The organism is Micromonospora sp. AB353, from assembly GCF_049538395.1.
Taxonomy (GTDB): Bacteria; Actinomycetota; Actinomycetes; order Mycobacteriales; family Micromonosporaceae; genus Micromonospora; species Micromonospora aurantiaca.
Genome location: NZ_JBMVFV010000021.1, coordinates 1 through 57,376, shown reverse-complemented (window position 1 = coordinate 57,376; position 57,376 = coordinate 1). Strand labels below are relative to the sequence as shown.

The window sequence follows — 57,376 nt, the reverse complement described above, 5'->3', positions numbered from 1 at the left end:
CTTAACCGTAGAAAAACTTCACGCCTTGCGCCCCGGTACGCGACGAGGGGCACGGCCGATGCGGCCGTGCCCCTCGTTCGCCGGATCCGTCAGCTCACTCGCCCGGAGTGGACTTCGCGATCTGCATCAGGAACTCGATGTTGGTGCGGGACTGCTTGAGCCGGTCCAGCAGGAGGTCGAGCGCCGCCTGCGAGTCCAGCGAGTGCAGCACCTTGCGGAGCTTGTGGATGATCGCCAGCTCCTCCGGCGCGAGCAGGACCTCCTCCTTGCGGGTGCCGGAGGGGTTGATGTCGATCGCCGGGAAGACCCGCTTGTCGGCGATCTTCCGGTCCAGCTTCAGCTCGGCGTTACCCGTGCCCTTGAACTCCTCGAAGATGACCGTGTCCGCCATGGACCCGGTCTCCACCAGCGCGGTGGCGAGAATGGTCAGCGAACCGCCGTTCTCGATGTTGCGCGCCGCGCCGAGGAAGCGCTTGGGCGGATAGAGCGCGGTGGAGTCGATACCACCCGACATGATCCGGCCGCTGGCCGGCGCCGCCAGGTTGTACGACCGCCCGAGCCGGGTCACCGAGTCGAGCAGCACGACCACGTCGTGGCCCAGCTCGACCAGGCGCTTCGCCCGCTCGATCGCCAGCTCCGCCACCGTGGTGTGGTCCTGCGGCGGACGGTCGAACGTGGCCGCGATGACCTCGCCCTTCACCGACCGCTGCATGTCGGTGACCTCTTCGGGCCGCTCGTCGACCAGCACCACCATCAGGTGGCACTCCGGGTTGTTGCGGGTGATCGCGTTCGCGATCGCCTGCAGCACCATCGTCTTACCGGCCTTCGGCGGCGACACGATGAGCGCTCGCTGGCCCTTGCCGATCGGCATGACCAGGTCGATCACCCGGGTGGTGAGGATGTGCGGCTCGGTCTCCAGCCGCAGGCGCTCCTGCGGGTAGAGCGGCGTGAGCTTGTAGAACTCCGGCCGGCGCTTCGCCTCGTCCGGCTCCATCCCGTTGATGGTGTCCAGCCGGACCAGCGGGTTGTACTTGTCGCGCCGCTGCTCGCCGTCCCGCGCGGCCCGCACGGCGCCGGTGATCGCGTCACCGCGGCGCAGGCCGTACTTCTTGATCTGGGACATCGAGACGTACACGTCGTTCGGGCCGGCCAGGTAACCGGTGGTCCGGACGAAGGCGTAGTTGTCGAGCACGTCGATGATGCCGGCGACCGGGACGAGCACGTCGTCCTCGCCGACCTGCGGCTCGCGGCCGCCACCGCTGTCGCCCTCGCCCCGCTCGCCGCGGCCGCGACGACGGTCCCGGAACCGGCTGCGCCGGCCCCGCCGGCCGCCGCCCTCGCCGTCGTCGTCGCCGTCGTTGTCCCGCTCGGCGCGCTGACCACGGTCGTTACGGTCACCCCGGTCGTTGCGGTCGTTACGGTCACCGCGCTCGTTCCGGTCGTTGCGCTCGGCGCGCTCGCCCCGGTCGCCCCGCTCGTTGCGGTCGCCGCGCTCGGCCCGCTCGGCCCGGTCACCACGGTCGTTGCGGTCGCTCCGGTCGTTGCGCTCGCCGCGCTCGGCCCGGTCGCCGCCACGGTCGGCCCGCTCGGCCCGGTCACCGCCGCGCTCACGGCCCCGGCCCTCGTTGCGCTCACCGCGCTCGGCCCGGTCGCCGCCACGCTCGGCGCGCTCGCCGGCCTCGGCGGGCGCCTCCTCGGCGCGCGTCGTCTCAGCCGGCCGCGCCTCGGTCGCCGGCGCCTCGGCCGGACGGGTCTCGGTGGTCGCGGCGGCGGCCCGGCTGCGGCGACCGCGGGTACGACCCTCGGTCACCTCGGCGGCCGGCGCCTGCTCGGCGGGGCGTGCCTCGGCCCGCTCCTCACGGACCTCCGCGTGCACCTCCTCACGGGCGGGCGCAGCAGCAGCCGCCACCTCGGCTCGCGGTCGAGGGGTTCCGGCCGCGCCGCCCTGCTGCCGCTCGGTGATGGCACTGATCAGCTCGCCCTTGCGCATGCGAGCGGTACCAGAGATGCCGAGCGACGCGGCCAGGCTCTGCAGCTCCGGCAGCAGCATCGCCGACAGACCGGTGCCGCTCCGCCGGCGGCGCGTGGGGGCGGCGGTGGTGGCATCGCCAGCGACGTTGGAAACATCCGACGTCACGTCGGTGGTGTCGCTCAATGGATTCCTTCCCTCGATAGGCCGGGCTGCCCGGAGTCGTGGAACCAGGTGGCCGGGCGGCCTCGGTGCACCCGCCTCGCATGGACGCGTCGCGGGAGTCTGTGACACAGCAGCCGGTGGTTTCCCGACTCACCACCATCGGTGAGCAGGTCTCGCCGTCTGCGGCGACCTGTGGAAACTGCGGTGCGGCGTGGGCCTTGAGCAGGGGTGACGGGCTACCGCCGAGAGCTTCGGGGGTGCGCCGAACCGCAGGAAGATCGCATGCTTCGCGGCTGTGCTAGGTCTAGAGCGTAATCGCCTCGTCCGACCTGCGGCAACAGGGCCCCGCTCGGCGTGTCAAAGTCTACCCCGGATGACCCGGGCACCGCTGACATCTATCGGCAACTCCCACCGGCGCCAATCTGTTCCCAGCCGGAATCCCGCCGGGACCTCGGAGAGCGCCAGCACCGTCGGCCCCGCCCCACTGACCACAGCCGCCACACCGGCCGCACGCAGCTCAGCGACGAGCGCCGCCGTGGCCGGCATCCCCGGTGCCCGCTGCTCCTGGTGCAGCCGGTCGACCGTGGCCGGCAGCAGCAGCGCCGGATCGGCGGTCAGCGCGTGCACCAGCAGGGCCGCCCGGCCCGCGTTCGACGCCGCGTCGGCATGCGGCACGGTGGCCGGCAGCGCCGCCCGGGCCACCGAGGTCAGACCCCGCTCGGCGGGCACGAAGACGGTAGGGCGCACGGCCGGCGCCACCGGCAGCGAGACCGCCCGCGCGCCGCCCGGCTCGGTCCAGGCGATGGTGAAGCCGCCGAGCAGGCAGGGCGCGACGTTGTCCGGATGCCCCTCCAGCTCGGCCGCCAGGCGCAGCGCGGCGTCGTCGTCCATCCGCCGCTCGCGGCCGGCAACCAGCGCGCGGGCCGCCAGCACCCCGGCCACGATCGCCGCCGACGACGAGCCGAGACCGCGAGCCTGCGGGATGCGGTTGACGCACTCGAGCGCCAGGCCGGCCGGCTGCGCGCCGAGCGCGTCGAAGGTGGCCCGCATGGCGGTGACGATCAGGTGCCGCTCGTCCGACGGGAGTTCGCCGGCGCCCTCGCCGGTGACCGACACCCGTACGCCGCCGTCTGTCACCTCGGCCGTGACGTCGTCGTGGCGGCCCAGGGCCAGCCCGAGCGCGTCGAAGCCGGGGCCCAGGTTGGCGCTGGTCGCGGGCACCCGGACCCGCACCGGGCCGGTGGTGAATGTGGTCGGCACCGGCTCATGCTAGGACGTCACCCCGACAGCCCGGCCGGACCGCCCGGACCGTGGGACCGGCGTGTCAGGCGGTGCGCTCGGGGGTCGGCGCGTCGACCGGGTCGGTGAGCGAGAGCCGCCGGGTGGCGAACCGCCAGCCGATCGCGTACACGACGGTGACCAGGCCGCAGCCGGCCAGCACGGTGCGCTCGTCCACCCGGTCCACCACGAGCGCCACCACGAGCTGGCTGACCGCGATGGCGAGCGTCGCCAGCATCATGTCGGTGGCGAAGACCCGGCCCCGCAGCCGGTCCGGCACCTCGCCCTGCAACGCGTAGTTGGACAGCACCCAGTTGCTGCCGCCGCCCAGGTGGGCCAGGAACACCAGGACCAGCACCAGCGGGAACCAGGTCACCACCGACGCGCCCAGGTAGGCCAGGCCGTACAACGACATGGACAGCGCCAGGCCGGTGAGCAGCCAGGCCCGGTTGCTCAGCACCCGGCGCATCATGATCGGGCCGACCAGCGCCCCGGCGCCGCGGGCGGCGAAGAGCAGACCGGCGCCGACCGCGCCGACCCCGTACACCCCGGCGAGCAGCGGGAAGACGGTGAGCACGCCGTTGCCCAGGCCGACCGCCGACTTGACAGTCACCAGCGCCAGCACGCGCGGACGGTGGGCGATGTAGCGCAGCGCCTCCCGGATCGCCGCCCACGTGCGCGGCACCGTCGCCGCCGGGTCGCGCGGCGCCTGCAACGGCCGGCGGATCAGCGCGGCCAGGCCCGCGGCGGCGACCAGGCCGACGGCGGCGACCCAGAAGCTGGCGTACGGCCCGGCGGCGGCGCTCAGGATCCCGCCGAGCGAGGCGCCGACCACTGTCATCGTGCCCCACGCCGAACCGGCCACGGCGTTGCCCGCGGCCAGGTCCTCCGGGTCGACCACGTTCGGCAGCGCGGCCTGGGCGGCCGGCGAGTAGAACGCCTTCGCCACCGCCACCAGCGCGATCGCGGCCAGCGCCAGCCACGCCGTACCGGCGCTGCGCACGCCGAGCAGCAGCAGCACCCCGGCCAGCGCGCCCACGTTCGCCACCATCATCACCTTGCGGCGGTCGAACCGGTCGGCGATCGTTCCGGCGTACGGGAGCAGCAACGCGGTCGTGCCGGTGTCCACCGCCAGCACCAGCGCGCCCCAGACGCCGCTGCCGGTCAGGTCGGGCAGCAGCACCAGCAGCGGCACCATGACGAACCAGTCCGCCCCGAAGACGACCAGTTCGGCGAGGAACAGATGGCGGAAGTCGCGGTTGCGGACCAGGACCGACAGGGTGGGTGACACGCGGGCACCCTACCGGGCCGCCCCTGTCGCGGCAGCGCGGCGCAGCAGGTCGGAGACCGTGACGAAGGTGTATCCCCGGGCCCGCAGACCGTTGATCATGTCGGGCAGGCCGCGGAGCGCGACGAGCCGGGTGTCGTTGCCGACGTCGTGGCCGAGCACTATCGTTCCGGGGCGCACGTCGGCGACGATGCGCCGGGCGTGGCCGGCCGGGTCGTGCGGGAACTCGCTCTCGACCATCTGAAGCGTCCAGAGCACCAGTCGGTAGCCCAGCCGGGCCGACGCGTACAGCACCGACCCGCCGAGGTGCCCCCAGGGCGGGCGCAGCAGCCGGGGCGCCGAGCCGGTGGCCGCCGTGATCGCGTCGTGGCTGCGCCGCAGGTCGTCGTAGACCGTCGCGGCGTCCATCCGGGCCAGGTCGCGGTGCGCCCAGCTGTGGTTGCCGACCTCGTGGGCGTCCATCCGGCCGCGGACCAGCGCGGCGTGCTCGCGGGCCCGTTCACCGACCAGGAAGAAAGTGGCCGGCACCCGGTGCTCGGCGAGCGTGTCGAGCACCATCGGGGTCCACTGTGGGCGGGGGCCGTCGTCGAAGGTGAGCGCCACCAGGGGTTCCTCGGTGCGGACGCCCCAGACGACCTGCAGCCCGCCGGTGCCGACCTCCTGGTGCCGGTTGCCGAGCGTGGCGCTCGCCGGCCCGCCCGCGATCGGGAGCCGCCGATCGGCCACCCAGGTGCTCTCGGCGGTCGCGAACGAGCCGACCACGGCCCCGCCGAGCAGCAGCGCGGAGCGGCGCAGCACGGCACGCCGATCCCACCGGCCCACACCCCCCGCCATCGCACCCCCGAACCGAAAGTAGGCAGTAGCTCACCGAGCGTACCGCCCGACCCGGTTCCGGTGTGTCCCGCGCGCCGAGGTGCCGGGAGGGGCCCGCGGGCCCCTCCCGGTCCGTCACTCGGTCGGCGGCAGCGGCGACTGGCGGCTCTTGGGCAGGCGAAGCACCTCGAACTGGTCGGTGCCGTCGACCAGCGCACCCGACGGGCGGGCCGGCGGCGGCGCCACCACGCCCCGCTCCTCGGCGCGCTCCCCGCCGCCGGCGGCCACCGGCACCGGGTCCGGCTCCGGCTGCGGCTCGACCGGCTCGGGAGCACCACCCCGCCGCCGGTTCCGGAACGAGCCCTTCGTGTGCTCGACCATCGTGTAGAGCGTCGGCACCAGCACCAGCGTCAGCAGCGTCGAGCTGAGCAGGCCACCGATCACCACGACCGCCAGCGGCTTGGAGATGAAGCCGCCCTCACCGGTCAGGCCGAGCGCCATCGGCAGCAGCGCGAAGATGGTGGCCACGGCGGTCATCAGGATCGGCCGCAGCCGGCGCCGGCCGCCCTCCACCACCGCCTCGGTCACGCCCATGCCCTGGGCCCGGTACTGGTTGATCAGGTCCATCAGCACGATCGCGTTCGTCACCACGATGCCGACGAGCATGAGCACGCCGATCAGCGCCGGCACACCCAGCGGCGTGCCGGTGACCAGCAGCAGCCCGATCGCGCCGGTCGCGGCGAACGGCACCGAGATCAGCAGGATCAGCGCCTGGGTCAGGCTGCGGAACGTGGCCACCATGATCAGGAAGACGATCGCGATGGCCGCCAGCACCGCGAGACCGAGATCCGCGAACGCGTCGGCCTGGTCGGCGCTGACGCCGCCGATCACGTACGTGGCACCCGGCACGTCCAGCGCGTCCAGCCGCTTCTGCAGCTCCTGCGTGGTGGCGCCGAGGTTCGAGCCGGTCGCCGTGCCGGTGACCGAGACGCTGCGCTCCCCGTCGATCCGGGTCACCTGCTGCGGGCCGTCGACCTGCTCGACGTCGGCGATCGCGTCCAGCGGCACCGCGCCGACCCGCAGCGCCTTCAGCTCGTCGACGGTCAGCGGCGGCCGGGCGCCGCTGCTCAGCACCACGCTCTGCGCCGTGCCGTCGAGCGTCACCTGCCCGAGCGGCGCACCCCGGTACGTCTGCGCGACGAGCTGTCCGACTGCCGCCTCGGTGAGACCCGCGCGGGCCGCGGCCGCCCGGTCCACAGTCACCTCGACGCGCGGCACCTGCGTGGCCAGGCTGCTGGTGACGTCCTCCACGCCCGGCGTGCCGGCCATCGCGCCCTGTACCGCCTCGGCCGCCCGGGTCAGCGTCTCCTGGTCGGCGGCCTGCACGACCACCTCGACCTGGTTGGCGGAGGCGTTCTGCCCGCCGCCGAACGTCAGCTCGCCCACCTCCGCGCCGAGCGCGTCGAACTCCTTGCGCAGATCCTGCCGTACCGCCGTGGCGTCGGTGTCGTCGGACAGCGACAGCGACCAGGTGGCCCGGTCGCTGCCGCCGCCGGCGAACGGGTTGTCCCCACCACCGGCGCTGACCTGGTAGGTCTCCACCCCCGGGGTACGCCGCAGCACCTCCTCGACCCGCGCGGCGGCCCGGTCGGTGCCGGCGAGCGAGGTGCCGGCCGGCATCTCCTGCCGGATGGCGAGCGTGTCCTGGCCGGAGTCGTCCAGGAAGTTGGTCTCCAGCTTCTGCGCCAGGCCGAACGTGCCCAGCAGCACGAGCAGGCCCAGGCCCACAGTGGCCCAGCGGGTCTTCCGGGAGCGGGTCGCGAAGTCGATCACCGGCAGGTACGCCCGCTGCAACGGGTTGCGCAGCTCCTTCTCCTCGGCGGCCCGCCGGGCGGCGGCGTCGTCGGCACCGCCGCGCGGCCGCAGGAACCAGTACGCCAGCACCGGGATCACGGTGAGCGACACCAGCAGCGAGGCGAGCAGCGCCACCGTCACGGTGATCGCGAACGGCGCGAACAGCTGCCCGACGAAGCCGCCCACCAGGGCGATCGGCGCGAACACGGCGACGGTGGTGAGCGTGGACGCGGTCACCGCGCCGGCCACCTCACGGACCGCGGTGAGGATCGCCTCGCGCTTCGGTTCGCCGTACTCCAGATGGCGTTTGATGTTCTCCAGCACCACGATGGAGTCGTCCACCACCCGCCCGACGGCGATGGTCAGTGCGCCGAGGGTGAGCAGGTTCAGCGAGTAGTCGCCGGACCAGAGCACGATCAGCGCGACCAGCACCGACAGCGGGATGGACACCGCGGTGACGACGGTGGAGCGCACCGACAGCAGGAACACCAGGATCACCACGACGGCCATGACCAGGCCCAGCAGGCCCTCGGTGGTCAGGCTCTCGATGGACTTCTCGACGAACGGGGCCTGGTCGAAGACCACCGTCAGCTCGGCGCCGGAAGTCTTCGACAGCTCGTCCAGGCGGTCCCGGATGTCGTGCGAGATCTGCACCGCGTTGCCGTCCGGCGCGGCGGTCACCGCGATGCCGAGGCTGGGCTTGCCGTTGGTCCGGGTGAACGAGGTGGCCGGGGCGAGCTGCTGCTCCACGGCGGCCACGTCGCCGAGGCGTACCGGGGCGGCGGGAGCCGTGGTCAGCACGATGCCGCGCAGGTCGTCGATGGTCCGGATCGGCGTGCCCACCTGCACCGGCAGCGACCGGTCGCCGTCGGCGAGCGCACCCGCCGGCACGGCCACGCCGTTGCTCTTGAGCGCCGACGCGATGGCGGTCGGCGCCACCTTGGCGGCGGCCAGCTTCGCCGGGTCCGGCGTGATCGTCACGACCTGGTCGCGCGCGCCGGTGACGTCCACCGAGCGGACGCCGTCCAGCGCCTCCAGCTCCGGTACGACGGCGTTGCGCAGCTTCTCCGCCAGCGCCCGCTCGTCGCCGTCACCGGTCGCGGCGACCACCACTGCGGGCAGGTCGTCGGTGCTACCGGCGATGACCTGCGGGTCGACGCCCTCGGGGAGCTGGGAGTCGATCCGGTTGAGCGCGGTCTCCATCTTGTTGACCACGTCGTCCAGGTCGGTGCCGAACTCGTACTGCACCTGGACCGTCGCCGCGCCCTCGCGCGAGGTCGAGGTGACCTCGTCGAGGCCCGGGATGCCCTTGAGGCTGTTCTCGATCGGCTCGGCGACCTGGGATTCCACGATCTCCGGCGCGGCGCCCGGGTACGTCGCCACGATGAACGCGGCGGGGAACTCCAGCGACGGCAGGAGCTGCTGCTTCAGCGACGGCACGGCGAACAGGCCGAAGGCCGTGGTCACCAACGCGACGAGGGCGATCAGCCCCCGGTTGGCGAGGCTGAATCTGGCGAGCAGCGACATCGGCGTTACTCACTCCTGGAGAGGTGTCCGGCAGGGAGGTGTCTGAGTCTGCCGCACGCCCCGACACTCCCGGCATCCGCCCCAGCCGATGACACTTCGGCGTTCGGGGGTCGTCCGTTGCCGCCTTGGTCGACGCCACTTCGCCGAGGTGGCGGCATCCAGCCCACTCCGATCCCGCCACGTCCCCGAGCCGGTGTCGATCAAGGAAGGGGAACGTCGCGGGGAGAGAGATCAGACCAGGTCGAGGGAGCGGGCGGCGGCCAGCGCGTCGTTGGCGATGGTCACCGGCGCCGGCGCGGTGGAGATCGCCCACTCCGGATCCTTCAGGCCGTGCCCGGTGACCGTGCAGACCACCCGCGACCCGGCCGGCACCCGGCCGGCCTCGGCCTGCTGGAGCAGACCGGCGACGCTGGCGGCGCTGCCCAGCTCGACGAAGACGCCCACCTCGCGGGCCAGCAGCCGGTACGCCGACAGGATCTCCCGGTCGGTGACCGCCGAGATCAGGCCGTCCGAGGCGTCCCGCGCGTCGATGGCCTTCGTCCAGCTCGCCGGGTTGCCGATCCGGATGGCGGTGGCGATCGTGGACGGCTCCGGCACCACCTGACCGGTGACGATCGGGGCCGCGCCGGCCGCCTGGAAGCCGTACATCCGGGGGGCCTTCGTGGCGTTGCCGTCGCGCAGGTCCTCGGAGTAACCCATCCAGTACGCGGTGATGTTGCCGGCGTTGCCGACCGGCAGGCAGTGGATGTCGGGCGCGTCGCCGAGCGCCTCGACGATCTCGAAGGCGGCGGTCTTCTGGCCGTGCAGCCGGTCGATGTTGACGGAGTTGACCAGCGCGACCGGGTAGTCCTGGGCGAGCTTGCCGGCGAGCCCGAGGCAGTCGTCGAAGTTGCCCTGCACCTGGAGCAGCTTCGCGCCGTGCACGAGCGCCTGGGCCAGCTTGCCCAGCGCGATCTTGCCCTGCGGCACCAGCACCGCGCAGGTGATTCCGGCCCGGGCCGCGTACGCGGCGGCGGAGGCGCTGGTGTTGCCGGTGGAGGCGCAGATGATCGCCTTGTCACCGGCCTCGACGGCCTTGGAGACCGCGACGGTCATGCCGCGGTCCTTGAACGAGCCGGTCGGGTTGGCGCCCTCGACCTTGAGCCACACGTCCGCGCCGACCCGGGCGGAGAGCACCGGCGCCGGCAGCAGCGGCGTGTTGCCCTCGTGCAGGGTGACGACGGGAGTCGCCCCGGTGACCGGCAGCCGATCCCGGTACGCCTCGATCAGTCCCCGCCACATGTCGTGCTCCTCGCCTCTGTCGCCCCGCTCCGGGGCCTGCCAACAGCGTGGACCAGCCTGCCCGCCCGGCCACCGGCACACCCTGCTCTAACCATCAGGCGGGACGCGTGGGTTACGCGCCGCCCTCCACCCGAAGCACACTCGTCACCGACCTGACGATGTCGAGTCCGCGCAGCTCACGCACGGTGGCCGCGAGCGCGGCGTCGGGCGCGACGTGGGTGACGATGACGAGTTCCGCGTCACCGCCGGCCGGGCCCTGACGGACGGTGGCGATGGACACCTCGTGCCGGGCGAAGACGCCCGCCACCCCGGCCAGCACGCCCGGCCGGTCGGCCACGTCGAGGCTGATGTGGTAGCGGGTGAGCGCCTCGCCCATCGGCCGTACCGGCAGGTCCGCGTACGCCGACTCGCTCGCCGCGTGCACCCCGGCGAGGCGGTTGCGGGCCACCGCCACCACGTCGCCGAGCACCGCGCTGGCGGTGGGCGCGCCACCGGCACCCCGGCCGTAGAACATGAGTTGCCCGGCGGCGTCGGCCTCGACGAAGACCGCGTTGAACGCGTCGCCGACGCTCGCGAGCGGATGCGTCAGCGGGATCATCGCCGGGTGCACCCGCACGTTGACGGTCTCCCGGCCCTGCGCGTCGACGCCCCGGGCCGCGATGCAGAGCAGCTTGATCGTGCAGCCCATCGCCTTGGCGCTGGCCACGTCGGCGGCGGTCACCTCGGTGATGCCCTCGCGGTGCACGTCGGCGGCGGTCACCCGGGTGTGGAACGCCAGCGAGGCGAGGATGGCGGCCTTCGCGGCGGCGTCGAAGCCCTCCACGTCGGCCGTCGGGTCGGCCTCGGCGTACCCCAGCTCGGTGGCCTCCTCCAGCGCCTCGGCGAACCCGGCGCCGGTGGAGTCCATGGCGGAGAGGATGAAGTTCGTGGTGCCGTTGACGATGCCGGTGACCCGGGTGATCCGGTCGCCGTGCAGCGACTCGCGCAGCGGGCGCAGCAGCGGGATGGCCCCGGCGACGCTGGCCTCGTAGTAGAGGTCGGCGCCCCCCTCGGCGGCGGCGTCGTGCAGCGCGGCGCCGTCCTCGGCGAGCAGCGCCTTGTTGGCGGTGACCACGCTCTTGCCCGCGCGCAGCGCCTCGACCAGCCAGCCGCGGGCCGGCTCGATGCCGCCGACCACCTCGACCACCACGTCCACGTCGTCGCGCTTGATCAGCCCGAGCGCGTCGGTGGTGAACAGCGCCGGGTCGACAGGCAGGTCGCCGCGGTCACGGCCGATCCGGCGTACGGCGATCCCGGCGATCTCCAGCGGGGCGCCGATCCGGGCGGCGAGGTCTTCCGACTGCTCGTGCAGCAGCCGGACCACGTCGCTGCCGACAGTGCCGCAGCCGAGCAGCGCCAAGCGAACCGGTGAGGTCATCCCACATCCAATGCCAGCAGGTCGTCTTCGGTCTCCCGGCGGACGATCAGCCGCGCCCGACCTTCGCGGACGGCGACGACCGGGGGCCGCGGGACATGGTTGTAGTTGCTCGCCATGCTCCGGCAGTAGGCCCCGGTGCCGGGCACCGCGACAAGATCTCCGGGCTGCACGTCAGCGGGCAGGAATTCATCCTTCACCACGATGTCCCCGGACTCACAATGCTTTCCCACCACGCGGGCGAGCATCGGCTGTGCGGCCGACGTGCGGTTCGCCAGCGTGGCCGAGTACGAGGCGTCGTAGAGCGCGGTACGGATGTTGTCGCTCATCCCCCCGTCCACGCTCACGTACGTCCGCAGGCCGTCCACGTCTTTCACGGTCCCGGCCTGATAGAGCGTGAACACCGCCGGGCCGACGATCGCGCGGCCCGGCTCGACCGACAGGTGCGGCACGGCCAGGTTCTCCGCCGCGCACTCCCCGTCCACGATCTTGCGCAGCCGCTTCGCCAGGTCGTGCGGCGACGCCGGGTCGTCCTGCGTGGTGTACGCGATGCCGAAACCGCCGCCCAGGTCCAGCTCGGGCAGCTCCACGCCCCGGGCGTCGCGGATCTGCGACTGGAGGGCGAGCACCCGGCGGGCGGACACCTCGAAGCCGCTGGCGTCGAAGATCTGCGAGCCGATGTGCGAGTGCAGGCCGCGCAGCTCCAGCACGTCCTCGTCGAGGATCTTGAACGCGGCCGCCGCGGCGGCCCCGCCCGCGAGCGAGAAGCCGAACTTCTGGTCCTCATGCGCGGTGGCGATGAACTCGTGGGTGTGCGCCTCCACGCCGACGGTGACCCGGACCAGCACCTTCGGGCGTACCCCGCGCTCGCGGGCCAGCTCGGTCAGCCGGTCGATCTCGGTGAACGAGTCGACGATGATCCGGCCCACGCCGGCGTCGACCGCCCGGGTCAGCTCCGCCACCGACTTGTTGTTGCCGTGGAAGCCGATCCGCTCCGGAGGCATCCCGGCCGACAGCGCGGTGGCCAGCTCGCCGCCGGTGCAGACGTCGAGGAACATGCCCTCCTCGGCGATCATCCGGACCACGGCGCGGCACAGGAACGCCTTGCCGGCGTAGTAGACGTCCGCGTCCGGGAAGGCCGCGCGGAACTCGCGGCACCGCTCGCGCAGATCGTCCTCGTCCAGCACGTACGCCGGGGTGCCGTACTCGGCGGCCAGGTCGCGGACGTCCAGGCCCGCGACGGTGAGCGCGCCGCCGGGGCCGCGCGCCACGTTGCGCGGCCACAGTTGCGGCACCAGGGCGTTGACGTCCACCGGGGTACGCAGCCACGCCGGCCCCCGATTGCCGATCTCACCGTGCAGTGCGCCTGCCTCGTGAGCGCGCATGTCTACATCCGCTCCGGCGCGGACACCCCGAGCAGGTGCAGGCCGTTGGCGATGACCACCCGGGTGGCGTCGTTGAGCCAGAGCCGCGCCCGGTGGGTGTCGGTGATCTCCTCGTCGCCCTGCGGGGCGATCCGGCAGTTGTCGTAGAACCGGTGGTACGCCTGCGCGACGCTCTCCTCCAGGTAGCGGGCCACCCGGTGCGGCTCGCGCAGCTCGGCGGCGGTCGCCACCACGGCGGGGAACTCGGCGAGCGCCTTGAGCAGCTCGTTCTCCTTGTCGTGGCCGAGCAGCTCCGGCTGGAACGCGGCGGCGTCGCCACGGGTCAGCCCGATCTCGGCCGCGTTGCGGGCCGCACCGGCGGTACGCGCCGCGACGTACTGCACGTAGTAGACCGGGTTGTCGTTCTTGGCCCGGGTCCACAGCTCCACGTCGATGTCGATGGGCGAGTCGGCCGAGTAGCGGGCCAGCGCGTACCGGGCCGCGTCCACGCCGATCGCGTCGACCAGATCCTCCAGCGTGACCACGGTGCCGGCCCGCTTGCTCATCCGCACCGGGGCGCCGTCGCGGACCAGGTTGACCAACTGGCCGATAAGGATCTCCAGGTTGCGCGCCGGGTCGTCGCCGAAGCACGCGGACATCGCCTTCATCCGGCCGATGTAGCCGTGGTGGTCGGCGCCCAGCATGATCACGACCCGGTCGAAGCCGCGCTCCCGCTTGTTCAGGTAGTAGGCGCAGTCGGCGGCGAAGTACGTCCACTCGCCGTTGGACTTGCGCAGCACCCGGTCCTTGTCGTCGCCGAACTCGGTGGTGCGCAGCCAGGTCGCGCCCTCGGACTCGAAGACGTGCCCCTGCTCCCGCAGCCGGTCCAGCGCCGCGTCCAGCGCGCCCCCGTCGTGCAGGTCCTTCTCGTTGAAGTAGGTGTCGAACTCCACCCCGAAGTCGCGCAGCGACGACTTGATCTCGGCGAACATGAGCTGGACGCCCTCGTTCCGGAACACCTCCTGGGCGGCGTCCTCGCTGAGGTCGAGCACGTCCGGCCGCAGCCGGACCACCTCGGCGGCGATCTCCGCGATGTACGCGCCGCCGTAGCCGTCCTCCGGCGCGGGCTCGCCCTTCGCGGCGGCCAGCAGCGACCGGGCGAACCGGTCGATCTGGGAGCCGGCGTCGTTGAAGTAGTACTCCGTGCCCACGTCGGCGCCGGTGGCGCGGAGCAGGCGGCTGAGCGCGTCGCCGACGGCCGCCCAGCGGACCCCGCCGATGTGCACCGGGCCGGTCGGGTTCGCCGAGACGAACTCCAGGTTGATCCGCTGACCGGCGAGGGTGTCGCTGCGTCCGTACGCCGGACCGGCCTCGACGATGACCTTGGCGAGCTGGCCGGCGGCGGCCGCGTCCAGGCGGATGTTCAGGAAGCCGGGACCGGCGATCTCCACCGACTTGATCCCCGGCGCCTTGGCCAGTTCGTCGGCCAGCGCTGTCGCCAGATCCCGCGGCGGTACGCCCACCTTCTTGCTGAGCTGGAGCGCCAGCGTCGAGGCGTAGTCACCGTGATCGGGATTACGGGGTCGCTCGACGGTGGTCTGCGCGGGCAGCGCGGCGCGGTCCAGTCCCCGCTCGTCGAAGACGGCGTGGGCTGCGGCGAGGACGACCTCGGCGAGTTCTGCGGGAGTCACCGAACCATGTTATCGGGGGTAGACTCGGGCACCGCGGAGGCGACCCAGCATGTGAACCGGCCCCGCGCTCCCCTGACCGACCGACCTGACGAGGCACGATGAGCATCAGCACCCCGGGCGGCCCGGAGCGCCGTCCCACCGTGGTCAGCACCGGCAAGAAGCCGGCCGCCGGCCGGCCCGCGGCTGCCGACAAGCCCGCCGTGAAGGCCGGCTCGGGCAAGGCCGGGGGCGGCAAGGGCACGCCACGGCAGGGCGCCGGGGGCAAGGGCCGCAAGCCGGTCGCCCCGGTGAAGGTGAGCCAGGGCCGTTCGTGGGGCCCGATCGCCCTCTTCGTCGCGGTCGGCGTCCTGGCCGTGGGCATCATCGGCGTCGGTGCCTGGGCGGTCTACCAGGGCGGCCAGCCGTGGCAGAAGCGGGCCGAGGCGATCGACGGCATCGTCGACTACCGCGCCAAGGACAAGGACCTGGTCAAGGGCGGCAACCACCAGCCCGGCGCGATCAAGTACGACATCCTCCCGCCGGTCGGCGGCCCGCACAACCAGGCGTGGCAGAACTGCATGGGTGACGTCTACGACGCCCCGATCGCCAACGAGCACGCGGTGCACAGCCTGGAACACGGCACCGTCTGGATCACCTACCGCCCGGACCTGCCCGCCGACCAGGTGGAGAAGCTCCGCAGCAAGGTGCAGGGCAAGGAGAAGACGATGCTCAGCCCGTTCGAGGGGCTGGACAAGCCGATCTCGCTCCAGGCCTGGGGCTACCAGCTCAAGGTCGACAACGCCGACGACGGCCGGATCGACGACTTCATCAAGACCCTGCGGGTGAACGCCTCCATCGAGGGCCCGAACGCGCTCTGCGACCAGGGCGTCACCGCCACCGGCACCACCCCGCGGGACAACCTGCAGAACACCATGCCCCAGCAGCCCACCCAGTGAGGACGCCGCGATGACCGCTCCGGTGACCACCGACAGCGAACTGGACGAGGCTCCGGCCGCCGACCAGGGCGGCCGGGGCGCGGTGCGCCGTTACGGCCTGCTGGCGGTGGTCGCCGCCCTCGTGGCCGGGCTGGTCCTCGGGTACGCGGGCGGTCTGCTCACGCCGACGCTCACCCGTCCCGGTGAGAACTCGGCGGAGGCCGGGTTCGCCCGGGACATGACCGCCCACCACAACCAGGCCGTGGCGATGGGTCTGCTGGCGTTCAGCCAGGGCCAGGACCCGGAGGTACGCCAGGTCGGCGTGGACATCGCCACCGGCCAGCAGGGCGAGATCGGCACCATGCAGACCTGGCTGCGGTCCTGGAAGCTGGACCCGACCGGCGAGCAGGCGCCGATGGCGTGGATGAAGGACGGCGGCGGGTTGGTCAAGAACGGCCTGATGCCGGGCATGGCGACGCCGGAGGAGATGGCGAAGCTGCGCGGCGCGAGCGGCCGCGAGTTCGACGTGCTGTTCCTCCAGATGATGATCCGCCACCACATCGGCGGGGTGCACATGATCGACGGCATCCTCGACGAGGGGCACGACGACGACGTGCTGGCGGTCGCCCAGATCATGAAGAACACCCAGCAGAACGACCTGACGAACCTGAACGCCGCCCTGAAGCGCCTGGGCGGCACCCCGTAACACCCGCCGCCCCGCACGATCTCGAGGCCCGGTCCCCTTCCCAGGGGCACCGGGCCTCCCCCGTCCCCACACCCGGCCCCGGCCCCGGGCCCCGGCCCCGGCCCCGGCCCCGGCCCCGGCCCCGGCGATCTTGCACTAACTGCCCCAGCGCTGCCGGATTCGCCCCGTTATAGGAGGGCCGCGAGTGCAAGATCGCGGAAGCAGGAGGCAAGGGCGGCCCGGGGTCGGCCCGACAGGGCATCCTCGCCGCCTCACGCGTGCGCGCTTCCGGTTCCGTGCTTGATCGACACCAGCTCGGGGAGGTGGTCGGGTCGGGGTGGGTGCGATGCAGCCACTTCGGCGAAGTGGAGTCGATCAACAACGGGTGAGGTGCTCGGGCGGGCGGGGCGGTCGAGTGGGGCGGCGCGCCCACGCGAGGGTTGGCTGATGCAGGGTAAGATGTCCCGGTTTGGGTGTTTGTAACGGTTTGGGGTTAACGGGTCATTGTGGAGGTTGGAGAGTTTTCTACCCACATATCGTGACCAGTTGCGATTCGGGCTCGTTGCCCAAGACGTGGGGGTTGCACTCAGAGACGCAGGGCGGTCGGTGACCAGCTGGTGCCGACGCCACACCATCGGCGGTGACGGAGCGGTGGCAGCCGTCCGTCGCGGACTGCGGCAGGGCGAGCCGGGAACGCTCAGCCGCGAACAGGAACTCGAACTCATCGACGTGCTCCGGGGAGTCCACCCCGACGAGTTCGGCCTCGACGAGGAGCTCTGGACACGGCAGAGCCTGACCACCCTCATCGAGCGCCGGTTCGGGCTGGCGATGGACGCCGGCACTGTCGGGGCGTACCTCCGGGCCTGGGGTCTGGGGCCGCGCGAGCCGCGCGAGCGGGCCTGCGGCCTGTGCGTCGGCGCGGTCGAGCGCTGGGTACGCAGCGAGTACCCGGCGATCACGCGGGCGGCCCAGGAGCACGCCGCGGAGGTCTACTGGATCGGCCGGGTACGCCTGCGCGGCACCATGCCCGCCGCCGATGTGGTGTCGGCGGTCTCCTCGCGGGGACGGGTGCGGTTCATGGTGACCACGCCGTCGGTGGACCCGCCGCTGCCCCGGGACTTCGTGCTGCGGCTCAGCGGCGCCGAGGAACGCACCGTGCACCTGATCGTGGACGGCTCGTGGCCGCGCAACGAGTGGCCCCGCCGGCTGCCCCGACGGGTCGTGCTGCACCCGCTGCCGAGCTGCGGTCGCGCCGTCGCCGCGGCCTGATCCGACGAAGATCGACTCGCGGGGGTACCGATTCGGTGATCCGGGAGGGGGTTTGCTACTCTTCTCGGGTCGCTGAGCCCCCGTAGCTCAGGGGATAGAGCACCGCCCTCCGGAGGCGGGAGCGCAGGTTCGAATCCTGCCGGGGGCACCTCACAGAAGACCTCACGAGCCCGACAGCCGCCCTGGCTGCCGGGCTCGTCCCGTTCCCGGACGCGTCCGCTCCCTTGACCGCTCGTCCGCTGCTTTACTACGTTACTAGTTAAGCAGTGAGGAGCACCGTGTTCGTCTTCCGGCTCGACACCCACTCCGGCGTGCCGCCGTACCTGCAACTCGTCCAGCAGGTCCGCCAGGCGGTGCTGCTGGGCTTCCTGCAACCCGGCGACCGCCTCCCGCTCATCCGCGAGGTGGTCGAGGACCTGGCGATCAACCCGAACACCGTCGCCAAGGCGTACCGGCAGATGGAGCAGGAGAACCTGGTCACCGGCCGGCCCGGCCAGGGCACGTTCGTCACCGAACAGCAGTCGGCCGCGATGTCGGCGTCGACGTACACGTCGCTGCGCCGTGGCCTGGAGACCTGGTTGCGCCGCGCCTACGCGGCCGGCCTCGACGAACAGGCGGTCGACGCACTGTTCGCCTCCGTCCGCCGGCAGACGAGGAACGAGGACGTGGCGTGACGGATACCGGGTTCGCGCTGCGCACCGACGCTGTGGGCAAGCGGTACCGGAAGGGCTGGGCGCTGCGCGACTGCACCCTGGCCCTGCCGGCGGGCGGCGTGATCGCCCTGGTCGGGCCGAACGGCGCGGGCAAGACGACGCTGCTGCGCCTGGTCGTCGGGCTGCTGGCACCGAGCACCGGCACGGTGGAGGTCCTCGGCCGGGACGTCACGGCGAGCACCCCGCAGACGCTGTCCCGGATCGGGTTCCTGGCCCAGGACCACCCGCTGTACAAGCGCTTCACCGTCGCCGAGATGCTCCGCTTCGGCCGGTCCTGCAACAGGCGGTTCGACCAGGAGCTGGCCGAGCGCCGGCTGGCGAAGCTGGGCATCCCGCTCGACCGCAGGACCGGCACGCTCTCCGGCGGGCAGCAGGCCCAGGTCGCGTTGGCCCTGGCCCTGGCGAAGCGGCCGGACCTGCTCGTCCTCGACGAGCCGGTGGCCAGCCTCGACCCGCTGGCCCGGCACGAGTTCCTGCAGGTCCTCATGGGGGCGGTGGCCGAGGGCGGGGTGACAGTCCTGTTCTCCTCCCACGTCGTGCACGAACTGGAACGCGTCTGCGACCACCTGGTCGTCCTCAACCAGGGCCGGGTCACGCTCACCGGCGACATCGACACCCTCCTCGCCGAGCACCGGCTGCTCGTCGGCCCGCGTACGGCCAACGACCTCGACCGGGCCGGCGCCGTCGTGGAGGCCGTCCACAGCGACAGGCACACGACCCTGCTGGTACGCGACGGCGGGCTCCCGGCCACGCCCGGATGGCAGGCCCAGCCGATCGCGCTCGAGGATCTGGTGCTGGCGTACCTGCGCCGGCCGTCCGAGCCGGGCGCCGCGGTCACGCCGGGGGTGCCGGCATGACCTGGTTGATCTGGCGTCAGCACCGGACCGAGGTCTGCGTCCTGGGTCTGCTCGTCGGCCTGTTCGGCGTCGCACTGCTCGTGCTCGGGACGCAGGCCCACGACCTGTTCCCCGGCGGTCCCGCCCGGTGCGCGGGCCAGGCCGGCGTCGACGCGGCCTGCACGGCCTCCTTCCGCCGGCTCGACGAGGAGTACGGGTACGTCGAGAACCTCCTGGCGGCCTTCTACCTGGTCCCCGTGGTCATCGGCGCGTTCCTCGGCGCGCCGCTGCTCGCCCGCGAGCTGGAGGACGGCACCTGGCAGCTCGCCTGGACGCAGGCCGTGCCGCGGATGCGCTGGCTGGCGGCCAAGCTCGCGGCACTGGGCGGCGTCACAGTCGCGCTCACCGGGATGTTCACCGCGGTGCTCACCTGGTTCCGTCAGCCGTTCGACGCGTGGGAGGGACGGTTCCAGTACGACGCCTTCGACCTGGAGGGACTCGTCCCGGTGGCGTACGCGCTGTTCGCGTTCGGCGTCGCCATCGCCGCGGGGGCGATCCTGCGGCGCAGCCTGCCCGCGTTCGGCGTCGCGTTCGGAGCGTTCCTCGCCGCCCGGATGACTGTGGCGCTGCTGGCCCGTCCCGCGTACGCCACACCGCTCACCGCCACGGCGCCGGTCCCCGCCGGCGGTTCGACGGACCGGGCGGGGCAGCAGCCGGGCGTCGCCGACTGGGTGATCGAACGCGGCTACGCGGACGCCACCGGGCGCCCGTTGAGCAGCGTCGAGTACGCCGAGCTGACGGACGCCGCCGACCGGGCCGGCACCAACCTCAACCAGTTCCTGCACGCGCGCGGCGTCCAGCAGTTCGGCGTCTACCACCCGGCGGACCGGTTCTGGACGTTCCAGCTCATCGAGGCGGCGGTGTTCGTCGCCGTCGCGGCGATCCTGATCGGTGTGGTGGTCCGGCGGGTCCGACGCCGGATGATCTAGCCACCGGGCGGGCGAACCGCTTTCACCTTTGTCCCCCGATTCGCGGATGGGCAGGGCGTGACCTGGCTAACCTCGCGGTGAACGGGTCGAACCCCAGCACCTGCGAAGGTGAGCCAGTTGCCCGAGACGCCGTTGCCCAACCGCCCCAAGATGCACACCGGCGTACCCTCGTCGCTCACCACCGCGCAGCGGTGGATCCTGCGCGGCGTCGCCGTCGCGGACGCCCCCTGCGGCCTGTGGTTCCTCGAAGCGGTGGCCGAACGCACCGGCAGCACGCCGGACGAGCCGATCGACGCGACGGTGGAGGAGCTGATCGCGCGCGGGTTCCTCGTCGACACCGCGGCCGGGCTGCGGCTGGCCTCGATCGCGCTGCGCGACGACGTCCTGCGGGACACGCCGGCCTCGGTGCGCCAGGCGCTGCGCGAGACGGCCGCCGAGGTGCTCGCCGACGCCGGGCGCCCCGCCCAGGCCGCCCGGCAGCTCCTGCGGGTCCTGCCGGCGGTGAGCCGGTCCGCCCGGGCGCTCGCCACGCGGCTGGCGGCCGACCCGGCGGTCGGACCCAGCCTCGCCGCGGACCTGCTGCTGGCCGCCCCGGCACCCGGCCCGGCCGACGAGCGCATGACCTGGCTGGTCGACGTCGCCGACAACCTCTACCTGGCCGGCCGGGTGGACGAGACGCTGCGCATGCTGCATCGGGAGGTCGCCACCGACAGGTACGGGCCACGGCAGCGGGCGATGCTGTTCGGACGGCTCGGGGCCTACTACGCGACGCAGCGTCCCTCGCTGTCCCTGACGTACCTCGGGCGGGCGCTCAACCAGGAGCTGGACGCCGCCGGGCGGAGCTGGACGCTCACCATGCTGGCGTCGCAGGCGGCCCGGTTCGGGCATCCCGACGCCGCCGAGCTGGTGGCGGCGGCGGAGCGGGCGCACGAGCGCAGCCCCTCCCCCGGCGGCGGTATCCGGCTGGCCCTGGCGAACGCGTCCCGGGCCACCGCCACCGGCGACCCGCCCCGCGCCGCACGGATCCTGCGGGAGGTGGACGCGGGCGAGCCGGCCGCCCGTACGCAGGCGATCTTCCTGCGCGTCGACCGGGTGGCGAACCAGATCGCGCTCGGCCGGTACGTCGACGCGGCGACCGCGCTGGACGGCGTCGCCGCCGAGATCGACACGCTGGGTGCGGTGGCGCAGCCGCTGGTGACCGCGCTGGACTGCGTCCTGCGGCTGACGACCGGCGAACTGGCCGAGGCCGAGGCCCGGGCCCGGCTCGCGCTGACCGGACGCGGTGGCACCCTGCCGGCGCAGGCACGGGTGGATCTGCTCGCCACGGTCGTGGAGGTGCTGCTGCGCCGGGGCGAGGTGACCGCGGCCCGGGAGCTGCTGGCGGACGAGCGCCCCGTCGTGGGCTGGCCCGACGACACGCAGTGGTTCCGGCTGGGCTGCGCCGCCGCCGGCGACCCGGAGCCGGGCCGGCACGCCGCGCTCCTGGAGGGCGCGTTCGCCATGCCGGACCGCTCGATGGCTCCCCTGCTGCTGGTGCCGCACCACGGCCCGCGACTGGTCCGCGCGGCGCTGACGCTGGGTGACCGGCACCGCGCCGAGGCCCTCGCCGACCACCTGAAGCGGGCCGCCGGGTTGGCGAACAACGCGCTCTGGCGCGGGGTGGCGCACCAGGCCGACGGGCTGCTGACCGGCGATCCGGCGGCGCTGCGCGCGGCGGTACGGCTGCTCCGGACCACGTCCGCCCGGCCGGCCCTGGCAGACGCGCTGCACGACCTGGCGCGGTCGCCCGGCCTGCCGACGGCGGAAACGTTCGACCTGCTGGCCGAGGCCGACGCGATGTACACGCGGATGGGCGCCGGCGGTACACGGGAACACGACAGCCCGGCGGGCGACGACGGCTGCCGCCCGGCCGTGGCCGCGCTGACCCCCGCCGAGGTACGGGTGGCCGAGCTGCTCGCGGTCGGCATGACGAAGCAGGAGGCGGCCCGGGACCTGTTCGTCTCGTTCCACACCGTCGACACCCACCTGCGGTCGATCTACGCGAAGCTCGGCGTCCACAACCGGGTGGAGCTGGCGCTGGTCTGGGAGTCGCGGGACCACGGCTGAGCGCGGACGCCACGACCTGTGGCGCCCGCGCCGCACCGCGTGGTCAGTGCCGTTGCAGCGGGCTCTTCGTCTTCGGAAGCGCCTCGATCAGCTCGCGTGGCACGTTGATCGTGTCGGCGACGACCTCCGGCGGGATGTTCGCCAGCCACTGCGCGAGTGACACGTCCTCGAACTTCGCGGTCCGGAACAACTCCAGGTAGACGAAGGGCTTGTCGCCGATGTTCTCGATGTAGTGGCCCATCGAGATCGGCACGTAGCCGACGTCGCCGGTCGCCATGTTGAAGGTGCGGGCCGTGGCGTGGTTGGCGAAGACACCCATCCGCCCCTTGCCCGAGATCACGTACTGCATCTCCGCGCCGTTGGGGTGCCAGTGCAGTTCCCGCATCGCGCCGGGTTCGATCTCCACCAGCGCGGCGGTGGTGGTGACCGCCGCGGCGAAGTTGCTCGAGTCGGCGATCCGTACACTGCCGCCCTCGAACCTCTCCGGTGTCTGGGCGAGCAGGCTGTGCTTGAACGTGCGGGGCACGTCGCCGGTGGGGCTGAAGACCCGGTCCTCGGCCAGCGGTGGCGGAACCTGCCCCGGGAAGATGTACCGCTCGGACTCCGCCGGGAAGTTCGCCATCTGCTGCATGGTCCAGCCGAAGTTCTTGGCGATGACCTCCTTGGGCACGTGCGCGAAGAAATCCGTGAGCTGGAACGTCCCGTCCTCGGAGTAGCACCCGTCGTCGAAGACGAGCAGGAACTCGACACCCTCCTCGAACGCCTGGATGTGGTGCGGAATACCGGCCGGGAAATACCAGAGGTCGCCAGCCTTGACGTCCTCCAGGAAGTTGCGTCCCTCCTGGTCCACCGCGGCGATCCGGCAACTGCCGGACAGGATGAAGGCCCACTCGGACTGGATGTGCCAGTGCAGTTCCCGATAGGCGCCGGGGTCGAGCTTCATGTTCACGATCGCCAGGTCGTGGGCGATCGGCAGCAGGCGGTTCGTGACCTCCCGGGTCCAGCCGCCGCTCTCCCGGCGGGTGTGCGCCAGCGAGAACGGGAACACCAGGTTCGGCATGAGGCCGTGGTCGGTCGACGGCGGGTTCACCAAGTCCGGGTGGGTGTCGTCGATCGCCGGGTTGCGCGGGACCGTACCGACCATCGCGGTGCCCGTCGGCGGTTTCTTGCCGACCGGATCAGTGGATCTGGGCATGACGGATGTCCTTCCGGGTGAGGGCCGCCGGCTCGGCGGCCCGGAACGGGACGAACAACGCCCGCAGGTGTTCCGGGCCCTGGAAGGCCACCGCGAGCGGAATCGCGACACAGAGGAACAGCGACGCCGCGATGCTCCAGACCGGAGCATTCGTGGCGACTCCGGCGACGGCCAGCGCCGCGATCGAGTAGAACGTGACGCGGATTCTGGCGACGGGGAGCACGAACATGCGCTCGGCCTCCTTCGGCTTCGAGTCTCGCCGTCGAGACGCAATTTCGATGCTGCCGAATCGGATCCCCCAGGTGAATAACGCGATCGCGCTATTCATCGGAAAGGACGAGAGACAATTTTCCCGGCACTTCTGCGCATCGCGCGCCATACCCGTTTCACGGGTGCAACCAGGGGTAGGGAGGGCGATGTCCAACAACGCGGAGGATCGTTGGCGGGTGGGGGAACACGACTTCCACATACCGTTTCTGGCACTTGCGCTCGCCACCGGCCTCGCCGGCGTGGTCGACGCCTTCTCGTTCCTCAAGTACAAGGTGTTCGTGGGTATTCAGACCGGCAACGTGGCGTTCGTCGGAATGGGTGCCGCCGATCACTTTCCGCCCTGGCCGGCCGCGGTGGCGTCACTTGTCGCGTTCGGCCTCGGCGGCCTGCTCGGCGCCGGGATCCGCCGCGTGCGCCCGGCCGGCCCGCTCACCCCGCCGGGCATGGAACTGCTCACCATGCTGGCGCTGCTCGTGCTCTGGGGGCTGGTGGACCGGTCCCTCGACTCGGGACGCGACTCGCTGACCGAGCGCACGATCCTGACCGCGCTGCTGGCGTTCCCGGTCGGCATCCTCGGCGGGCTCGTCGTCCGCACGTTCGGCGTGCAGACCGCCACGTCGTACCAGACCGGCACCGTGCTGCGCACCACGAAGGGCATCGCCGACTGGGTGTTCGAGCCGGAGGGCCGCAGCGCGGCCGGGCGGCTCGCCGCGACCGGCCTGCTCTGCCTGGTCAGCTACGCGATCGGCGGGTTCGTCGGCGCGGCCACCGAGACCCGCCCGATCTGGACGATGATCGTCACCTGGGCGCTGGCCGTGGTGCTCATCGCGTTCACCTGGGGTAAGCGGCCACCGGCGACGGCGACCCGGCGACGCTGACGCGCAGCGGCGTCACCCGGCCTCGCGGCGGGCCTTCGCACGGCGCTTGCCCTCATGCATCGCCTGCACCCGGGCCACCGGGATGGTCCGCCCCTGCTCGACCAGGTCCGCCGGCAGGCGCTGCGGCGCGGGCAGCGCCTCCGCCCAGGGATCCCGGTCCCCCAGCAGCGCGGGCACGGTCCGCACGGTGAAGTCGGCCGGGCTCGCCGACTCCAGGTCGGTCCAGCCCACCGGGTACGACACCGGGGCGCCCGGCCGGATCCGAGGGCTGTAGGCGGCCACCACCGTCGCGCCGTACGCCCGGGTGGAGTCGACGAAGACGCGGCCGCCGCGGTCGGCGACGATGAACGCGGTGGTCGCGGCCGCCGGGTCGAGCCGTTCGGTACGGGCGGCGAGCGCCCGGGTCGCGGCGGCGGCCTCCTCCGCCGTGGTGGCCGGGTCCACCGGCACGATCACGTGCAGCCCCTTGGCGCCGCTCGTCTTCACCGCACCTGCGAGCCCGGCGTCGGCGAGCGCCTGCCGCACCAGCAGCGCGACCCGCACCACGGCGCCGAACGCGTCACCCTCCGGCGGGTCCAGGTCGAGCACCAGGTGGGACGGGTGCTCGGGCGCACCGGCGCGGGCCAGCGTCGGGTGGTACTCCACCGCACGCTGGTTGGCGAACCAGAGCAGCGTCCGCCGGTCGTCGCAGAGCGCGTACGAGATCCGCCGGTGCGACGCCTCCGCCCACACCTCGGTGCGGCGCACCCAGTCGGGCGTGTACTTCGGCAGGTTCTTCTGCATGAACGGCTCCTGGCCGGGCCGCACCCGCAGCACCGACAGCGGCCGGTCCCGCAGTTCCGGCAGGATCCGGTCAGCCATCGCGTCGAGGTAGTCGACCAGGTCGCGTTTGGTCGCCCCGGCGCCGTCGAACAGCGGCTGGTCGAGGTTGGTCAGCGACACTCCGGCCCGGGTCTCGTCGGCGCCCATCGGACCACCTTCCCGGGCCGGGCCCGGCTCGGCAACCCCGACACGGTGCCCGGCGCGCCGTACCGGCCGGCACCTGCGACGATCGGGGGCGTGGGTGAGGCGGAGGCGGACCGGTGCGGACCGGACGCGGCGGGGCAGGCCAGCGCCTGCACCGTGCGGGAGGCGCTGGACCGGGTCGGCGGCAAGTGGGCCATCGGCATCCTGATCGCCGCCTCGGCCGGCCCGGTCCGCTTCACCGAGCTGGAGCGCCGGGTGGAGGGGATCAGCCGGCGGATGCTCACGCTGACGCTGCGCAACCTGGAGCGGGACGGGCTGCTGGACCGGCACGTGCATCCCACGGTGCCGCCGAAGGTCGAGTACACGGCCACGCCGATGGCCCGGGAGCTGTACGAGTCGCTGGTGGCGCTGACGAACTGGGCGGAGCGGCACCGCGAGGCGATCAGCGCGGCCCGGGCCGAGTACGACCGGCGGCACGGCGGCCCACCGGCCTGACTCAGCCCTCCACCCGCCCGGCCCAGTTGCTCCGCGCCGAGCTGGACTGGGTACGCGGACTCGTCGCCGACCTGCGCTCCGGCGCGCTCACCTGGTCCGGGGAATGGCTTGCCGACTGGACCGGGACATCGGCCTGACCTGCGGAAACAGGCGGTTGTGGCGAACGCCACGCGGCGGATCTGACCGATCGGTCAGCACCTGACCGATCGGTCAGGCATGCTGGAGGACATGGCGCGACCCACCACCGCCACCCACGACGAGCTGCTGGCCGCCGCCGCTCGCCGCTTCGCCGTCACCGGGTACAGGGGCACCTCGCTGCAGGACATCGCCCGCGACGTCGGCTGCTCCAAGGCCACGGTGCTCTACCACTTCGCCAGCAAGGACGCCCTGCTCTGCGAGCTGATGGCCCCGGCCATCACGATGCTGGAGGAGCTGGACGTCCGGATCGCCGCACACACCGGCGCCGAGGCCCAACGCGTCGCGGCGGACGGCTTCGTCGACCTGGCGGTCCGCTTCCGCCGGGAGATCGCGTTGCTGCGGGGAGAGTTCCCCGACCTGCTCCAGCAGCCCGCGTTCGCCCACATCCAGCAGATCTCCGAACAACTCATCGCCGCCTTCTCCGGCTTCTCCGACCGTCCGGAGGCACGCGTCGCGGCGCTCGTCGTGCTCGCCGGCATCGCCGAGACCTGCGGCGAGTTCCTGGACATCCCCGACGAACAGCTGCGACCCGCGCTGCTCGCCGTGGCGTACCGCGCGCTCGAAGTCACCACCTGAACCGAACCTGCGAGGACAAGGAAGGTCCATGGCGACCCTGCTGTACCGGCTCGGCCGGGCATCCCTGCGCCGGCGGCGACTCGTCGCCGTCGTCTGGCTCGTCGTACTCGTCGGCCTCGGCCTGGCCGCGGCCACGCTGAAGGGCCCGACGGCGAGCAACTTCACCATGCCGGGCACCGAGTCGCAGAAGGCGATCGACCTGCTCGCCGACCGCTTCCCGGCGGCCAGCGGCGCGACCGGCACCATCGCGATCAAGGCGCCGCAGGACGGCGCGCTGACCTCACCCGCCGGACAGGCGGTGGTCAAGCAGGTCACCGAGGAGGCGGCCACGCTGCCCGGCGTCGTCGGCGCGGTCGACCCGTACCAGGCGCAGGCGCTCACCCCGGACGGCCGGTACGCGCTGATCCAGGTGCAGTTCGCCGGCGGCGCGGACGAGGTCACCGACGAGCAGCGCGACGCGTACGAGAAGGTCGGCGCGCAGGCCGAGGCGCAGGGCTGGCAGATCGCCCCCGGCGGCGAGGTACTGAACGGTGAGCCGGAGGTCGGCTCGACCGAGGCGATCGGCGTGCTGGTCGCGGCGATCGTCCTGGTGATCACGTTCGGCTCGCTCGTGGCGGCCGGGATGACCATGCTGAACGCGCTCATCGGCGTCGGCGTCGGCATGGCCGGTCTGTTCGCGCTCAGCGGCGCGGTCGAACTGACCAGCACCGCGCCGATCCTGGCGCTGATGCTCGGCCTCGCGGTCGGCATCGACTACTCGCTGTTCATCACCTCCCGGCACCGGCAGAACCTGCTCGACGGGCTCTCCCCGGAGGAGGCGGTCGGCCGCGCTGTCGGCACCGCCGGCTCGGCAGTCGTCTTCGCCGGCGCGACGGTCGTGGTGGCGCTCGCCGGCCTGGCCGTGGTGGGCATCCCGTTCCTCACCGTGATGGGCCTGGCCGCCGCCGGCACCGTGACGGTGGCCGTGCTGGTGGCGATCACGCTGGCCCCGGCGCTGCTCGGCTTCGCCGGCCACAAGGTGCTGCCGCGCAAGCTGCGTGACCGCAAGGCGGTCGAGGATCCGACCACCGGCTCGGAGGACCGCTCCGGCTTCGGCTTCCGCTGGGCGCGGTGGGTGACCAAGCTGCGCGTCCCGGTGATCCTGGTCGGCCTGCTCGGCCTCGGCCTGCTCGCGATCCCGGCCCAGGACATGCGCCTGGCGCTGCCGGACGCGTCCGCCGCCGCCGAGGGCACCCCGGCCCGGGTCAGCAGCGACCTGATCCGTGAGGGCTTCGGCCCCGGCTTCACCGGCCGGCTCGCGGTCGTGGTGACCGCCGACTCGCCGCAGGACACGCAGGCCGCCATCCCGCAGGTGACCGCGCTGGTCCAGAAGACCGACGGGGTACTGGCCGTGGCCCCGCCGCAGGTCGACCCGTCGGGGCGTACCGCGTTGATCGGGGTGATCCCGAAGACCGGCCCGACCGACGAGGCCACCGAGACGGTCGTGCACGACATCCGCAAGCAGGTCTCCGGCATCCAGAACGCCGACGTGCTGCTCACCGGCGTCACCGCAGTCGGCATCGACGTGTCGGAGAAGCTCTCCGACGCGCTGCCGGTCTACCTGCTGCTGGTGGTGGGCCTGTCGATCCTGCTGCTGATGCTGGTGTTCCGGTCGATCCTGGTGCCGGTCAAGGCCGCGCTGGGCTTCCTGCTCACCGTGGCGGCCACGTTCGGCATCACCGTCGCGGTGTTCCAGCAGGGCCACCTGGCCGACCTGGTCGGCCTGGACACCCCGGCCCCGCTGGTCAGCTTCCTGCCGATCCTGCTCATCGGCATCCTGTTCGGCCTGGCCATGGACTACGAGGTCTTCCTGGTCTCCCGGATGCGTGAGGACTTCGTGCACGGCGACACCGCCCAGCAGGCCACCATCAACGGCATGGGCCACGGCGCCCGGGTGGTCACCGCCGCCGCGCTCATCATGATCTCGGTGTTCGGCGGCTTCGTCTTCCTGGAGGATCCGATCATCAAGTCGATGGGCTTCGCGCTCGCGATCGGTGTCGCCATCGACGCGTTCGTGGTCCGGATGACGATCGTGCCGGCGGTGATGTCGTTGCTGAACAACGCCGCCTGGTGGCTGCCGCGCTGGCTGAACAAGATCCTGCCCAACGTGGACGTCGAGGGTGAGGGCCTGCGCGCCCACCTCGCCGAGAAGCAGCACGCGAACGTGTGATCGGTGCGGGTGGGGCCCGTCCGGGCCCCACCCGTCACACACCCGCCGGGTACGTCTCCATCTCACCCGGCGTCACGAGCGTCGGCAGCGGGTGCAGCGCCGTCGTCTCGTCGCACCAGATGAACGCGTCGTAGCGCTCGCCCAGCCGGGTCGGCACATAGTTGCCCCAGGACTCGAAGCTCGGGTCGTACACCACCCCGATGGCCCGGTGGTCCGCCTCGCCGGTCACCCACTCCGGCTGGTCGTCGCCGCCGAAGACGAGCACCGCCCGGTCCGGCATCAGCTCGTGCAGCCGGTGCTCCACCGAACCCTCCCGGGCCGGCGGCACCACCATCGTCTCGGCCGGTGAGCCCCAGCGCGGCGCCGCGACCACACTGCCGTGCCAGCTGCCGAAGCCGATCAGCGCCACCGCGTCCCGGCCGTACCGTTCCCGGCCCAGCTGCCCGATGTTGACCATGCCGTCCGCCGCCATGTCGGTCGCCCGGGCGTCGCCGACATGCGTGTTGTGCGCCCACACGATGCCCCGCGATTCCGGCCCGTACCGGTCCAGCAACCGGTCGAGCGTGTCGGTCATGTGGACGTCGCGGACGTTCCACGACTCGGGGCCGCCGCCGACCATCGCCCGGTAGTACCGCTCCGCGCCGGCCACCACCTCCGCGTTCTGCCAGGCCGAGAAGCGGTCCGGGCCGTCCGCGGCGGCCTGTTCCCGGGTACGCGCCAGCAGCCGGACCACCTCCTCCTCGCACCGGGCGGAGACGAACCGGCTGGCCATCGCGTACTCCTCGGGCCGCTTACCGTACGGCTCGAAGCAGCGGTACGCCTCCTGAGCCGCCTCCAGCGAGGCCGGATCCTCCTCACCGAGGTAGTCGAAGATGGCCTGCATCGACTCCCAGAGGGAATACACGTCCAGCCCGTGGAAGCCGGCCCGCTCCCCCTCCGGGCGTTCCAGGTTCCACGCCCGCAGCCAGCGGCAGAAGCGGGCCACCTCGGCGTTCGCCCACATCCAGGTGGGCCAGCGTTCGAACCGTTCCAGTGCCACCAGCGGATCGGCCAGCCCGCCCGGCGCGCCGACCACCGACCGGTGCACCCGGTCGCAGTCCGGCCAGTCCCCCTCCACCGCCACGAAGTCGAACCCCTGTTCGGCGATGAGCCGCCGGGTCAACTGCTCCCGCAGCCGGTAGTAGTCGTAGCTGCCGTGCGTCGCCTCGCCGATCATCACCACCCGGGCGTCCCGTACGCGGTCCAGCAAGGGGTCGAAGTCGCTCGGCGCGCCGAGCCGCTGTACCAGCATGTCCGCGGCTACCCGGGGCCCGTCGGGGCAAACCGCCGCCGCTGGGTCCGGCGGCGGGCGTACGGCGGCGGATGCGGCCCGGTCCCGGCGGCGGGCGTACGGCGGCGGGTACGGCCCGGTCCGGGCGGCGGACGGGCGGCGGACGCGGGCCCGGTCCCGGTGGCGGGCATGGTGCCGGGCTCAATGGGTAGCCGGGCGGCATGACCGTCACCGGTGCGCAGTTGCGGGAGTTCCTGGCCGGGCTCGACTACCCGGTCTCGCGGGAGGATCTGGTCCGCTGGGGCCAGGAGAACGGCGCAGGCACCGAGGCGCTCCAGGCGTTGCGGTCCCTGCCGGCCGAGGAGTTCCACACCCCCACCGAGTTGGGCGAGGCGCTGGTCACGCTGGCCGACGCCTGACCGGCGGGTGTTAAGCGGGGGCCCTTCCTCTACCCGAGGCGTTAAGAAGGGGCCCTTCCTTACATCTCGACGGTGCGGGCCTGGGCGCGGGCGGTCTGCGCGGCGTCCAGCACCGCCACCACCTCGCGGCCGAACCGCACGTCGCAGCGGTGGTCGCGGGTGCCGGCGTCGACCTCCTCCAGCAACTGGTCGAGCGCGGCGCCGAACGCCTGGAGCGCGCTGCCGTCGCCGGGCGGGACGATCTCGGTGCCGTTCTCGCCGAAGAAGACGAAGTCCCGGGTGACCGCCTCGGACGGCGCGTCCAGGGTGAGCGAGAGCGAGCTGGTGGCGCCGCCGTCGTGGGTGAGCAGCAGGTGCACCAGGCCACTCGGGCCGTCCATCGCGGCGACCCGGGTGACCCGGCCGAGCACGGGCAGGATCAGCGACAACGCGTGCGGGCCGATGTCCCACAGCGCGCCGCGCTCCCGCCGCCAGGTCGAGTCGCCGTACGGGTTCCCGGGCTGGAAGATCGACGCGAACATGGTGGCGCGGGCGTGCTGCCAGCCGCCCGCGGCGGCGGTCGAGGCGAGGAACCCGGTGACGTTCGGGTGGAAGCGCTGGGTGAAGAAGACCACCGAGGCCACCCCGGACGCCTGTGCGGCGTCGACCACCCGGTCGGCGTCGGCGAGGTCGAGCGCCAGCGGCTTGTCCAGCAGCAGGTGCCGCCCGGCGGTGGCGGCACGGACGGCGATGTCGGCCTGCACGTCCGGCGGAAGCGCCACGGCGATCGCGTCGCAGGCGTCGATGAGCGCGTCCACGTCGGTGAAGGCCGGTACGCCGTGCCGGGTGGCCAGCTCCTCCGCCTTCGCCGGGTTCCGCCCCCAGACGCCGGCGAGCCGTGCCCGCGGGTGCGCCTCGATGGCCGCGGCATGCGTCTCCGCCGCCCAGTAACCGGTGCCGAACAACCCGAACCGCACCCCGACCCCCTGCCGTCGACGTCTGCCACCGGCGTATGCCGGGACCGTGATCCACGCTAGTCCTCCGGCCCGTCCGGCGCGCCCCGACCCGGCGGGCGAGCCGCTACTACACCGGTTAGTAGGCTGTGCCGGTGAACGACACCGTGTCGACGACCAGCGCGGCGGCCGCCTCCGCCTCCCCGGTGGACGGGCCGCTCGCCACGGTCGCGATCGTGATCTCGCTGGCGGTCGCCGTCTGGGCCCTGGTCGCGGCGGTACGCCACCGGCCGCCGGACCGGATCCAGTTCGTCGGCCTGGCCGTGCTGGAGGTGGCGCTGCTCGCGCTCACCGTGACGGCTCTCGTCGCGCTCGGCGGCGGCGAGCGGCCGGGCGAGCCGGGCGCGTTCTTCGGCTACCTGGCGACGCTCGTCTGCCTGCCGCCGCTGGCCTGGGTACTGGCCCGGATGGAGCCGACCCGCTGGGGCTCGGGCATCGTCTGCGCGATCTGCCTGGTCACTCCGGTGGTGGCGGTACGGCTGCAGCAGACCTGGGAGGTTCTCGGTGGCTGACACCACGACCGCGCACGAGCAGCGCGCCACCAACCGCGGCCCGGGGCGGCTGCTGATCGCCGTCTACATCGTGTTCGCCATCGCCGCGACCTCGCGGGCGAGCTTGCAGATCGCCACCAAGTTCGACGAGGCGCCGGTGGCGTACCTGCTGTCCGCGGTGGCGGCGCTGATCTACATCGTGGCGGCGGTCGGGCTGGCCCGGGCCGGGCACGCCGGCCGCCGGGTCGCGCTGGCCTGCTGCACGGTCGAGCTGGTCGGCGTGCTCGGGGTGGGTGTGCTGAGCATCGCCGACAAGGAGCTGTTCCCGGACGAGACGGTCTGGTCCGACTTCGGCAGCGGCTACGGCTACGTGCCGCTGGTGCTGCCGGTGCTCGGCCTGTTCTGGCTGTGGCGCACCCGGCGCGACCCCGCCTGAGCGGGCCCGCGCCGGGCCGGGCCGGTCAGTCCTTCGGACCGCCGGCGACGTAGATGACCTGGCCGGAGACGAAGGACGCGCCCTCGCTGGCCAGGAACGAGATGGTGTGCGCGACGTCCTCCGGGCGGCCGGGACGGCGGACCGGGATCTCGGCGGCGGCGTGCTTCTGGAGGTCGTCGAAGTCGACCTTCATCCGGGCCGCGGTGGCGGCGGTCATGTCGGTGACGATGAAGCCCGGCGCGACCGCGTTGACGGTGACACCGAACGGGCCCAGTTCGATCGCCAGCGTCTTGGTGAAGCCCTGGAGGCCGGCCTTGGCGGCCGAGTAGTTCGCCTGGCCCCGGTTGCCGAGCGCGGACGTGCTGGACAGGTTGACGATCCGGCCCCACTTCGCCTCGACCATGTGCTTCTGCGCGGCCTGGCTGAACAGGAACGCCCCGCGCAGGTGCACGCCCATGACCGTGTCCCAGTCGCTCTCGGTCATCTTGAACAGCAGGTTGTCGCGCAGCACGCCGGCGTTGTTGACCAGGACGGTCGGCGCGCCGAGTTCGGCGGCGATCCGCTCCACGGCCGCCTCGACCTGGGCCCGGTCGGACACGTCGGCGCCGACGCCGAGCGCCCGTCCGCCGGCCGAGCCGATGGCGTCCACCGTCTCCTTGGTGGCGGACTCGTCGATGTCGACCACGGCGACGGCCATGCCGTCGGCCGCCAGCCGGCGGGCGGTCGCCGCCCCGATGCCGCGCGCGGCTCCGGTGACGATGGCGACGCGGGGCTCCTCCGACATGCTTACCTCCCGGTAACTTGTGGCTCGATCGAAGGAGCTTAACCCGCCGGTAGGCGCCCCCTACCGCTCGTGGCCCCGGCAGAGCCGGATCCACCGGTAGCCGTACCCGGCGAGCTTGAGCCGGTCGAGCTTGCCCACGTCCTCGTAGTTACGGTCGCTGAGCACGTCGATCGGCAGGTCCGCCTCCGGCGCCAGCGTGCTCAGGTCCACCTCCACGTCCTCGGTTCCCAGGTTGTGCAGGAAGACCATGGTCCCGGTACGGCCGTCGGCGCGGTGCGCGAGCACGCCGGGCGGCATCGGCACGTCGATGTGGGTGGTGCTGCCCGAGCCGGTCTCCGGTGCCTCCCGCAGCGTCCGGATCATCCGCTCGAACCAGCCGAGCAGCGACCGCGGATCCTTGCGCTGGGCGGTCACGTTGACGTTCTGGTAGCCGTACTCGCCCTTGTCGATCACCGGGCGGACCAGCTTCTCCGGCTCGGCGGTGGAGAAGCCCGCGTTGTCCTGGTAGGACCACTGCATCGGGGTACGGATCGCGTCGCGCCCGTCCAGCGCCAGGTTCTCCCCCATGCCGATCTCCTCGCCGTAGCGCAGCACCGGCGTGCCGCGCAGCGAGAACTGCAGCGAGTACGCCAGCTCGATGTGCCGTCGGTCGTTGCCGAGCATCGGGGCGAGCCGGCGGCGGATGCCCCGGCCGTAGAGCTGCATGTTCTCGTCCGGCCCGAACTTCGCCAGCACGTCGTTGCGCTGGTCGGCGGTGAGCCGGGACAGGTCGATCTCGTCGTGGTTGCGCAGGAACGTGGCCCACTGCCCGCCGGTGGGCAGCTTCGGGGTGTCCCGCAGCGCGTCGATGATCGCCTCCGGGTCCTCCCGGGCGAACGCCAGCATCAGCCGGCCGTTGAGCATGAAGTCGAACAGCATATGGATCCGGTTGCCCGAGCCGCTGCCGTCACCGAAGTAGACGGGCAGCTCGTCCGGCTCGACGTTCGCCTCGGCCAGCAGGACCGCGTCGCCGCGCCGCCACTGCACGTGCTGACGCAGGTCGGTGAGGAAGTCGAAGTCCTTCGGCGAGTTCGGGTTGCCCGGCTCGGTGCGCTCGATGATGAACGGCACGGCGTCCATCCGGAAGCCGGAGACGCCGAGCTGGAGCCAGAACGACGTGATCTTCTTGATCTCCGCGCGGACCTTCGGGTTCTCGATGTTCAGGTCCGGCTGGAACTTGTAGAAGCGGTGGTAGAACCACGCCTTGGCGGTCCGGTCGTAGGTCCACGTCTCGTGCTGCTCGCCCGGGAACACCATGCCCTGGTGGCGGTCGGCCGGCTCGTGGTCGGCCCAGACGTACCAGTCCCGGTACGGCGAGTCCGGCGACGAGCGGGCGGACTGGAACCACGGGTGCTGGTCCGAGGTGTGGTTGACCACCAGGTCGATGATCACCCGGATGCCCCTGTTGCTCGCCTGGTGCAGCAGTTCGGCGAAGTCGCCGAGCGTGCCCAGGCGCGGGTCGACGTTGTAGAAGTCGGTCGCGTCGTACCCGTCGTCCTTGTTGGGCGAGGGGTGGATCGGGTTCAGCCACAGGCAGGTCACGCCGAGCCGGGCCAGGTAGTCCAGCCGGCCGATCAGCCCCTGGAAGTCACCCACCCCGTCGCCGTCGGAGTCCGCGTACGTGTCGACGTCGAGGCAGTAGACGACCGCCTCCTGATACCACCTGTCACCCATGCGAGGACTACTTCTCCGAACGCGCGCGACGGCAAACCCGGTACGGTGCTCCGATGAGCGAGGAGGCGTACGACTGGTCCGCCGGCACCTGGCTGAATCCGCCGGAGCGGGCCGAGCCGGTCGGCGGCGGCCTGCTGGTCGAGCCGCACGGCGGCAGCGACTTCTGGCGGCGCACCAGCTACGGCTTCGTGCACGACGACGGCTCGGCACTGCTCGCGCCGTTCCCGGCGGGCAGCGCCGTGGAGGTGTCGTTCGTCCTCGACTACACGGCCCAGTTCGACCAGGCCGGCGTGCTGGTGCGGGTGGACGACCGGCGGTGGACCAAGGCCGGGGTCGAGGTGAGCGACGGCGCGCCGCAGGTCGGCGCCGTGGTCACCGACGAGTTCTCGGACTGGTCGGTGGCGCCGGTGCCGCAGTGGTCGGGCCGGGAGGTGACGGTCCGGGTGAGCCGGGCCGGCGACGCGCTGACCGTACGGGCCCGGTGCGCGGACGAGCCGTGGCGGCTGGTCCGGGTCGCGCCGCTCGACCCGGCGGCGGAGGCGTCGGCCGGGCCGTACTGCTGCTCGCCCAGCCGGGGCGGGCTGCTGGTCCGCTTCACCGGCTGGCGGCGGGGTCCGGCGGACGCCGCGTTGCATCCGGAGGCCTGAGTCACAGGTGTGACACCGGCCGGTCCGGGTAACACCTTCGGATCTCCGGCTCTCGCGTGGAAGGACCGCCATGGCCCTGGCCCAGGACGTCGACCCGAACCAGTTCACCGGGCTGACCGGCTGGGTGGCGAGCGTGATCGACTCGCTCGGCGCGGTCGGTGTGGCGCTGCTGGTGGCGCTGGAGAGCATCATCCCGCCGATCCCGAGCGAGATCGTGCTGGCGATGGCCGGTTACCTGTCCGCCGAGGGCCGGTTCAACGTGGTGGTCATCGTGGTCGCCGCGACAGTCGGTTCGCTGATCGGCGCGCTGGTGCTCTACTGGCTCGGCGCGGCGCTCGGCGAGGACCGGCTCAAGCGCTGGCTGGACCACATCCCGCTGGTCGACCTGGAGGATCTGGAGAAGGCCGACCGCTGGTTCGAGCGGCACGGCCGGTGGGCGGTGCTGATCGGCCGGGTGGTGCCTGTGGTGCGCAGCCTGGTCTCGATCCCGGCCGGCGCCAACCGGATGCCGCTGGGCGAGTTCATCCTGCTCACCACGCTCGGCAGCGGGGTGTGGAACGCCCTGATCGTCGGCGCCGGCTTCGCCCTCGGGTCGCGGTGGGAGGACGTCGACAGGTACAGCCAGTGGTTCAACTACGCGATCTTCGCCGTCTTCGGCTTCATGATCGTGAGCTGGGCGGTGAAGAAGGTGCGCCGGCGGCGCGCCCGGCAGTCGGTGACCGCCGGGCGCTGACCACCGCGCGGGCTCAGAAGCCCGCGGTGAAGCCGGTGAACTCCCAGGTGTTCTGCGCGATGCCGGAGCAGTCGGCGACCACGCCGCCGCCCGGGCAGGGCCGGTCCCGGTTGACCGACCAGCGCGGTCTTCAGGCCCTCGGCCGCGTTCACGTTTCTGTCCAGCACCGGTTCGACGCGACCCGGACCGAGGTCCGGGTCGCGTCCCGGCCACGCCTCAGCGGCGGAAGGTGAACCAGTTGACGTTGACGAAGTCGGACGGCTGGCCGCTGCTGAACGTCAGGTAGACGGTGTGCCGCCCGGTCACCGCGCCGACGTTGCCCGGAACCGAGCGCCAGGTCTGCCAGCCGCCGGTGTTGCCTACCGCGAAACTGCCGATCGGCGGCGCGGTCGGGCTGTCCACCCGGACCTCCACCAGCCCGCTCACCCCGGACGCCGCGCCGGAGGCGACCCGGGCCACGAAGTCGCGCGGCGGCGTGGAGCCGAAGTCGACGTTGTCGTAGCGGGCCCAGTCGCCGTTGGCGAGCCAGCCGATGTCCTGGCCGCCCTCGGAACACGTCTCCACCTGAACGCCGTTCTGCGCGTTGAACGACTCGGCCTGGATGGTGGCGTACGCGTCCCGCACCCCGCCCGGCGGCGGGGTGGTCGGCGTGGGCGACGGGTTGCTCCCGCCACCGCGGGTGTAGACGGCCACGTAGTCGACGAGCATCGACCGGCCGGGCACGGTCGCCGCGGTCGGCGTCGCCGACCCGGCCACGCCGTCCGGGAAGCCGCCGCCCATCGCCACGTTGAGCAGCAGGAAATAGCCGGCGTGGTTCGTCATCTGACTCCAGTACGGCTCACCGATCTGGTTCTGCCCGACGGTGTGGAAGAGTTGACCGTCGACGTACCAGCGCAGTTGCTGCGGGCTGGCCGAGGCGTCCCACTCGAACCGGTAGGTGTGGAACGCCGACTGGCAGGTGCTGCCCGGGCAGGCCCGGGACGCGCCGATGCCGTTGAACTCCCCGCACGGGCCGCCCGGCGCGACGCCGCAGTGCAGGACGCCCCAGACCGAGTTGATCCCGTTGACGTTCTCCATCACGTCGAACTCGCCGATGCCCGGCCAGTTCTGGTAGTTGCCCCGGTACGGCGAGCCGAGCGCCCAGAACGCCGGCCAGTACCCGGACGCCGCCGCCCCGGTCACGTTCGGCATCTGGATCCGGCCCTCCAGGGCCAGCACGCCGCCCGACGGCGGCTTGAAGTTCGCCCGTACCGTCTCGATCCGGGCCGAGGTCCAGCGACCGGCGGAGTCCCGCAGCGGCGTGATGCGCAGGTTGCCCGAGCCGTCGTGGGCCAGGTTGGCGGTGCTGGAGGTGTAGGTCTGGATCTCGCCGGTGCCCCAGTTGGCCGGGCCGCCCGGATAGCCGGTGCCGGTGTCGATGATCCAGTTGGCGGACGAGGGCAGCGTGCCGGCGGACCCGGTGAAGTCGTCGCTCCACACCAGGTTCCACCCGGACGGCGTCGGGGGCACGGCGGCCTGGGCGGTCATCGAGACGCCCGCGAGCGCTGTGGTGAGCGCGAGGACGCCGGCGGCCAGGGCGAGCCGGCGGCGTGATCGGGGCACGGTGGCGGAGGCGGCCGGAGCCGCCGGGATCGGATTCATTCGGGGTGCCTCTCTGCGGGGACGGGTCCGGGAGAGCGCTCTCTGAGAGCGATTTCTACGCGCCCGCCCCCGCACTTGTCAACGCTTGTCGATGGCCTCCGCCGGCTGCGGCCGGCGCAGCACCACCTGCTCCAGCGCCGTCCACGCCGTGGTGGTGACCAGATACAGCACCGCCGCGAGCGGCACCACGAGCGCCACCAGCACCGTGCCGTACGGCAGCAGCGGCAGCACCCGCCCGAGCACGGCCGCGCCCGGACCCTCGGTCGGCGCCCCGGCCACGGTGCCGGTGGCGGCCGCCGCCCGGCGCATCCGCCGCGACGACCACCAGGCCAGGGCGAGCAGCGCCGCCAGCAGCACGCCGAACACCAGTGGCACCGGGCCGGCCAGGCCGTCGCCGAGGTGCCACCCCAGCGGTACGCCGGCGAGCCGCTCCCCCAGCAGCTCCGGCGCGCCGTCACCGGTGGCGAACAGGCGGTACATGACCAGGAAGAACGGTGCCTGCAACAGCGCCGGCAGGCAGCCCGCCACCGGGCTGGCACCGGCGTTGCGGTAGAGCGCGAACAACTCGCTCTGGAGGCGGGCCGGATCGTCGGCGTACCGGCGCTGGAGTTCCCGTACCTCGGGGGCGAGCGCGGTGCGGCGCCGCTCCCCGCGGACCTGGGCCACCGTGAGCGGCGAGATCAGCAGCCGGACGGCGACTGTGAACAGGACGATGGCAGCCGCAGTGGCGGCGCCGCCGGAAAGCGGGGCGAGCACGTCGGCGAGCCAGGTGACGACGGTGGCCGCGGCCGAGACCGCGGAGTGCAACGGTGCGAAGGCGAGCATGGGTGGACCCCTCGATGGCGATTCCGGGTGTCCCGGGCGGCGACGTGCCGCACGGCGGGACGGATGACGACGGAATCGGCCGCGAAAGCCGGGGAGAGAGGCCCGCCGACGCGGGCCGGGAGGTGGCTACGCGGCCGAGGGGCGCAGACCGGGTGCGCGGGGCCGCGGACGGCCCGGGGCGTCCGGATCGACCTGCCGGGGCACCCCGCGACGGCGGGCGCGGGCACGCAGCGCGGCCGCGAACCGGGTGCCGGGCGGCGTGGGCAGCGCGCGGACCCGCAGCGCGAGCAGGGTGGCGAGCAGCAGCGCGGCGACGACCGCCGCACCGGCGAGCAGCCCGGCCGGGCGGTCGGCGAACAGAGCGAGGGCGTACGCCCACGCTCCCGTCAGCACCGCCAGCATCCCCGCCACACGGCCACCCTAGCCCGCCCTGTCACGCCCGAGGGCCCCACGCGCCCGCGCCGGTCCTGCGCGCGGCGGGCCTGCGGCCGTCCGGCACGCGGCGAGCGCGCGGCAATCCGGTGGTCCGGACGACCCGAACGGGCGAATCGCGCCGACACGCCGCCCGGCGCGTTTTCCGAAACGGACACGGTGGGTAACAGATCCTCGACCACGCGGCACGGTGCCGCGAGCGGTCCGGAGGAGACGGTGGTGACGATGAGTGGCTCAGTGGCGGAGCGGGAGCGGAGCGCCGCACCGGGCGGGACCGACCTGCTGACAGTCGGCGTCGAGGAGGAGTTCCTGCTCGCCGACCCGCACACCGGGACCGCCGTACCCGCCGTCGACCTGGTCATGGAGCAGGTGCCGGCCGAGCTGCGCGGTCAGGTGGAACGCGAGTTCCAGACCAGCCAGATCGAGATCGGCAGCCCGCCCGGGCTGGACCTGTCCTCGATCCGGCACTCGCTGTCGATGCTGCGCGCCGAACTGGCAGACGCGGCCGAGCGGGCCGGCGTACGGCTGCTCGCGATCGGCACCGGGCCGGTCGACGGGCCGGTGCCGCCGGTGGTGGACAAGCCGCGCTTCGACCGGATGATCGAACGGTTCCGGCTGCTGGTGCCCGGCCCCGGCAACAACGGCATGCACGTGCACGTCGGCATCCCCGACCCGGATACCGGCGTCAAGGTGCTCAACCACGTCCGGCCGTGGCTGCCGATCCTGCACGCGGTCACCGCCAACTCCCCGTTCTCCCGGGGTGAGGACACCGGGTACGCGAGCTGGCGCTCGGTGGAGTGGGAACGCTGGCCGTCGGTCGCGCCCACCCCGTTCCTGGAGTCGCACGAGCACTACGAGCGGCTGATCCGGCAGCTCATCGCCAGCGGCGTGATGCTGGACGAGGGAATGCTCTACTGGTACGCCCGGCTGTCCGCCAAGTACCCCACGGTGGAGATCCGCATCGGCGACGTCTGCCCGTCGGTGGACGACGCGGTGCTGGTGGCGGCGCTGGTCCGCGCGCTCGTCGCGACAGCGCTCACCGACATCGCCGCCGGCCGTCCGGCCGTCAACACCGACCACCACCTGCTGGTGGCGGCGCACTGGCGGGCCGCCCACGACGGGCTGGAGGGCGAGGGCGTCGACCTCACCGACGGTGAGCTGCGCCCGGCCTGGGAGCTGCTGGACCGGCTCGTCGACCGGCTGCGCCCGGAACTGGAACGGCACGGCGACCTGGACCGGGTGACCGACCTGCTGGGCGGGCTGCGGCGGCACGGCAGCGGCGCGGCGCGGCAGCGGGCGGTGTTCGCGCGTACCGGACGGCTCGTCGACGTGGTCGCGGACGTGGCACGGCAGACCCGTGGCTGAGCGGCCGTGCGGCCGCGGCCCGGCGTGACAGGATGGGCGACGTGGCCGAGCGCATGATCGTCATCGGTGGCGACGCCGCCGGCATGTCGGCGGCGTCGCAGGCGCGGCGCCGCCGACGCGACCGCTCCGACCTGGAGATCGTCGCGTTCGAGCGGGGGCACTTCACCTCCTACTCGGCCTGCGGCATCCCCTACTGGGTGAGCGGCCTCGTGGAGGAGCGGGACGAACTGATCTCCCGTGACCCGCAGACCTTCCGCGACGACTTCGGCATCGAGGTCCGTACCCGGCACGAGGTCACCGCCATCGACCTGGACCGCCGCGAGGTCCTCGCGCGGGATCTCGACGGCGGTGGCGAGGTCCGCGCCGGTTTCGACACCCTGGTGTACGCCACCGGCGCGTCCCCGGTGCAGCCGGACTGGGCACGCGACGACGTGTCGGGCGTGTTCGGCGTGCAGACGCTGGACGACGGCGCGGCGCTCATCGACTGGCTCGAACGCGAGCCCCGGCCCCGGCGCGCGGTCGTCGTCGGCGGCGGTTACGTCGGCGTCGAGATGGCCGAGGCGCTCGTGCAGCGCGGGCTCTCCGTCCAGCTCGTGGAGCAGGCCGACCAGCCGATGTCGACTGTGGACCCGGACATGGGCGAGCTGGTGGCCGACGCGATGCGCGGCACCGGCATCGGCGTCCGCACCGGCCTCACGGTCACCGGTCTCCAGGAGCGGGACGGCCGGATCTCCGCAGTGGTCACCGACGAGGGGCCGATCCCGGCCGACGTCGTGGTGCTGGGTCTCGGCGTACGCCCCAACACCGCGCTCGCCGAGGCGGCCGGCCTGCCGATCGGTCCCTCCGGCGCGGTACGGACCGACCGCCGGATGCGGGTACCCGGCGTACCCGGTGTCTGGGCGGCCGGCGACTGCGTGGAGTCGCTGCACCGGGTCAGCGGCATGCCGGTGCACATCCCGCTCGGCACGCACGCCAACAAGCAGGGCCGGGTCGCGGGCATCAACATCGGCGGCGGGTACGGCACCTTCCCCGGGGTCATCGGCACCGCCGTCACCAAGGTGTGCGAGCTGGAGGTCGGCCGCACCGGGCTGCGCGAGCGGGACGCGCGGGACGCCGGCTTCGAGTTCGTGACGGTGCTGGCCCAGTCGACGAACCGGGCCGGCTACTACCCGGGCGCGCGGCCGATGACGGTCAAGCTGATCGCCGAGCGGCCCAGCGGGCGGTTGCTCGGGGCGCAGATCGTCGGCTGGTCCGAGGCGGCCAAGCGGATCGACGCGCTCGCGGTGGCATTGTGGAACGGCATGACGGTGGACGAGATGACGGCGCTCGACCTGGGGTACGCGCCGCCGTACGCCCCGGTGTGGGACCCGGTGCTGATCGCCGCCCGCAAGGCCGTCGACGCCCTCGCCGCCGTGTAGGGAAGGGCCCCCTATTAACGCCTCCGGTAGAGGAAGGGCCCCTTCTTAACACCGGCACCCGGGTTTGTCGGTGGCGGGGGTTAGCGTGTGCGCGTTGCCGGTCCGGCACTTCCCCTCGGAGGTAAACCCCCATGTCCCAGGAGACGACCTACCTCGAACTGTCCGAAGTGGATGGTGGAGCGCACAAGTTCTACGAGGTGGTGGTCGACGACACCGCGATGACCGTGCGCTACGGACGGATCGGCGACCAGGGCCAGGTGAAGACCAGCACCTTCCCGGACAACGCCCGCGCCCGCGCCGCCGCCGCGAAGAAGATCGGCGAGAAGGTCCGCAAGGGGTACGCCCCGGCGGTGCCGGGCGTACGCCAGAAGCGCACGGTGTCGCGCCGGCAGATCGTCAGCACCCGCTCGACCGCCCGCACCGCCCCGGTCCTGTGGCGGTACGCCTCGGGCGCGCCCGCCTTCGGCATCTTCGTCGACGACAGGCACTGCATGGTCGGCAACGAGCACGGCGTGATCACCACGCTCGACCACGACGCCCGGCTGGTCAACCAGGTCCGGCTCCCCGACGGGGTGAAGTGCATCGTCGCCGATGACGCCTGGGTCTACGCCGGCTGCGACGACGGCAACGTCTACGACCTGTCCGGCAAGGTGCCCCGCGCGGCGTACGCGATCGCGCCCGAGATCGACATCTACTGGCTGGACATCCACGACGGTGTGCTGGGCGTGTCCGATCGCGACGGCGGCATCTCGGCGATCGACCACGAGGACGAGTTCCTCTGGCGCCGGCCGGGGCGGGGCCGGTCGGCGTGGATGGTGCGCTGCGACGCCGACGCGCTCTACCACGGCCACTCGCAGGGGGTCACCGGCTACGACTGGCGTACCGGGCGCGAGCTGTGGCACACCGGCACCGGCGCGGTCCTGTTCGGCTGGCAGGAGCGGGACGCCGTGTTCGCCGGCACGGGCACCCGCGAGGTGGTGCGCCTGCGCAAGGACGGCCTGGCCGAGCAGGTCTACCGCTGCGACTCGGCGGTCTTCTCCTGCGCCACCGCCGAGGGCGGCCGGTACGTGTTCGCCGGCGACAGCGCCTCCTCGATCTACTGCTTCGACCAGGCCGGCAACCGGCTGTGGAAGCTCGGCACCGGCTGCGGCTCGGCGTACTCGATGCAGTACCACGACAACCGGCTCTACGTGGTCACCACGAGCGGCTACCTGGCCTGCATCGACGCGAGCGAGGCGGCGATCCGGGCGGCCGAGGCGGGCAGCGTGCCCGACGTGGTCGACGTCAAGGCGCCGGCCCGGATGCCCGAGACGGCCGCCTGGACCTCGGTCGAGGTGACCACCGACGACCGGGACGGCGTGCTGGTGCAGTGCGTCGAGCAGGGCGGCCGGCTGCGGGTGCACGTCCTCGCCGACGGCTACCGGCGGGACTGGTCGGTGCAGTTCCCCAAGGGCATCCGCGAGCCGGGCGCGCGCTACCTGGTCACCGAGGTCCGCGAGTCCGGCCGCGGCGGTTTCTACCGGGCGTACGGGGACATCCGCCGGCTGCGCTGACGCGCACCGGCGAGGCGCGGGGCCCGCAACCGGCGAGCGCGAGACCGGCCCGGGGGCAGCGGATCGTCGCCCTACCGGTCAGGATGTCCGGATGCGGTGCGACATTCCCGAAGGGCTGCGCTGGGTCGAGCGGACGGAGGCCGGCCGGGCATGGCTCGCGGAGCTGCCCGGCCGGCTGGCCCACTGCGTCGCGCGGTGGGAGCTGACGGTCGGCCCGCCGTTCGCGTACGCGTTCGCCTCGCTGGCGCTGCCCGCGACGCTTCCGGACGGAACCCGGGTGGTGCTGAAGCTCCAGTACCCGGACGACGACAGCGTCCACGAGGCCACGGCGCTGGCGCACTGGAACGGGCGGGGCGCGATCCGGCTGCTCGCCCACGACGCCGACCGGCGCGCGCTGCTCGTCGAGCGGTGCGACCCCGGTACGCCGCTGCACGCGCTGGCGGCCGACACGGCGCTGGACGTCGCGGTCGGGTTGCTGCCAAAGCTCGCGGTGCCGGCCGGTGCGCCGTTCACGCCGCTGGCCGAGGAGGCGGCCGGCTGGGCGGAGCGGATGCCGGGCAACTGGCGACGTGCCGGCCGCCCGTACGAGCGACGGCTGCTCGACACCGCGCTCGGGCTGCTCGCCGACCTGGCGCCGAGCCAGGGTGAGCAGGTGCTGGTCAACCAGGACCTGCACGCGGGAAACATCCTGGCCGCCGGGCGCGAACCGTGGCTGGTGATCGACCCGAAGCCGCTTGTCGGCGAGCGGGAGTTCGCGCTGGTGCCGCTCGTGCGCGGCGCGGAACTGGGTCACTCCCCCGCGGCGCTGCGGCACCGGCTCGACCGGCTCAGCGCCGAGCTGGGCCTGGACCGGGAGCGGGTACGCGGCTGGGCGATCGGCCAGACGGTGGCCTGGAGCATCGGCGGCGACCAGGTCTTCCTCGGAAACGTCGAGGCGGCCCGCTGGCTGCTCGACGTGATGTGACAGCGCCGCCGCATCCGGAGCGGGCGCAGCGGCAGGCACGCCGAGGGGTCAGCCCGCCTGGCAGGTGGGGCACCAGTAGAGGTTGCGCCCGGCGAGCGCGCCCCGGCTGACCGGGGTGCCGCAGACGTGGCAGGGCGCGCCGGGGCGGCGGTAGACGTACACCTCGCCGCCGTGCCTGTCGACGCGCGGCGCACGGCCGGTCACCTCCGGCAGGTCGGCGTCGCGCACCGTGTCGATCCGGCCCCGCTCGACCGCGCGGGTCATCAGCATCACTAGATCCGCCCAGAGGTCGGCCCAGCCGGCCGGCGTCAGCTCCCGGCCGGGCAGCAGCGGCGGCAGCCCGGCCCGGAACAGCGCCTCGGTCACGAAGATCAGGCCGGTGCCGGCCACCACCGACTGGTCGAGCAGCAGCGCGGCCAGCGGGGTGGGGCTGCGGCGGATCCGCGAGTACGCCCGGTCCGGGTCGGCGTCGGCGCGCAGCGGGTCCGGCCCGAGCCGGTCGCGTAGCGCCGCCACCTCGGGCGGGGTCAGCAGCTCGCAGGCGGTCGGGCCGCGCAGCTCCAGCCAGTGCCGGTCGCTGTGCAGGCGCAGCCGCAGCTGCCCGACCGGGGCCGGCGGCTCCCCCGGCCCGTCGGCGAACTTGCCGTACAGACCCAGGTGTACGTGCAGCGTCAACTCGCCCGCGTAGTGGTGCAGCAGGTGCTTGCCGTACGCCTCCGTGCCGTCCAGGACGGTGCCGCTCAGGCGGGCCGCGCCCTCGGCGAAGCGGCCCTGCGGGCTGTCGGCGTGCACCTTGTCGCCCGCGAACAGCTCGGCGTGCCGGGCGGCGAGGCGGTGGATGGTGTGTCCCTCTGGCACAACGACCAAGCGTAGCCAGCGGATCGGGCCGCCGGCGACGTCGGGTCCTGGGACGACATTGAATCGATGTTCGTCGACTGAAAGACTGGCGGCGGCAGCGCTCGGGAGCCAGTGCGAGCAGCTCGATCTCGCCGGAGGGACAAGCGCGGGGTGATGCGCCACCCCGGTGCCGGGCAGTCGTCTCCGGCGCTCCGCCGTGCCGGCACGGCCGGCGACACCGCGGTCCACCACCACTCCGGCGCCGACCGCCCCCGGCGCCTCCAGCTCGGGAGAGACAGATGCTCCGTACGCTCGGCGCGGCACTGGCCGCCGCCCTCGCCCTCACCGGCCTGGCCGCCTCGGCCGGCGCCGACCGGTCGCCCGCCACCACGACGACGCTCGCCACGGCGGCGACGCCGGCCTCGACGCCCACGTTCGCGTGCCCGCCGGCGCTGCCGGTCAGCGGTCAGGTGACCGGGGCCACCACGACCAGCATCACCATCACCTACTGGATGGTGCTCAGCCCGCCCTGCGGCTACGACCCGCCGCTCGTCGTCAGCCTCTTCGCCAGCCGCGAGGACGCCACCGGGTGGCGCGACCCGGTGGCCGAGGCGGTCACCGGGCCGGAACGGTCGGGCACGGTGACCATCGACGGCCTGGCCCCTGGTACCGCGTACTGGTTCCGGTTCGGCGACACCAAGGGCGTGCGGGATCCGTACGTGATCGGCGGGCCGGCGCGGACGCTGTCGCTCTGTTCCGCGACGGCCACCATCGACAGCAGGTGGGGCGGCGGCTTCGTCGCCACGGTGACGGTGCGCAACGGCGGCACCGAGCCGGTACCGGGCTGGCTGGTCTCGTGGCGGTGGTCCGGTGACGAGCGCATCCAGTCGATCTGGGGCGGGGTGGCCGAGGGCTCCGGCCAGGACGCCGCGGTCCGTAACGCCTCCTGGAACGGGACGCTGGCACCCGGCGCGTCGGCGACGTTCGGCATGCTCGTGGCGAGCAGCGCGACGCCCGCCGCGATCACGCCGGTCTGCGGGCGGTGACCGGCGTGGGACGGACGACGCGACAAGGTGGTGGCAGGCTCGTGGCGGCCGGGCTGGCGCTCGCCGTGGCCCTGGCGGCGACGGTGCTGGGACCGGCGGCGAGTGCGCTGGCGGCTCCGGTGACCGTCCCGAACGGCACCCAGTTCACCGATACGAGCGGTGCCGTGGTGCACGCCCACGGCGGCGGCGTGCTCAAGGTCGGCGACTACTACTACTGGTTCGGCGAGAACCGCAACCCGGACAACACGTTCCGGGCGGTGTCCGTCTACCGCTCCACGGACCTGCGCACCTGGGAGTTCCGCAACCACGTGCTCACCCAGTCGTCGGCGGCGGAGCTGCGGGTCGCCAACATCGAGCGGCCGAAGGTGGTCTACAACGCGGGTACCGGCCGGTTCGTGATGTGGATGCACAAGGAGAACGGGTCCGACTACAACGAGGCGCGGGCCGCCGTCGCCTCCTCGGCCACTGTGGACGGGAACTACACGTACCACGGCAGCTTCCGGCCGCTCGGGCAGCACATGTCCCGCGACATCACGCTCTACAACGACAACGGCACCGCGTACATGATCTCGGCGGCCGACGACAACTACGACCTGAACATCTACCGGCTCACCTCGGACTACCTCAACGTGGCCGCTCTGGTGGGCAACTTCTGGGACGGCGCGCACCGCGAGGCGCCGGCGATGTTCAAGCGGGGCTCGACGTACTTCCTGCTGACCTCCGGGGCGACGGGCTGGAGCCCGAACCAGGCCCGGTACGCCACCGCGCCGAGCATCTCGGGACCGTGGAGCAGCTGGACCGATGTGGGCAACGGCACCACCTTCAACTCCCAGCCGGCCTTCGTGCTGCCGATCCAGGGCACGTCCGGCACCAGCTACCTCTATCTGGGTGACCGCTGGGCGGGCGCCTGGGGCGGCCCGGCCAACGACTCCCAGTACGTGTGGCTGCCGATCGCCTTCCCGACCGCCACCAGCATGAGCCTGACCTGGTATCCGTCAGTCACCATCGACGCGGCGGCGGGCACCGTCACCGGCAACTCGCCCGCGTACCACCGCGTCACCGCCCGGCACAGCGGCCGGGTGCTCGACGTGATCAACGGCTCCACGGCGAACAACGCCGAGGTCAAGCAGTGGGGCTGGAACGGCGGCGGCAACCAGAGGTGGGAGTTCCAGGACGCCGGTGGCGGCTGGTTCCGCCTCGTCAACGCGGCGAGCGGCAAGTGTCTCGACGTCGCGAACGCGTCCACCGCCGACGGCGCCAACATCATCCAGTACACCTGCGGCAGCGGCGCCAACCAGCAGTGGCAGTGGGCCGCGCTCGGCGGCTGGTTCCAGCTGCGGGCCCGGCACAGCGGCAAGTGCCTGGACGTGGTGAACGCCGGCACCGGCGACGGCGCGGACGTCCAGCAGTACACCTGCGGTGCGGCTACCAACCAGCAGTGGTCACGCACGGTGTCCTGACCGGGCGGCGCGCCTGAGTGTGCGGAGCGGACCCAGGGGTGTCGATTTCGGCACGCCTGGGTACTTCCTGCTTGTCATGCGCGGCCTCCGCGCCTGGATCAGGAGGTGCCATCGTGAAGATCCTGTCCCGCCGGAACCCTCCGGCGACCAGTACCGATACCAATGGCGACGGCGTGGTCGACGAGCGCGACCGGACCGCCGAGCAGCCGGCCGACCGGCCCGTGGTCACCGACCGCGACGAGGAGCGGACCACGTACCGCAGCGCCGCCACCGCGACCGACGACGAGCGCGCCCGGGACGCGGCGACCGACCGGGACGCACGCGACCTCGGTGCGGCCCCGGCCACCGACGGCCGGACGGCGACGTCGGCCACCGACGGCCGGATCGCGGCGGCCGACGACGAGCGGGACGCGGAGGCCCGACGCCGGGCCGCGGACCGGGGCGCGGCGGCGCGTGCGGTCACCGGCCGCCGGGTCGACGCCGACACCCGGACCGCTCCGGTGACCGACGTGCGGACCGCCGGCGCGGCGCCCGCCGCCGCGCGCACCGTGGACCTGGACCGCGACGGCCGTCCGGACCGCACCGACCTCGACCGGGACGGCCGCCCCGACGGTACGGACACGAACGGCGACGGCCGGGTGGACCGCCCGGAGCCGTACACGACCAAGCGTCCCCGGGCCAGCATGCTCGCCACGCTCGGCCTGATCGTCTCGGTGGTCGGGGCGATGTTCGTGCTCTCCGGCACGCTCGCCGGGTACGGCATCGGCGTCGGCGCGGTCGGCGCCGTGCTGGCGGTGCTGGGCCTGATCGCCACCCGTCGGCGGCACGTGGCCGGCAAGACCGACGCGCTGATCGGCATCGCGGTCGGCCTGGCCGCCGTGGTGCTCGGCATCGTGGCGATGACCGGCCAGTTCGACTGGCCGACCACCGACGGCGAGTGGGTCGGCCGCTTCCGCGAGTGGCTTGACTCACAGTTTGGTGCCTGGTTCTGACGGGCACTGTTCCGATCGCCGGCAGGGCCGGCCAGCCCGATCAGTTCCGGTGGTTCACCGGCCGGGCAACACCTCTTTCGGGGGCGGCGGTTCGCCGCCCCCGAAGTGTGTCCGGCGTCGGCGCAACGATCGCTCGTCGGTGACCGATTCAACGCAACGATCCGCTGCCGGACGCAACTTCCCACGGTGGATGTCGTCTACCCGGGCCGCATAACGTTGGACCACGGCGCCAGCCCGTGGGCCGACGGTGGCCGGGCGCGCCCGACCCTGGGAGCACGACATGACGATGGACGCCATCCGCCAGCGCTTTCTGATGTGCCGGCCGACGTACTTCGCCGTCGACTACGCGATCAACCCGTGGATGGACCCCACCGCCCCGGTCGACGCCGACCTGGCGATCCGGCAGTGGGAGCAGCTTCGGCGCACGTACCTGGACCTGGGCCACGAGGTCGACCTGATCGAGCCGGTCGCCGGCCTGCCGGACATGGTCTTCGCCGCGAACGGCGGCACCGTGATCGACGGCAAGGCCATGGCGGTGCAGTTCCGCGACCCGCAGCGCGCCGACGAGGCGCCCGCGTACCGGGCCTGGTTCGAGGGCGCCGGCTTCGAGATGTACGACCCGAAGCACGTCAACGAGGGCGAGGGCGACGTCCTGCTGGCCGGTGACCACCTGCTCGCCGGCACCGGGTTCCGCACCGCGCACGCCTCGCACGCGCAGCTCCAGGAGGTCTTCGGCTACCCGGTGATCACCATGCAGCTGGTGGACCCCCGGTTCTACCACCTGGACACCGCGCTGACAGTGCTCGACGAGCGCACCGTGGCGTACCTGCCGGAGGCGTTCTCCCCCGGCAGCCGGGCGGTGCTGCGCCGGCTGTTCCCGGACGCGATCCACGCCACCATGGCCGACGCCGAGGTGCTGGGCCTGAACGCGGTGAGCGACGGCCGGCACGTGGTGCTGCCCGCGCAGGCCACCGACCTGGCCGCGAAGCTGCGCGACCGGGGCTACGAGACCATCGGGATCGACCTGTCCGAGCTGCGCAAGGCCGGCGGCGGACCGAAGTGCTGCACGTTGCGACTCCGTCAGGGAAAGGCGAGCAAGTGATCATCGACGACATGCTGCGGACTCCGTCCGCGGTCCGGGACGCGGAGCGTCACACGGCGCACAACTACCACCCGCTGCCCGTGGTGATCTCGTCGGCCGAGGGCGCCTCGCTGACCGACGTGGACGGCCGCCGCTACCTGGACTGTCTGGCGGGATACTCGGCGCTGAACTTCGGCCACCGGCACCCGAAGCTGATCGAGGCCGCGCACAAGCAGCTCGACCGGCTCACGTTGACCAGCCGCGCGTTCATCCACGACCAGTTCGCCGACTTCTGCCGGGAGCTGGCCGCGCTCTGCGGCAAGGACCTGGTGCTGCCGATGAACACCGGCGCCGAGGCGGTGGAGACCGGCATCAAGGTGGCCCGCAAGTGGGGCTACCAGGTCAAGGGCGTCACGCCGGGCCAGGCCAACATCGTGGTGGCGGAGGGCAACTTCCACGGCCGTACGACCACCATCGTCAGCTTCTCCACCGACGAGGACGCACGCGCCGACTTCGGGCCGTACACCCCGGGTTTCACTGTGGTCCCCTACGGCGACCTGGACGCGCTGACCGCGGCGATCGACGAGAACACGGTGGCCGTGCTGCTGGAGCCGATCCAGGGTGAGCAGGGCGTCGTGGTGCCGCCGGAGGGCTACCTGCCGGGCGTGCGCCGGGTCTGCACCGAGCGCAACGTGCTGTTCGTCGCCGACGAGATCCAGTCGGGCCTGGGCCGTACCGGCGCGACGTTCGCGTGCGAGCACGAGGGCGTCGAGCCGGACATGTACCTGCTGGGCAAGGCGCTCGGCGGCGGCATCGTGCCGGTGTCGGCGGTGGCCGCGAACCGCGACGTGCTGGGCGTTCTCCAGCCGGGCCAGCACGGCTCGACGTTCGGCGGCAACCCGCTGGCCTGCGCGGTCGCGACCGAGGTGGTCCGGCTGCTGGCGACCGGCGAGTTCCAGCGCCGCTCGGCCGAGCTGGGTGAGCGGCTGCACGCCGGCCTGCGCGGCCTGATCGGCAAGGGCCTGGTGGCGGTACGCGGTCGCGGGCTGTGGGCCGGGCTGGACATCGACCCGGCGCTGATGACCGGCCGGCAGGCGTGCGAGCGGCTGATGGAGCGGGGTGTGCTCGCCAAGGACACGCACGGCTCGACCATCCGGCTCGCCCCGCCGCTGGTGATCACGGAGGAGGAGATCGACCACGCGGTGGCGCAGCTCGCCGCCGTGCTGGCCGGCTGAGGCCGTACGCGAGAAGGCTCACTCCGTACGCGAGAAGGCGCCGGGACCGCGACGGTCCCGGCGCCTTCGCATGTGCCCGTCACTGACGCGGCAGCCGCATCGCCATGGTCGGCGCCTCGGCCATCACCGAGTTCGGCGCGTACTTCGCGTCGCTGGTCATGTCGTCGGCGCGGCCGACCTGCACGCCCGGGTACAGCTCGATCAGGTCGCCCTCGGCGAGCACCCGGGACTGCTGCGGCGGCAGCGCGATCCGCTCGTGCTCGGCCATCGAGCCGCCGGGACGTACGCCGGAGCCGTTGGTGCTGGTGTCGGTGACCACCACCTCGCCCACCCGCAGCTCCAGGCGGATGTGGCTGCGGCTGATCCAGCGGCGGGCCTCGTCGTTGAGCCACTGGCCGAGCGTCACCCCGCCCGGGCCGTCCGGCGCCCGGCCGATCGCCACCGGCTCGGTCTCGGTGAGCACGAACCGCTTGCGGACCAGGCCGCCGATGCGCGCCGCGAGCACCGCGGTACGCGGGCGCGGGCCGGCGTCGGAGAGCCGCGCGCCGTGCCGGGGGCAGGTCGGCGCGCCGGTCCGCAGCGTGGGCGGCGGCTGCTCGGCCGGTACGCGGTCCACGGCGGCCAGGTCGGCGAAGGCTCCGCCGCCCCCACCGCCGCCGAACAGCGCGCAGCCCGGCTCCGGGCACCGCCACTTCCGGGAGAGCACCTTGACGCCGGCGGGTGAGCGGCTGCCGGTGGCCGGGTCCTGGCCGCCACCGACGTGCGCGATGAAGACCGGGCCGCCGGCGCCGGGCACCGGGGCGAGCACGCGGCCCGCCTGCCCGATCCACGGGTACCGCCCGACGAGCCCGTCGAGCCGCGCCCGGGTGAGCACGGGCAGGCCGAGCAGGTCGGCCACCTCCAGCATCCGGTCACCGGGCTGGTCGAGCACCTCCACCAGGCCGTCGTCGGCCCACCGGCGCACCACCATCCGCTCGTTGGACGTCAGGTCGGCGTCGGACAGCAGCGCCCGGTGCACGATCGCGTAGACCGGGACGCTGTCCTCGCCGATCTGCCGGGACAGCGCGTCGATCACCATGCCGAGCCGCAGCAGGCTGGCCGGTCGGCCGCCGTCCAGGTTCTGCCAGCGGATCACCTCGGCCAGGTCGACCACGGCCCTGGCCAGCGACGGATCGGTGCAGACCCGACCCTCGATGGCGTCGAGCACCTTGCTGATCTCGAATCTCATGCCGCAGCTCCGCACGATGTCGTCCCGTGACGCGGCCGGGGCCGTTCACCCCGCCGCGCCGCGCGCCACCACCGCGACGCGCCCTCCACCATGCGACGACCCTACCGGCCACCCCCGCCGGCGGCTTCGCCGCGCACGCCGGAAAAGGGGCGCACGCCACTGGGCGGCCGCCGCTACATTGATCGTCCGGCCCCGGTGGGGCCCTTTTCGCGGAGGAACCTCACTGATGACGAAACGACGGCTGGCGACCACGGGGGTCGCGCTCGTGGCGGTGCTCGGCCTCGGTCTGACCGGATGCGGCGACCGGCCCGGCACGGACGCGCCGGCCGAACGGGCTGCCGCCGCGGGCTCCACGAGCCCGGCGACGACGCCGCGTGACGAACTGACCGCCGCCATCGAGAAGCTCAACGAGCAGACGCTGCGGGTCAAGCTGGACTCGGCCATGCTCACCGCGCACGGGGTGACCGATCCGCGGGCCCGCACCATGCAGACCACCCTGACGATGGCCGCCTTCGGTGAGGTGCGCATGCTGGTCATCGGCGCCGACACCTGGGTCAAGTTCGACGGCGAGCTGGGCGAGCAGCTCGGCGGTTCCCGGAAGTGGCTGCGCATGGACACCGGCGACGGCGTGATGCCGGTGGACGACCCGGGCGGGGTGAAGAAGCTGCTCGCCGCGGTGGTCGACGTCCGCAGCTCGGGCGACCGGTCGTACGCCGGGACGCTCGACTACACGCGCAGCGGCGCCACCGGGAAGGCGCTCACGGCGGCGGGCGACAAGGCGAAGGCGCTGCCGTTCACCGCGACGCTGGACGAGCAGGGGCGCCTGCGCACCTTCACGCTGGACATGACGCCCATCGACGCGTCGCTCGACCGGATGTCCGTCACCTACTCCGAGTTCGGCACGCCGGTGCGGCTGAGCCCGCCCGCGCCCGGCGCGGTGGAGGAGGCGCCCGCGGCGATCGCCGCGGCCTTCTCCGGCACGCCGATCTGACCCGCCGCCGGGCGGGGCGTCCACTCGCCCCGCCCGGCTCACCCCGTTCAGGCCGCGCGCAGCGGGCGGCCCACGTCGTGCAGGTGCGCCAGCGCCTGCCGGTACGACTCGACCAGCCCGGTCTCCGCGTACGGGACGCCCTGCTCGGCGCAGTACGCCATCACCAGCGGCCGGGCCCGGCGCAGGTTGGCGCGCGGCATGTTCGGGAAGAGGTGGTGCTCGATCTGGTAGTTGAGCCCGCCGAGCGCCAGGTCGACGAACCGGCCACCACGGACGTTGCGCGAGGTCAGCACCTGCTTGCGCAGGTAGTCGAGCTCGTCGTCGGCGGTGGGCATCGGCATGCCCTTGTGGTTCGGGGCGAACGAGCAGCCCATGTAGAGGCCCCACAGCCCCTGGTGCACGGCGACGAACAGCAGCGCCTTGGCCGGTGACATGACCGCGAACAGCAGCCCGAGGTAGCCGGCGGCGTGCGCGGCGAGCAGCAGCGCCTCCACGGCCCGGTGCCGCATCGGCACCCGCCACCGCCCGTCCGGCTCCCGGCCGATGAGCGCCTGCACGCTCGCCACGTGCAGCGCCAGCCCTTCCAGCAGCAGCAGCGGGAAGAACAGCCACGCCTGGCGGCGGGCCATCCACCGGCTCAGGCCGCGCGTCGCCATCGCCTGCTCGTACGTCCAGACCAGCGCGCCCGCCCCGACGTCCGGATCCTCGTCGGTGTGGTTCGGGTTGGCGTGGTGCCGGTTGTGCTTGTCGACCCACCAGCCGTAGCTGAGCCCGACCGCGAGGTTGCCGGCGACCAGTCCGGCCGCCTCGCTCGGCCCGCGCCGGCGGAACATCTGCCGGTGCCCGGCGTCGTGGCCGAGGAACGCCACCTGTGTGGTCGCCACCGCCATCACCACCGCCAGCGGCACCTGCCACCACGAGTCGCCGACGAGCGCCACCACGATCCAGCCGGCCAGGAACGCGCCGAGCGTGAGCGCGATCCGGAGCGCGTACCGGCCGGGCCGCCGCTCGAGCAGTCCCGCCTCGGCGATCCGTCGGGACAGCCGCGCGTAGTCGCTGCCCCGCCGTGCCGCGGGTTCCGTCGACGTGGAAGTAGTCATGTCGCCCCCGATGCCGCGAGCCACGCTCCGTACGCGACTCTCCGTCACCGATTCTGGCGATGACCGTCGCCGTGGGTAATCCCGCAGACCCCCGGCTCGGAGGTGGTGCTGTCCCTACCCCTCCGGGCCGGAGCGGCGCAAACGATCTTCGTCACACCGCAGCGAGCCCGTACGACGGTGGGCGCACCCCCTCTGAACAGCTAATCTGTACATAAAGATGAGAGGCACTCATCCGAACGGCCATGGTGCAGGCTGCACGGTCATCGACAGACGGGAGACAGCACGGTGCGTGGATTGACGGACAAGGTGGTGCTGGTGACGGGCGGCGGCTTCAGCCCGGACCAGGTCGGCTCCGGACTCGGCATGTCCATGTGCGTCGAGCTGGCCGCCGAGGGCGCGAAGGTGGTCGTCTCCGACCTCTCCCTGGAACGCGCCGAGGCGACAGTCACGCGCGTCAGGGAAGCCGGCGGCGACGCGGTGGCGGTGGCTGCCGACGTCACCGACGAGGACTCGGTACGCGCCATGGTGAGCGCCGCCCTCGACGCGTACGGGCGCATCGACGTGCTGGTGAACAACGCCGGGGTGTTCGGCGCGTACGTGCCGCTGCTGGAGATCGAGAACAGCCAGTGGGACCGCGTCATGGAGGTCGACCTGAAGGGCGTCTTCCTCGCCACGAAGGCCACGCTGCCGCACATGCTGGAGCGCGGCAAGGGTGTCGTGATCAACGTGTCGTCAGCGTCCGGCGTGGTCGCCAGCGAGGTCGGCGCGGAGTACACCACCGCCAAGCACGGCGTCATCGGGCTGACCAAGCAGATCGCCTACGACTACGGCCACCAGGGCATCCGCGCGGTGGGCATCGGCCCCGGCGTGATCAAGACCGCCGCCTTCGAGGGTGCGGAGATCACCAGCGACTTCCCGTTCTACGACCTGACGATGCAGGCGCCCGCCGGCCGGTACGGCGAGCCGCACGAGATCGCCCGCGCGGTCTGCTTCCTCGCCAGCGACGACGCGTCCTTCATCCACGGCCACACCATCCCGGTCGACGGCGGCTCGCCGATCAGGTGAGGCGAACGGAATCGGCCCGGGCCGGGATCGTCTCCCGCCCGGGCCGCATCCCCCGCCGGTCAGCCGAGCCGGGCGACGGCGTCGCGCAGCCGGACCAGGTCGCGCCGGCGCCGCTCGTAGGTGGCGGCCAGCCCGATCAGCAGCAGCCCACCCACTCCCAGGAAGATCCAGCGGGGCAGCAGATCCCAGCCCCGGGCCAGCTCGTGCAGCGCCAGCGGCACCAGCGTGGCCGCGCCCAGCACCACAGGCGCCTGCCAGCGCCGGGTCGCCCCGCCGAGCACGGCGGCGAGTGCCGCCGCGCCGAGTGCCAGCCGCCGCCACGGCTGCGGCTCGGCGGAGACCAGCACCGACACGAGGCTCGGCAGGAACGCCGCACCGAGCCCCGGGCCGAGCGCCAGCCAACTGGTCAGCCCGGGCCGGCGCCGCAGCGCCAGCAGCCCGGCGCCCAGGGCGAGCGCCGCCGCCGGCAGCGTGTACGCCTCCAGCACGACCACCCCGCCCGCGGCGAGCAGCAGCCACGCCCCGACCAGCTCACTGCCGGCGGCCACCGCCGCCAGCACGCGACGCCCGGCCGGCGACTCGCCCCGGCGCGGCACCCGGACCGCGACGGCCACGCCCCACAGCACGCAGACCGCCGCCGCGTACCGCAGCGAGCCGCCGGTGAGCAGCAGCGCGAGCAGCGCCACCGCCTGCGCCGCCGCCTCCAGCGCCCACGTGGATGCGGCGGGCCGGGCGACGCGCAGCAGCGGCGCCGCGTGCAGCGTCACCGCCGCCACGGCCAGGGCGGCGAACGCCGCGGTACGCAGCGGCAGCCCGGCCGCGAGCGGAGCGGTGACCGCGAACCCGGTCGCCGCCGTGACGGCGCCCAGCCACCCCGCGATCCGGACCACCGCCGGCCGCCCGGCCGCCCCGGTCACGGCACCGGCCACCACCAGCGCCCCGAGTGCGGCGAGCGTCCCCGCGCGGGTGGCGAGCAGGCCACCGAACCCGGGTACGGCGAGCACCACCCCGAGCGGCACGAGCACCGCCGGACGCGCTCCGGTGAGCGCGGCGGCCAGCAGCGCGGCCAGCCCGACCCCGAACGCCACCGCCGGCACCACCGGCCACGGAGCACCGGCCGCCGTCGCCAGCACCGGCAGCGCGACAGCGCCGAACGGCAGCGCGGCGAGCCACCAGGCGACGCGGCGATCCGTCGCGGCGTACGCCCCGGCGGCGGCGCCCAGGAGCAGCAGCACCAGCCCGGCGCGGGCGGTCCCGGCGGACGCCGCCGTGGCGGCGGGCACCCCGGACCAGGGTTGCACCGGCAGGTCCACGAGCACTGTCAGCACCACCGGGGACACCGCCAGCAACGCCACGACGGCCAGCGCGCCGCCGACCGCGCGCAGCGCGACCACCGGCCGGGAGCCGGCCCCGGCGGCGAGCGCCAGCAGCACCGCCGCCGTGGCGTACGGCGCCACCGGTTCCCCGCCCGGCGCGACGAGCGGCACGAGGCCGGTGCCGGCGAGCGCCACGGCGAGCCCCGTCGAGGCGTACCCGCTCAGGTCGGTCCACAGGCGACGGACGGCGAGGACGACGACGACCGGCACCACGACGGCGGCGAGGGCACCCCGCAGCTGCCACCAGAGCGGCGCACCGAGGCCGAGCAGCGCGACCGCCACCGCCGCCGGTACGGCGAGCAGCGCCACCGCCAGCGCGACGCCAGATCGGAAGAGCGT

General features: G+C 73.0%; 49 protein-coding genes, 1 tRNA gene and 1 pseudogene. 28 read left to right on the top strand and 23 right to left on the bottom strand.

Translation table 11 applies throughout. The features are described 5' to 3' along the window. Positions 1–94: 94 nt before the first annotated feature. The 9 genes from rho to argS all read right to left on the bottom strand — a co-directional run bounded on the left by rho (position 95) and on the right by argS (position 14,644). Positions 95–2,155, bottom strand: coding sequence for a transcription termination factor Rho (rho, locus tag ACPCK6_RS12245; RefSeq protein WP_423481160.1), 2,061 nt, complete (start codon positions 2,153–2,155; stop codon positions 95–97). 336 nt (positions 2,156–2,491) lie between these two features. Then, a complete protein-coding gene (gene thrB / locus ACPCK6_RS12240) occupies positions 2,492–3,394 on the bottom strand; it encodes a homoserine kinase (protein WP_423481159.1) in 903 nt (300 codons plus the stop codon). 64 nt (positions 3,395–3,458) lie between these two features. Continuing rightward, complete coding sequence (locus ACPCK6_RS12235; protein WP_396881214.1) at positions 3,459–4,703, bottom strand: MFS transporter; 1,245 nt, start codon at positions 4,701–4,703, stop codon at positions 3,459–3,461. Positions 4,704–4,712: 9 nt separating this feature from the next. After that, positions 4,713–5,534 carry a polysaccharide deacetylase family protein gene (locus ACPCK6_RS12230; protein WP_423481158.1) on the bottom strand — a complete coding sequence of 274 codons (822 nt, stop codon included), beginning with the start codon at positions 5,532–5,534 and terminating at the stop codon, positions 4,713–4,715. Between the two features lie 114 nt (positions 5,535–5,648). After that, positions 5,649–8,894: an efflux RND transporter permease subunit gene (locus ACPCK6_RS12225; protein WP_423481157.1), complete on the bottom strand. Its 3,246-nt coding sequence runs from the start codon at positions 8,892–8,894 to the stop codon at positions 5,649–5,651. Between the two features lie 231 nt (positions 8,895–9,125). Then, entirely contained in the window at positions 9,126–10,175 is a 1,050-nt protein-coding gene (gene thrC / locus ACPCK6_RS12220) for a threonine synthase (protein WP_135241817.1), read from the bottom strand. Positions 10,176–10,287: 112 nt separating this feature from the next. Continuing rightward, positions 10,288–11,592, bottom strand: a complete 1,305-nt coding sequence (locus ACPCK6_RS12215) for a homoserine dehydrogenase (protein WP_357209797.1) — start codon at positions 11,590–11,592, stop codon at positions 10,288–10,290. Continuing rightward, positions 11,589–12,974 carry a diaminopimelate decarboxylase gene (gene lysA / locus ACPCK6_RS12210; RefSeq protein WP_396881210.1) on the bottom strand — a complete coding sequence of 462 codons (1,386 nt, stop codon included), beginning with the start codon at positions 12,972–12,974 and terminating at the stop codon, positions 11,589–11,591. The genes ACPCK6_RS12215 and lysA overlap by 4 nt, the downstream gene beginning before the upstream one ends. A gap of 2 nt (positions 12,975–12,976) precedes the next feature. Continuing rightward, complete coding sequence (gene argS, locus ACPCK6_RS12205) at positions 12,977–14,644, bottom strand: arginine--tRNA ligase (RefSeq protein ID WP_318335501.1); 1,668 nt, start codon at positions 14,642–14,644, stop codon at positions 12,977–12,979. A 98-nt stretch (positions 14,645–14,742) separates the two neighbouring features. On the opposite strand from argS, the gene ACPCK6_RS12200 reads away from it, so the two are divergent. From ACPCK6_RS12200 to ACPCK6_RS12165, 8 genes are all read left to right on the top strand, one after another. Then, on the top strand, positions 14,743–15,579 hold the full coding sequence (locus ACPCK6_RS12200) for a thioredoxin-like domain-containing protein (protein ID WP_423481156.1): 837 nt from the start codon (positions 14,743–14,745) through the stop codon (positions 15,577–15,579). Positions 15,580–15,589: 10 nt separating this feature from the next. Further along, positions 15,590–16,264 carry a DUF305 domain-containing protein gene (locus ACPCK6_RS12195; protein ID WP_396881208.1) on the top strand — a complete coding sequence of 225 codons (675 nt, stop codon included), beginning with the start codon at positions 15,590–15,592 and terminating at the stop codon, positions 16,262–16,264. 552 nt (positions 16,265–16,816) lie between these two features. Continuing rightward, positions 16,817–17,512 (top strand): winged helix-turn-helix domain-containing protein, encoded by a 696-nt coding sequence (locus ACPCK6_RS12190; protein ID WP_135241822.1) that lies wholly within the window; start codon positions 16,817–16,819, stop codon positions 17,510–17,512. A 76-nt stretch (positions 17,513–17,588) separates the two neighbouring features. Continuing rightward, positions 17,589–17,660: transfer RNA gene (locus ACPCK6_RS12185), tRNA-Arg, on the top strand. A 130-nt stretch (positions 17,661–17,790) separates the two neighbouring features. Then, positions 17,791–18,186 (top strand): GntR family transcriptional regulator, encoded by a 396-nt coding sequence (locus ACPCK6_RS12180; protein ID WP_423481164.1) that lies wholly within the window; start codon positions 17,791–17,793, stop codon positions 18,184–18,186. Next, positions 18,183–19,082 carry an ABC transporter ATP-binding protein gene (locus ACPCK6_RS12175; protein ID WP_423481155.1) on the top strand — a complete coding sequence of 300 codons (900 nt, stop codon included), beginning with the start codon at positions 18,183–18,185 and terminating at the stop codon, positions 19,080–19,082. The genes ACPCK6_RS12180 and ACPCK6_RS12175 overlap by 4 nt, the downstream gene beginning before the upstream one ends. Next, the gene (locus tag ACPCK6_RS12170) at positions 19,079–20,050 is read left to right on the top strand and encodes an ABC-2 membrane transporter-related protein (protein ID WP_423481154.1); all 972 of its coding nucleotides are present in this window, start codon (positions 19,079–19,081) and stop codon (positions 20,048–20,050) included. Before ACPCK6_RS12175 ends, ACPCK6_RS12170 begins: the two co-directional genes overlap by 4 nt. Positions 20,051–20,158: 108 nt before the next feature. Further along, positions 20,159–22,156, top strand: coding sequence for a LuxR C-terminal-related transcriptional regulator (locus ACPCK6_RS12165; RefSeq protein ID WP_423481153.1), 1,998 nt, complete (start codon positions 20,159–20,161; stop codon positions 22,154–22,156). Between the two features lie 43 nt (positions 22,157–22,199). Here ACPCK6_RS12165 and ACPCK6_RS12160 read toward each other — a convergent pair whose 3' ends face one another. Together ACPCK6_RS12160 and ACPCK6_RS12155 are read right to left on the bottom strand one after the other, a co-directional pair. Beyond that, on the bottom strand, positions 22,200–23,351 hold the full coding sequence (locus ACPCK6_RS12160; protein ID WP_396881204.1) for a cupin domain-containing protein: 1,152 nt from the start codon (positions 23,349–23,351) through the stop codon (positions 22,200–22,202). Next, positions 23,335–23,679 carry a hypothetical protein gene (locus ACPCK6_RS12155; RefSeq protein ID WP_423481152.1) on the bottom strand — a complete coding sequence of 115 codons (345 nt, stop codon included), beginning with the start codon at positions 23,677–23,679 and terminating at the stop codon, positions 23,335–23,337. Before ACPCK6_RS12155 ends, ACPCK6_RS12160 begins: the two co-directional genes overlap by 17 nt. Before the next feature lie 88 nt (positions 23,680–23,767). Here ACPCK6_RS12155 and ACPCK6_RS12150 point away from each other — a divergent pair, with 88 nt between their 5' ends. Further along, complete coding sequence (locus ACPCK6_RS12150) at positions 23,768–24,499, top strand: DUF1275 family protein (protein ID WP_396881202.1); 732 nt, start codon at positions 23,768–23,770, stop codon at positions 24,497–24,499. Positions 24,500–24,511: 12 nt separating this feature from the next. On the opposite strand, the gene ligD is transcribed toward ACPCK6_RS12150, so the two are convergent. After that, positions 24,512–25,468, bottom strand: a complete 957-nt coding sequence (ligD, locus tag ACPCK6_RS12145) for a non-homologous end-joining DNA ligase (RefSeq protein WP_423481151.1) — start codon at positions 25,466–25,468, stop codon at positions 24,512–24,514. Between the two features lie 90 nt (positions 25,469–25,558). Here ligD and ACPCK6_RS12140 point away from each other — a divergent pair, with 90 nt between their 5' ends. The 3 genes from ACPCK6_RS12140 (at position 25,559) to ACPCK6_RS12130 (ending at position 28,943) form a co-directional block, all read left to right on the top strand. Next, the gene (locus tag ACPCK6_RS12140) at positions 25,559–25,960 is read left to right on the top strand and encodes a winged helix-turn-helix transcriptional regulator (protein ID WP_396881200.1); all 402 of its coding nucleotides are present in this window, start codon (positions 25,559–25,561) and stop codon (positions 25,958–25,960) included. Positions 25,961–26,188: 228 nt separating this feature from the next. Next, positions 26,189–26,734 (top strand): TetR/AcrR family transcriptional regulator, encoded by a 546-nt coding sequence (locus ACPCK6_RS12135; protein WP_423481150.1) that lies wholly within the window; start codon positions 26,189–26,191, stop codon positions 26,732–26,734. Positions 26,735–26,762: 28 nt separating this feature from the next. Continuing rightward, positions 26,763–28,943 (top strand): MMPL family transporter, encoded by a 2,181-nt coding sequence (locus ACPCK6_RS12130; RefSeq protein ID WP_318335512.1) that lies wholly within the window; start codon positions 26,763–26,765, stop codon positions 28,941–28,943. A gap of 34 nt (positions 28,944–28,977) precedes the next feature. Here ACPCK6_RS12130 and ACPCK6_RS12125 read toward each other — a convergent pair whose 3' ends face one another. After that, positions 28,978–30,234: an erythromycin esterase family protein gene (locus ACPCK6_RS12125; protein ID WP_423481149.1), complete on the bottom strand. Its 1,257-nt coding sequence runs from the start codon at positions 30,232–30,234 to the stop codon at positions 28,978–28,980. A 200-nt stretch (positions 30,235–30,434) separates the two neighbouring features. Between ACPCK6_RS12125 and ACPCK6_RS12120 the strand changes: the two genes are divergently transcribed. After that, positions 30,435–30,632: a DUF2795 domain-containing protein gene (locus tag ACPCK6_RS12120; RefSeq protein WP_318335514.1), complete on the top strand. Its 198-nt coding sequence runs from the start codon at positions 30,435–30,437 to the stop codon at positions 30,630–30,632. 59 nt (positions 30,633–30,691) lie between these two features. On the opposite strand, the gene ACPCK6_RS12115 is transcribed toward ACPCK6_RS12120, so the two are convergent. Further along, the gene (locus ACPCK6_RS12115) at positions 30,692–31,588 is read right to left on the bottom strand and encodes a Gfo/Idh/MocA family protein (RefSeq protein WP_396881198.1); all 897 of its coding nucleotides are present in this window, start codon (positions 31,586–31,588) and stop codon (positions 30,692–30,694) included. Between the two features lie 131 nt (positions 31,589–31,719). Between ACPCK6_RS12115 and ACPCK6_RS12110 the strand changes: the two genes are divergently transcribed. Together ACPCK6_RS12110 and ACPCK6_RS12105 are read left to right on the top strand one after the other, a co-directional pair. Then, a complete protein-coding gene (locus ACPCK6_RS12110) occupies positions 31,720–32,136 on the top strand; it encodes a hypothetical protein (RefSeq protein ID WP_396881197.1) in 417 nt (138 codons plus the stop codon). Then, positions 32,129–32,604, top strand: a pseudogene (locus ACPCK6_RS12105) (hypothetical protein). Before ACPCK6_RS12110 ends, ACPCK6_RS12105 begins: the two are co-directional and overlap by 8 nt. Here ACPCK6_RS12105 and fabG read toward each other — a convergent pair. Continuing rightward, positions 32,577–33,335 (bottom strand): 3-oxoacyl-ACP reductase FabG, encoded by a 759-nt coding sequence (gene fabG / locus ACPCK6_RS12100; RefSeq protein WP_318335517.1) that lies wholly within the window; start codon positions 33,333–33,335, stop codon positions 32,577–32,579. The pseudogene ACPCK6_RS12105 and the gene fabG overlap by 28 nt on opposite strands. A 60-nt stretch (positions 33,336–33,395) precedes the next feature. Next, positions 33,396–35,048: an alpha-amylase family protein gene (locus tag ACPCK6_RS12095; RefSeq protein ID WP_396881196.1), complete on the bottom strand. Its 1,653-nt coding sequence runs from the start codon at positions 35,046–35,048 to the stop codon at positions 33,396–33,398. Positions 35,049–35,101: 53 nt separating this feature from the next. On the opposite strand from ACPCK6_RS12095, the gene ACPCK6_RS12090 reads away from it, so the two are divergent. After that, positions 35,102–35,695 (top strand): DUF1349 domain-containing protein, encoded by a 594-nt coding sequence (locus ACPCK6_RS12090; RefSeq protein ID WP_423481148.1) that lies wholly within the window; start codon positions 35,102–35,104, stop codon positions 35,693–35,695. Positions 35,696–35,765: 70 nt separating this feature from the next. Then, positions 35,766–36,428 (top strand): DedA family protein, encoded by a 663-nt coding sequence (locus tag ACPCK6_RS12085; protein WP_318335520.1) that lies wholly within the window; start codon positions 35,766–35,768, stop codon positions 36,426–36,428. A 216-nt stretch (positions 36,429–36,644) separates the two neighbouring features. Here the strand turns inward: ACPCK6_RS12085 and ACPCK6_RS12080 are convergent, their stop codons facing one another. The 3 genes from ACPCK6_RS12080 to ACPCK6_RS12070 form a co-directional block, all read right to left on the bottom strand. Further along, positions 36,645–38,069, bottom strand: coding sequence for a carbohydrate-binding protein (locus tag ACPCK6_RS12080; RefSeq protein WP_423481147.1), 1,425 nt, complete (start codon positions 38,067–38,069; stop codon positions 36,645–36,647). Positions 38,070–38,147: 78 nt separating this feature from the next. Continuing rightward, positions 38,148–38,894, bottom strand: a complete 747-nt coding sequence (locus tag ACPCK6_RS12075) for a YidC/Oxa1 family membrane protein insertase (protein ID WP_396881193.1) — start codon at positions 38,892–38,894, stop codon at positions 38,148–38,150. A gap of 126 nt (positions 38,895–39,020) precedes the next feature. After that, complete coding sequence (locus tag ACPCK6_RS12070; RefSeq protein ID WP_030503186.1) at positions 39,021–39,296, bottom strand: DUF6412 domain-containing protein; 276 nt, start codon at positions 39,294–39,296, stop codon at positions 39,021–39,023. A gap of 246 nt (positions 39,297–39,542) precedes the next feature. On the opposite strand from ACPCK6_RS12070, the gene ACPCK6_RS12065 reads away from it, so the two are divergent. From ACPCK6_RS12065 to ACPCK6_RS12050, 4 genes are all read left to right on the top strand, one after another. Continuing rightward, complete coding sequence (locus ACPCK6_RS12065) at positions 39,543–40,691, top strand: carboxylate-amine ligase (protein ID WP_318335523.1); 1,149 nt, start codon at positions 39,543–39,545, stop codon at positions 40,689–40,691. Between the two features lie 41 nt (positions 40,692–40,732). Then, positions 40,733–42,109 carry an FAD-dependent oxidoreductase gene (locus ACPCK6_RS12060; protein WP_423481146.1) on the top strand — a complete coding sequence of 459 codons (1,377 nt, stop codon included), beginning with the start codon at positions 40,733–40,735 and terminating at the stop codon, positions 42,107–42,109. A gap of 131 nt (positions 42,110–42,240) precedes the next feature. Beyond that, complete coding sequence (locus ACPCK6_RS12055; RefSeq protein WP_423481145.1) at positions 42,241–43,662, top strand: WGR domain-containing protein; 1,422 nt, start codon at positions 42,241–42,243, stop codon at positions 43,660–43,662. 91 nt (positions 43,663–43,753) lie between these two features. Then, entirely contained in the window at positions 43,754–44,626 is an 873-nt protein-coding gene (locus tag ACPCK6_RS12050) for an aminoglycoside phosphotransferase family protein (protein WP_423481144.1), read from the top strand. Positions 44,627–44,674: 48 nt separating this feature from the next. Here the strand turns inward: ACPCK6_RS12050 and ACPCK6_RS12045 are convergent, their stop codons facing one another. Then, a complete protein-coding gene (locus ACPCK6_RS12045) occupies positions 44,675–45,484 on the bottom strand; it encodes an Fpg/Nei family DNA glycosylase (protein ID WP_423481143.1) in 810 nt (269 codons plus the stop codon). A gap of 278 nt (positions 45,485–45,762) precedes the next feature. Between ACPCK6_RS12045 and ACPCK6_RS12040 the strand changes: the two genes are divergently transcribed. The 5 genes from ACPCK6_RS12040 to rocD all read left to right on the top strand — a co-directional run bounded on the left by ACPCK6_RS12040 (position 45,763) and on the right by rocD (position 51,277). Further along, positions 45,763–46,509 carry a cellulose binding domain-containing protein gene (locus ACPCK6_RS12040; protein WP_423481142.1) on the top strand — a complete coding sequence of 249 codons (747 nt, stop codon included), beginning with the start codon at positions 45,763–45,765 and terminating at the stop codon, positions 46,507–46,509. Between the two features lie 41 nt (positions 46,510–46,550). Continuing rightward, positions 46,551–47,969: an RICIN domain-containing protein gene (locus ACPCK6_RS12035; RefSeq protein WP_423481141.1), complete on the top strand. Its 1,419-nt coding sequence runs from the start codon at positions 46,551–46,553 to the stop codon at positions 47,967–47,969. Between the two features lie 113 nt (positions 47,970–48,082). After that, entirely contained in the window at positions 48,083–48,961 is an 879-nt protein-coding gene (locus ACPCK6_RS12030) for a thrombospondin (RefSeq protein ID WP_423481140.1), read from the top strand. A 286-nt stretch (positions 48,962–49,247) separates the two neighbouring features. After that, a complete protein-coding gene (gene ddaH / locus ACPCK6_RS12025; protein WP_030271835.1) occupies positions 49,248–50,063 on the top strand; it encodes a dimethylargininase in 816 nt (271 codons plus the stop codon). Continuing rightward, a complete protein-coding gene (gene rocD / locus ACPCK6_RS12020; protein WP_396881391.1) occupies positions 50,063–51,277 on the top strand; it encodes an ornithine--oxo-acid transaminase in 1,215 nt (404 codons plus the stop codon). Before ddaH ends, rocD begins: the two co-directional genes overlap by 1 nt. A gap of 79 nt (positions 51,278–51,356) precedes the next feature. On the opposite strand, the gene ACPCK6_RS12015 is transcribed toward rocD, so the two are convergent. Then, complete coding sequence (locus ACPCK6_RS12015) at positions 51,357–52,505, bottom strand: FHA domain-containing protein (protein ID WP_423481139.1); 1,149 nt, start codon at positions 52,503–52,505, stop codon at positions 51,357–51,359. Positions 52,506–52,731: 226 nt separating this feature from the next. Between ACPCK6_RS12015 and ACPCK6_RS12010 the strand changes: the two genes are divergently transcribed. Beyond that, entirely contained in the window at positions 52,732–53,496 is a 765-nt protein-coding gene (locus ACPCK6_RS12010; protein ID WP_423481138.1) for a hypothetical protein, read from the top strand. 47 nt (positions 53,497–53,543) lie between these two features. On the opposite strand, the gene ACPCK6_RS12005 is transcribed toward ACPCK6_RS12010, so the two are convergent. Then, complete coding sequence (locus ACPCK6_RS12005) at positions 53,544–54,596, bottom strand: fatty acid desaturase family protein (RefSeq protein WP_423481137.1); 1,053 nt, start codon at positions 54,594–54,596, stop codon at positions 53,544–53,546. 285 nt (positions 54,597–54,881) lie between these two features. On the opposite strand from ACPCK6_RS12005, the gene ACPCK6_RS12000 reads away from it, so the two are divergent. Then, entirely contained in the window at positions 54,882–55,661 is a 780-nt protein-coding gene (locus ACPCK6_RS12000; RefSeq protein ID WP_135241857.1) for an SDR family NAD(P)-dependent oxidoreductase, read from the top strand. A gap of 59 nt (positions 55,662–55,720) precedes the next feature. Here ACPCK6_RS12000 and ACPCK6_RS11995 read toward each other — a convergent pair. Continuing rightward, positions 55,721–57,376 (bottom strand): SCO7613 C-terminal domain-containing membrane protein (locus tag ACPCK6_RS11995; RefSeq protein ID WP_423481136.1); only part of this gene is annotated, 1,656 nt, incomplete at its 5' end.

Coding starts and splice junctions, on each gene's coding strand:
- ACPCK6_RS12230 (WP_423481158.1), bottom strand. CDS start 5,534: ATGGCGGGGGGTGTGGGCCGGTGGGATCGGCGTGCCGTGCTGCGCCGC.
- ACPCK6_RS12225 (WP_423481157.1), bottom strand. CDS start 8,894: ATGTCGCTGCTCGCCAGATTCAGCCTCGCCAACCGGGGGCTGATCGCC.
- thrC (WP_135241817.1), bottom strand. CDS start 10,175: ATGTGGCGGGGACTGATCGAGGCGTACCGGGATCGGCTGCCGGTCACC.
- ACPCK6_RS12215 (WP_357209797.1), bottom strand. CDS start 11,592: ATGACCTCACCGGTTCGCTTGGCGCTGCTCGGCTGCGGCACTGTCGGC.
- lysA (WP_396881210.1), bottom strand. CDS start 12,974: ATGCGCGCTCACGAGGCAGGCGCACTGCACGGTGAGATCGGCAATCGG.
- ACPCK6_RS12200 (WP_423481156.1), top strand. CDS start 14,743: ATGAGCATCAGCACCCCGGGCGGCCCGGAGCGCCGTCCCACCGTGGTC.
- ACPCK6_RS12195 (WP_396881208.1), top strand. CDS start 15,590: ATGACCGCTCCGGTGACCACCGACAGCGAACTGGACGAGGCTCCGGCC.
- ACPCK6_RS12170 (WP_423481154.1), top strand. CDS start 19,079: ATGACCTGGTTGATCTGGCGTCAGCACCGGACCGAGGTCTGCGTCCTG.
- ACPCK6_RS12160 (WP_396881204.1), bottom strand. CDS start 23,351: ATGCCCAGATCCACTGATCCGGTCGGCAAGAAACCGCCGACGGGCACC.
- ACPCK6_RS12155 (WP_423481152.1), bottom strand. CDS start 23,679: ATGAATAGCGCGATCGCGTTATTCACCTGGGGGATCCGATTCGGCAGC.
- ACPCK6_RS12150 (WP_396881202.1), top strand. CDS start 23,768: ATGTCCAACAACGCGGAGGATCGTTGGCGGGTGGGGGAACACGACTTC.
- ligD (WP_423481151.1), bottom strand. CDS start 25,468: ATGGGCGCCGACGAGACCCGGGCCGGAGTGTCGCTGACCAACCTCGAC.
- ACPCK6_RS12135 (WP_423481150.1), top strand. CDS start 26,189: ATGGCGCGACCCACCACCGCCACCCACGACGAGCTGCTGGCCGCCGCC.
- ACPCK6_RS12130 (WP_318335512.1), top strand. CDS start 26,763: ATGGCGACCCTGCTGTACCGGCTCGGCCGGGCATCCCTGCGCCGGCGG.
- ACPCK6_RS12125 (WP_423481149.1), bottom strand. CDS start 30,234: ATGCTGGTACAGCGGCTCGGCGCGCCGAGCGACTTCGACCCCTTGCTG.
- ACPCK6_RS12120 (WP_318335514.1), top strand. CDS start 30,435: ATGACCGTCACCGGTGCGCAGTTGCGGGAGTTCCTGGCCGGGCTCGAC.
- fabG (WP_318335517.1), bottom strand. CDS start 33,335: ATGTCGGAGGAGCCCCGCGTCGCCATCGTCACCGGAGCCGCGCGCGGC.
- ACPCK6_RS12095 (WP_396881196.1), bottom strand. CDS start 35,048: ATGGGTGACAGGTGGTATCAGGAGGCGGTCGTCTACTGCCTCGACGTC.
- ACPCK6_RS12090 (WP_423481148.1), top strand. CDS start 35,102: ATGAGCGAGGAGGCGTACGACTGGTCCGCCGGCACCTGGCTGAATCCG.
- ACPCK6_RS12085 (WP_318335520.1), top strand. CDS start 35,766: ATGGCCCTGGCCCAGGACGTCGACCCGAACCAGTTCACCGGGCTGACC.
- ACPCK6_RS12080 (WP_423481147.1), bottom strand. CDS start 38,069: ATGAATCCGATCCCGGCGGCTCCGGCCGCCTCCGCCACCGTGCCCCGA.
- ACPCK6_RS12075 (WP_396881193.1), bottom strand. CDS start 38,894: ATGCTCGCCTTCGCACCGTTGCACTCCGCGGTCTCGGCCGCGGCCACC.
- ACPCK6_RS12070 (WP_030503186.1), bottom strand. CDS start 39,296: ATGCTGGCGGTGCTGACGGGAGCGTGGGCGTACGCCCTCGCTCTGTTC.
- ACPCK6_RS12055 (WP_423481145.1), top strand. CDS start 42,241: ATGTCCCAGGAGACGACCTACCTCGAACTGTCCGAAGTGGATGGTGGA.
- ACPCK6_RS12050 (WP_423481144.1), top strand. CDS start 43,754: ATGCGGTGCGACATTCCCGAAGGGCTGCGCTGGGTCGAGCGGACGGAG.
- ACPCK6_RS12040 (WP_423481142.1), top strand. CDS start 45,763: ATGCTCCGTACGCTCGGCGCGGCACTGGCCGCCGCCCTCGCCCTCACC.
- ddaH (WP_030271835.1), top strand. CDS start 49,248: ATGGACGCCATCCGCCAGCGCTTTCTGATGTGCCGGCCGACGTACTTC.
- ACPCK6_RS12015 (WP_423481139.1), bottom strand. CDS start 52,505: ATGAGATTCGAGATCAGCAAGGTGCTCGACGCCATCGAGGGTCGGGTC.
- ACPCK6_RS12010 (WP_423481138.1), top strand. CDS start 52,732: ATGACGAAACGACGGCTGGCGACCACGGGGGTCGCGCTCGTGGCGGTG.
- ACPCK6_RS12005 (WP_423481137.1), bottom strand. CDS start 54,596: ATGACTACTTCCACGTCGACGGAACCCGCGGCACGGCGGGGCAGCGAC.